General features: G+C 72.0%; 47 protein-coding genes, 2 tRNA genes, 3 pseudogenes and 1 riboswitch (2 of these 53 only partly in view). Of the genes and pseudogenes, 22 read left to right on the plus strand and 30 right to left on the minus strand.

What is annotated here, in order from left to right:
- Window positions 1–1,154, plus strand: partial view of a dipeptide ABC transporter ATP-binding protein gene (locus tag V5F53_RS12555; protein ID WP_393997778.1) — the 3' portion only. The gene continues 568 nt to the left of window position 1, outside the view; only the last 1,154 of its 1,722 coding nucleotides appear in the window; its start codon lies beyond the left edge, outside the window; it ends in the stop codon at window positions 1,152–1,154.
- A 29-nt stretch (window positions 1,155–1,183) separates the two neighbouring features.
- Window positions 1,184–2,596 carry an NtaA/DmoA family FMN-dependent monooxygenase gene (locus V5F53_RS12560; protein WP_393997779.1) on the plus strand — a complete coding sequence of 471 codons (1,413 nt, stop codon included), beginning with the start codon at window positions 1,184–1,186 and terminating at the stop codon, window positions 2,594–2,596.
- A 307-nt stretch (window positions 2,597–2,903) separates the two neighbouring features.
- Here V5F53_RS12560 and V5F53_RS12565 read toward each other — a convergent pair.
- The 7 genes and pseudogenes from V5F53_RS12565 to V5F53_RS12595 form a co-directional block, all read right to left on the minus strand.
- A pseudogene (locus V5F53_RS12565) lies at window positions 2,904–3,669 on the minus strand (IS5 family transposase).
- Window positions 3,670–4,272: 603 nt separating this feature from the next.
- Window positions 4,273–5,076: a 3-deoxy-manno-octulosonate cytidylyltransferase gene (locus tag V5F53_RS12570; RefSeq protein WP_393997780.1), complete on the minus strand. Its 804-nt coding sequence runs from the start codon at window positions 5,074–5,076 to the stop codon at window positions 4,273–4,275.
- Between the two features lie 255 nt (window positions 5,077–5,331).
- Complete coding sequence (kdsA, locus tag V5F53_RS12575; RefSeq protein WP_393997781.1) at window positions 5,332–6,183, minus strand: 3-deoxy-8-phosphooctulonate synthase; 852 nt, start codon at window positions 6,181–6,183, stop codon at window positions 5,332–5,334.
- A 218-nt stretch (window positions 6,184–6,401) separates the two neighbouring features.
- The gene (locus V5F53_RS12580) at window positions 6,402–7,376 is read right to left on the minus strand and encodes a KpsF/GutQ family sugar-phosphate isomerase (protein ID WP_393997782.1); all 975 of its coding nucleotides are present in this window, start codon (window positions 7,374–7,376) and stop codon (window positions 6,402–6,404) included.
- 291 nt (window positions 7,377–7,667) lie between these two features.
- Window positions 7,668–7,743: transfer RNA gene (locus tag V5F53_RS12585), tRNA-Ala, on the minus strand.
- A gap of 375 nt (window positions 7,744–8,118) precedes the next feature.
- Window positions 8,119–8,194, minus strand: a tRNA-Ala gene (locus V5F53_RS12590).
- A gap of 142 nt (window positions 8,195–8,336) precedes the next feature.
- Window positions 8,337–8,732, minus strand: coding sequence for a TIGR02300 family protein (locus tag V5F53_RS12595; protein WP_393997802.1), 396 nt, complete (start codon window positions 8,730–8,732; stop codon window positions 8,337–8,339).
- Between the two features lie 218 nt (window positions 8,733–8,950).
- Between V5F53_RS12595 and aroA the strand changes: the two genes are divergently transcribed.
- Window positions 8,951–10,336, plus strand: coding sequence for a 3-phosphoshikimate 1-carboxyvinyltransferase (gene aroA, locus V5F53_RS12600; RefSeq protein WP_393997783.1), 1,386 nt, complete (start codon window positions 8,951–8,953; stop codon window positions 10,334–10,336).
- A gap of 7 nt (window positions 10,337–10,343) precedes the next feature.
- A complete protein-coding gene (cmk, locus tag V5F53_RS12605; protein ID WP_393997784.1) occupies window positions 10,344–10,970 on the plus strand; it encodes a (d)CMP kinase in 627 nt (208 codons plus the stop codon).
- Window positions 10,971–10,986: 16 nt separating this feature from the next.
- Here the strand turns inward: cmk and V5F53_RS12610 are convergent, their stop codons facing one another.
- The 4 genes from V5F53_RS12610 to V5F53_RS12625 form a co-directional block, all read right to left on the minus strand.
- On the minus strand, window positions 10,987–11,667 hold the full coding sequence (locus tag V5F53_RS12610) for a TetR/AcrR family transcriptional regulator (protein ID WP_393997785.1): 681 nt from the start codon (window positions 11,665–11,667) through the stop codon (window positions 10,987–10,989).
- Between the two features lie 91 nt (window positions 11,668–11,758).
- On the minus strand, window positions 11,759–12,595 hold the full coding sequence (proC, locus tag V5F53_RS12615) for a pyrroline-5-carboxylate reductase (protein ID WP_393997786.1): 837 nt from the start codon (window positions 12,593–12,595) through the stop codon (window positions 11,759–11,761).
- Between the two features lie 111 nt (window positions 12,596–12,706).
- Window positions 12,707–13,207, minus strand: a complete 501-nt coding sequence (locus V5F53_RS12620) for a type III secretion system chaperone family protein (protein ID WP_393997787.1) — start codon at window positions 13,205–13,207, stop codon at window positions 12,707–12,709.
- A 348-nt stretch (window positions 13,208–13,555) separates the two neighbouring features.
- Window positions 13,556–13,882 (minus strand): accessory factor UbiK family protein, encoded by a 327-nt coding sequence (locus V5F53_RS12625; RefSeq protein ID WP_393997788.1) that lies wholly within the window; start codon window positions 13,880–13,882, stop codon window positions 13,556–13,558.
- Window positions 13,883–14,123: 241 nt separating this feature from the next.
- Here V5F53_RS12625 and lgt point away from each other — a divergent pair, with 241 nt between their 5' ends.
- A complete protein-coding gene (gene lgt / locus V5F53_RS12630) occupies window positions 14,124–14,936 on the plus strand; it encodes a prolipoprotein diacylglyceryl transferase (RefSeq protein ID WP_393997789.1) in 813 nt (270 codons plus the stop codon).
- A complete protein-coding gene (locus V5F53_RS12635; protein WP_393997790.1) occupies window positions 14,933–16,030 on the plus strand; it encodes a class I SAM-dependent methyltransferase in 1,098 nt (365 codons plus the stop codon). Before lgt ends, V5F53_RS12635 begins: the two co-directional genes overlap by 4 nt.
- A gap of 216 nt (window positions 16,031–16,246) precedes the next feature.
- Here V5F53_RS12635 and V5F53_RS12640 read toward each other — a convergent pair.
- From V5F53_RS12640 to V5F53_RS12650, 3 genes and pseudogenes are all read right to left on the minus strand, one after another.
- Window positions 16,247–16,701: pseudogene (locus V5F53_RS12640) on the minus strand (ATP-binding cassette domain-containing protein); the annotation flags it as partial.
- Entirely contained in the window at window positions 16,698–17,489 is a 792-nt protein-coding gene (locus tag V5F53_RS12645; protein WP_393997791.1) for a molybdate ABC transporter permease subunit, read from the minus strand. The pseudogene V5F53_RS12640 and the gene V5F53_RS12645, both read right to left, overlap by 4 nt.
- Before the next feature lie 14 nt (window positions 17,490–17,503).
- Window positions 17,504–18,426 (minus strand): annotated as a pseudogene (locus V5F53_RS12650) (extracellular solute-binding protein).
- A gap of 352 nt (window positions 18,427–18,778) precedes the next feature.
- Between V5F53_RS12650 and pgeF the strand changes: the two are divergent.
- Both pgeF and V5F53_RS12660 read left to right on the plus strand, forming a co-directional pair.
- Window positions 18,779–19,558, plus strand: coding sequence for a peptidoglycan editing factor PgeF (pgeF, locus tag V5F53_RS12655; protein WP_393997792.1), 780 nt, complete (start codon window positions 18,779–18,781; stop codon window positions 19,556–19,558).
- Entirely contained in the window at window positions 19,548–19,919 is a 372-nt protein-coding gene (locus tag V5F53_RS12660; RefSeq protein WP_393997793.1) for an SH3 domain-containing protein, read from the plus strand. Before pgeF ends, V5F53_RS12660 begins: the two co-directional genes overlap by 11 nt.
- Window positions 19,920–19,944: 25 nt before the next feature.
- Here the strand turns inward: V5F53_RS12660 and V5F53_RS12665 are convergent, their stop codons facing one another.
- The 5 genes from V5F53_RS12665 to bioB are packed head-to-tail and all read right to left on the minus strand — an operon-like array spanning window position 19,945 to window position 25,046.
- A complete protein-coding gene (locus tag V5F53_RS12665; protein ID WP_393997794.1) occupies window positions 19,945–20,937 on the minus strand; it encodes a beta-ketoacyl-ACP synthase III in 993 nt (330 codons plus the stop codon).
- Window positions 20,934–22,202, minus strand: coding sequence for an adenosylmethionine--8-amino-7-oxononanoate transaminase (locus V5F53_RS12670; RefSeq protein WP_393997795.1), 1,269 nt, complete (start codon window positions 22,200–22,202; stop codon window positions 20,934–20,936). The genes V5F53_RS12665 and V5F53_RS12670 overlap by 4 nt, the downstream gene beginning before the upstream one ends.
- Window positions 22,199–22,846: a dethiobiotin synthase gene (gene bioD, locus V5F53_RS12675; protein ID WP_393997796.1), complete on the minus strand. Its 648-nt coding sequence runs from the start codon at window positions 22,844–22,846 to the stop codon at window positions 22,199–22,201. The genes V5F53_RS12670 and bioD overlap by 4 nt, the downstream gene beginning before the upstream one ends.
- On the minus strand, window positions 22,843–23,997 hold the full coding sequence (locus tag V5F53_RS12680; protein ID WP_393997797.1) for an 8-amino-7-oxononanoate synthase: 1,155 nt from the start codon (window positions 23,995–23,997) through the stop codon (window positions 22,843–22,845). Before V5F53_RS12680 ends, bioD begins: the two co-directional genes overlap by 4 nt.
- Window positions 23,994–25,046, minus strand: coding sequence for a biotin synthase BioB (bioB, locus tag V5F53_RS12685; protein ID WP_393997798.1), 1,053 nt, complete (start codon window positions 25,044–25,046; stop codon window positions 23,994–23,996). Before bioB ends, V5F53_RS12680 begins: the two co-directional genes overlap by 4 nt.
- A gap of 188 nt (window positions 25,047–25,234) precedes the next feature.
- On the opposite strand from bioB, the gene V5F53_RS12690 reads away from it, so the two are divergent.
- The 6 genes from V5F53_RS12690 (at window position 25,235) to V5F53_RS12715 (ending at window position 31,805) form a co-directional block, all read left to right on the plus strand.
- Window positions 25,235–26,047 carry a WYL domain-containing protein gene (locus V5F53_RS12690; protein ID WP_393997799.1) on the plus strand — a complete coding sequence of 271 codons (813 nt, stop codon included), beginning with the start codon at window positions 25,235–25,237 and terminating at the stop codon, window positions 26,045–26,047.
- 103 nt (window positions 26,048–26,150) lie between these two features.
- Entirely contained in the window at window positions 26,151–26,576 is a 426-nt protein-coding gene (locus V5F53_RS12695) for a hypothetical protein (protein WP_509212336.1), read from the plus strand.
- 83 nt (window positions 26,577–26,659) lie between these two features.
- A riboswitch (cobalamin riboswitch) is annotated at window positions 26,660–26,864 on the plus strand.
- A gap of 123 nt (window positions 26,865–26,987) precedes the next feature.
- Window positions 26,988–29,012, plus strand: a complete 2,025-nt coding sequence (locus V5F53_RS12700) for a TonB-dependent receptor plug domain-containing protein (protein ID WP_393997980.1) — start codon at window positions 26,988–26,990, stop codon at window positions 29,010–29,012.
- Window positions 29,013–29,023: 11 nt separating this feature from the next.
- Window positions 29,024–30,004, plus strand: coding sequence for an ABC transporter substrate-binding protein (locus tag V5F53_RS12705; RefSeq protein WP_393997979.1), 981 nt, complete (start codon window positions 29,024–29,026; stop codon window positions 30,002–30,004).
- Window positions 30,004–31,023 carry a FecCD family ABC transporter permease gene (locus V5F53_RS12710; protein WP_393997978.1) on the plus strand — a complete coding sequence of 340 codons (1,020 nt, stop codon included), beginning with the start codon at window positions 30,004–30,006 and terminating at the stop codon, window positions 31,021–31,023. The genes V5F53_RS12705 and V5F53_RS12710 overlap by 1 nt, the downstream gene beginning before the upstream one ends.
- Window positions 31,024–31,034: 11 nt before the next feature.
- Entirely contained in the window at window positions 31,035–31,805 is a 771-nt protein-coding gene (locus V5F53_RS12715) for an ABC transporter ATP-binding protein (RefSeq protein ID WP_393997983.1), read from the plus strand.
- 75 nt (window positions 31,806–31,880) lie between these two features.
- Here the strand turns inward: V5F53_RS12715 and V5F53_RS12720 are convergent, their stop codons facing one another.
- Window positions 31,881–32,717 carry a universal stress protein gene (locus V5F53_RS12720; RefSeq protein ID WP_393997977.1) on the minus strand — a complete coding sequence of 279 codons (837 nt, stop codon included), beginning with the start codon at window positions 32,715–32,717 and terminating at the stop codon, window positions 31,881–31,883.
- A 342-nt stretch (window positions 32,718–33,059) separates the two neighbouring features.
- Here V5F53_RS12720 and V5F53_RS12725 point away from each other — a divergent pair, with 342 nt between their 5' ends.
- Both V5F53_RS12725 and V5F53_RS12730 read left to right on the plus strand, forming a co-directional pair.
- Entirely contained in the window at window positions 33,060–34,166 is a 1,107-nt protein-coding gene (locus V5F53_RS12725; protein ID WP_393997976.1) for a glycosyltransferase family 2 protein, read from the plus strand.
- Complete coding sequence (locus tag V5F53_RS12730; protein ID WP_393997975.1) at window positions 34,163–34,972, plus strand: ChbG/HpnK family deacetylase; 810 nt, start codon at window positions 34,163–34,165, stop codon at window positions 34,970–34,972. Before V5F53_RS12725 ends, V5F53_RS12730 begins: the two co-directional genes overlap by 4 nt.
- A 144-nt stretch (window positions 34,973–35,116) precedes the next feature.
- Here V5F53_RS12730 and clcA read toward each other — a convergent pair whose 3' ends face one another.
- From clcA to V5F53_RS12750, 4 genes are all read right to left on the minus strand, one after another.
- Complete coding sequence (clcA, locus tag V5F53_RS12735; protein ID WP_393997974.1) at window positions 35,117–36,547, minus strand: H(+)/Cl(-) exchange transporter ClcA; 1,431 nt, start codon at window positions 36,545–36,547, stop codon at window positions 35,117–35,119.
- A gap of 105 nt (window positions 36,548–36,652) precedes the next feature.
- Complete coding sequence (locus V5F53_RS12740; RefSeq protein ID WP_393997973.1) at window positions 36,653–37,021, minus strand: DUF1850 domain-containing protein; 369 nt, start codon at window positions 37,019–37,021, stop codon at window positions 36,653–36,655.
- Window positions 37,022–37,033: 12 nt separating this feature from the next.
- Window positions 37,034–39,166 carry a TRAP transporter permease gene (locus V5F53_RS12745; protein WP_393997972.1) on the minus strand — a complete coding sequence of 711 codons (2,133 nt, stop codon included), beginning with the start codon at window positions 39,164–39,166 and terminating at the stop codon, window positions 37,034–37,036.
- A gap of 613 nt (window positions 39,167–39,779) precedes the next feature.
- A complete protein-coding gene (locus V5F53_RS12750; protein ID WP_393997971.1) occupies window positions 39,780–40,721 on the minus strand; it encodes a TAXI family TRAP transporter solute-binding subunit in 942 nt (313 codons plus the stop codon).
- 154 nt (window positions 40,722–40,875) lie between these two features.
- On the opposite strand from V5F53_RS12750, the gene V5F53_RS12755 reads away from it, so the two are divergent.
- On the plus strand, window positions 40,876–42,141 hold the full coding sequence (locus V5F53_RS12755) for a glycerate kinase type-2 family protein (protein WP_393997970.1): 1,266 nt from the start codon (window positions 40,876–40,878) through the stop codon (window positions 42,139–42,141).
- 212 nt (window positions 42,142–42,353) lie between these two features.
- Entirely contained in the window at window positions 42,354–43,004 is a 651-nt protein-coding gene (locus tag V5F53_RS12760) for a GNAT family N-acetyltransferase (protein ID WP_393997969.1), read from the plus strand.
- Between the two features lie 90 nt (window positions 43,005–43,094).
- Here V5F53_RS12760 and V5F53_RS12765 read toward each other — a convergent pair whose 3' ends face one another.
- The 4 genes from V5F53_RS12765 to V5F53_RS12780 form a co-directional block, all read right to left on the minus strand.
- Entirely contained in the window at window positions 43,095–43,424 is a 330-nt protein-coding gene (locus V5F53_RS12765; RefSeq protein ID WP_393997982.1) for a DMT family transporter, read from the minus strand.
- A gap of 1,007 nt (window positions 43,425–44,431) precedes the next feature.
- Entirely contained in the window at window positions 44,432–47,755 is a 3,324-nt protein-coding gene (locus V5F53_RS12770; protein ID WP_393997968.1) for an error-prone DNA polymerase, read from the minus strand.
- A gap of 109 nt (window positions 47,756–47,864) precedes the next feature.
- Window positions 47,865–50,072 carry a Y-family DNA polymerase gene (locus tag V5F53_RS12775; RefSeq protein WP_393997967.1) on the minus strand — a complete coding sequence of 736 codons (2,208 nt, stop codon included), beginning with the start codon at window positions 50,070–50,072 and terminating at the stop codon, window positions 47,865–47,867.
- The gene (locus tag V5F53_RS12780; RefSeq protein WP_393997966.1) at window positions 49,960–50,853 is read right to left on the minus strand and encodes an ImuA family protein; all 894 of its coding nucleotides are present in this window, start codon (window positions 50,851–50,853) and stop codon (window positions 49,960–49,962) included. The genes V5F53_RS12775 and V5F53_RS12780 overlap by 113 nt, the downstream gene beginning before the upstream one ends.
- A gap of 315 nt (window positions 50,854–51,168) precedes the next feature.
- On the opposite strand from V5F53_RS12780, the gene V5F53_RS12785 reads away from it, so the two are divergent.
- Complete coding sequence (locus V5F53_RS12785; RefSeq protein ID WP_393997965.1) at window positions 51,169–52,173, plus strand: NAD(P)H-dependent flavin oxidoreductase; 1,005 nt, start codon at window positions 51,169–51,171, stop codon at window positions 52,171–52,173.
- A 114-nt stretch (window positions 52,174–52,287) separates the two neighbouring features.
- On the opposite strand, the gene V5F53_RS12790 is transcribed toward V5F53_RS12785, so the two are convergent.
- Entirely contained in the window at window positions 52,288–52,731 is a 444-nt protein-coding gene (locus V5F53_RS12790; RefSeq protein ID WP_393997964.1) for a nucleoside deaminase, read from the minus strand.
- A gap of 288 nt (window positions 52,732–53,019) precedes the next feature.
- On the opposite strand from V5F53_RS12790, the gene V5F53_RS12795 reads away from it, so the two are divergent.
- Together V5F53_RS12795 and rsmD are read left to right on the plus strand one after the other, a co-directional pair.
- Window positions 53,020–55,356, plus strand: coding sequence for a pseudouridine synthase (locus tag V5F53_RS12795; RefSeq protein ID WP_509212340.1), 2,337 nt, complete (start codon window positions 53,020–53,022; stop codon window positions 55,354–55,356).
- A gap of 12 nt (window positions 55,357–55,368) precedes the next feature.
- Entirely contained in the window at window positions 55,369–55,929 is a 561-nt protein-coding gene (rsmD, locus tag V5F53_RS12800) for a 16S rRNA (guanine(966)-N(2))-methyltransferase RsmD (protein WP_393997962.1), read from the plus strand.
- A gap of 215 nt (window positions 55,930–56,144) precedes the next feature.
- Here the strand turns inward: rsmD and V5F53_RS12805 are convergent, their stop codons facing one another.
- Entirely contained in the window at window positions 56,145–56,420 is a 276-nt protein-coding gene (locus V5F53_RS12805; protein WP_393997961.1) for a metal-sensitive transcriptional regulator, read from the minus strand.
- A 152-nt stretch (window positions 56,421–56,572) separates the two neighbouring features.
- Between V5F53_RS12805 and V5F53_RS12810 the strand changes: the two genes are divergently transcribed.
- Window positions 56,573–56,780, plus strand: partial view of a heavy metal translocating P-type ATPase gene (locus V5F53_RS12810; protein WP_393997960.1) — the 5' portion only. It continues 2,651 nt past the right edge of the window; 208 of the gene's 2,859 nt are visible here — the first part of the coding sequence; the start codon lies at window positions 56,573–56,575; its stop codon lies off the right edge, out of view.

Below are 56,780 nucleotides of genomic sequence, written 5' to 3' on the forward strand. Positions count from 1 at the left end.
CGCTCGACCCGGACATTCTGGTCGCCGACGAGCCCACCACCGCCCTCGACGCCACCATCCAGGCCCAGGTGCTGGCGCTGCTGGACGACATCCGCGCCCGTGGCAAGACCCTGGTGCTCATCAGCCACGACCTCGCGGTGGTGGCGCGCATGGCCGACGAGGTGCTCATCATGCGCCACGGCGAGGTGGTGGAGCACGGCCCCGCCGCGAAGGTGTTCGCCGCCCCCGCGCATCCCTACACCCGCGCCCTCATCGACGCGGTCCCCTCCGCCCATTCGCGCGGTGCCCGGCTGGCGCCCGCCGCCGCCCCCCGCTTCCACGCCGCCTCATCGACGCTCGCCCGCCCGGATCGCAGCGCGGCGGCGGTGGTGGCGCGCGCGCCGCTGCTGGCGGCGGACGGGCTGGTGAAGAGCTTCCGCCGCCCGGACGGGTCGTCCGCCGCCGTGGTGCACGACGTGTCCTTCAGCATTGCCCGCGGCGAGGCCCTGGGCATCGTCGGCGAATCCGGTTCCGGCAAGTCCACGGTGGCGCGGCTGGTGCTGGCCCTGGAGACGCCGGACGCCGGCGCCGTGCGCCTCGACGGCCAGCCCTGGTCGGCCCTCGCCGAGGCCGAGCGGCGGCCCCGGCGCCGGGACGTCTCGGTGGTCTACCAGGACCCGCTCAGCCATTTCGACCCGCGCTGGACCGTGGAGCGCATCATCGCCGACGCCTTGCCCCGCGGCGAGGACAGGAGCGCCCGCGCCGCCCGCGTCGGCGAGCTGCTCGATTTGGTGGGCCTGCCGGATGGCTTCCGGGCCCGCCGGCCGCTGGATCTCTCCGGCGGCCAGCGCCAACGCGCCGCCATCGCCCGCGCCATCGCCCCCGGAGCCCGGCTGATCGTCTGCGACGAGCCGGTCTCGGCGCTCGACGTGTCGATCCAGGCCCAGGTGCTCGACCTGCTGGCGGACCTGAAGGCCGAGCTCGGCGTGAGCTATCTCTTCATCTCCCACGACCTCGGCGTGGTCCATCACCTGTGCGACCGGGTGCTGGTGCTGAAGGCGGGGCGGGTGGTGGAGCAGGGCCCCTCCGACGACGTCTTCCTGCGCCCCGTCCATCCCTACACCCGCGAGCTGGTGGCGGCGGTGCCGCGCCTCGGCGCCGGCCGCGCCGCCTGACCATCCCTCCGGCCGCCTGGGAGCACGCCATGAGCGAACTCATCTTCAACGCCTTCGTGATGAACACCGCCTCGCACATCCAGCACGGCCAGTGGCGGCATCCCGACGCGCGCCAGCACGACTTCAACGACGTGCGCCTCTGGATCGAGCTGGGGCGGACCCTGGAAGCCGGCCTGTTCGACGCCATCTTCTTCGCCGACGTGGTGGGCCTCTACGGGCCGCTGCACGGCGACCATGCGGTCAACGCCCGCGAGGGCCTGCAGATTCCCAGCAACGACCCCTCGGTGCTGCTGTCGGCCATCGCCGTGAACACCGAGCATCTGGGGCTCGCCCTCACCAGCTCGGTGCTCCAGGCCCATCCGTTCGAGTTCGCGCGCCGCGCCTCGACCCTCGACCACATCAGCAACGGGCGCCTGGCCTGGAACATCGTCACCTCCACCCAGGAGAACGCCGCCCGCAATTTCGGCTTCGAGCGGCTGGTGGAGCACGACGCGCGCTATCACTGGGCCGAGGAATATACCGACGTCGCCTACAAGCTGTGGGAGGGGTCGTGGGACGAGGGCGCGCTGCTGCGCGACAAGGCGCGCGGCCTGTTCGCGGACCCCGAGCGCATCCACAAGATCTTCCATGTGGGCAAGCGCTACCGGGTGGAAGGCCCGCACCTGCCCTCGCCCTCGCCGCAGCGCACGCCATTCCTGTTCCAGGCCGGCTCATCGCCCGCCGGCCGGCGCTTCGCCGCCCGCCACGCCGAAGGCCAGTTCATCTCCGCCCCCAACCCGAGCGCGGCGGCGGCGCTGATTGGCGAGACCCGGACCCTGGCGCGCGATTTCGGGCGCGACCCCGGGGACATCAAGTTCCTGCAGGGCTTCGCCTTCGTCATCGGCAGCACCGAGGAGGAAGCGCGGCGCAAGGAAGCGGAGCTGGACCAGTATGTGAGCATCGACGGCTTCCTGGCCCACGCCAATCTCGGCGTCTCCCAGGACACCGGCGAGCCCTACCCTCCGGAGACCCTGCTCGCCGACATCAAGACCAATGGCGGGCGCAGCCACATCGAATGGCTGCGCCAGGCTCATCCCGGGCGCGAACCCACGGTAGGCGACCTCGCCCGGCTGGTGGCGCGTCGGCACCAACGCCTGGTCGGCACGCCGCAGAGCCTCGCCGACCAGCTCACCGAATGGCAGCAGGCGGGCATCGACGGCGTCAATGTCATCAACTGGCACCTGCCCGGCTCGTACCAGGAGTTCAACGCGCATCTGCTGCCGGAGCTTCAGAAGCGCGGCCTCGCCAAGCGCGACTATCGGCCCGGCACCCTGCGCGAAAAGCTCACCGGCCGCGCCCGCCTGCCGGCCTCTCACCCTGCGGCCCGCTACCGTGGCTTCTTCAGCCACCCGGCGAAGCCGGCGCCCGCTGGCGCGGCGGCGGAGCTGGTGCCCGGCGAATGAGGCCTGCCGCCCCGATGTTTGCCCGGCGCCGCGCGGGCTTCCCCAAAACGGGGGGCGCTCAACAGGGCGCGCCTGGACGCCACGCGGAATCGAGCAGAGGCCGATGAGTGACGCGCATAGGCTTCGGGCATAAGGCCGGAGGCCGCCGCCCGACCAGGACCAAGCCAATCCGTTCCACGCAGCCCCGCGCCCGGGCATCCCGTGCCGCCGGCAGCCGGCGGCGCGAAACCCGAATACGGAGAACCCGACGCATCGGGCGCGAACCCTCGAGCGGAACGCTTTTGCCGGACCGCCCTAGGCATCGGCCTCATGACGGTTTGATCCAAATGCGGACGGCTGCCCGCTTGAGGGCAGCGAGGAAGTTGTCCGGGGGGCTGTCGCAGCGCGTGGCGAGGCCTCGCATCTACTCGATTCTATTAAAGAAGCGCTCGACGGCGTTTCTCTGGCGATAGAGCCATGGACTGAAGGTGAAGGTGCGCTTGCGGATCGTGCGAGGCGGCACACTGGCAAATCCGCCGCGCTGCGCCGTCTCGGCGCGGATGGCATCGGTGTCATCGGCCTTGCCGACAAGCAGGATGCCGCCCGGTGGGAGGCGGGCCCGCAGTTCGCGCCCGGCCGGCGCGTCACCCGCCTGCCCGGCGGTGAGCAGGAGATGGATCGGCCGGACTTCAGCGTCGACCAGGGCGTGGATCCTAGTGGTCGGCCCGCCCCGGGAGCGTCCCGAGCAAAGATCGTCGGTGCCGCCCTGGCCCCCTTTTTGATGGCGGCGCCGTTCGGGTGGACGCGGACGCAGGAGCTGTCGATCATCACGATGTCGCCGTCATAGGCGGCCAAGATCGCTCCCAGCAGCTTGTCCCAAGCTCCGGCCGCCCGCCAGCAAACGAAACGAGTGTAAAGGGGTGTGCGCGAACCGTGGCGCTCACGCACGTCCCGCACCGGCGCGCCGGTGCGCGACCGTCAGAGAATGCCGTTGATCACCCGCCGGTCCTCCACCCGGGCCACACCGCGCGGCTTGTTCGGCAACAGCGGGCGATGATCGCCCATTCCTCGTCGGTCCGTTGGTGCCGTCGCATCTCTCTCCCCTATCGGGAGAGGTTGAATCACGCGCCTAGAGCATTTTCCGCTCGCCCTGGCTCACGGAAATCACTCTAGAACTTTGTATTGACGCGTTTTCTTCACGCGAACCGGTATCCACGTCGCTCGAAAACGCTCTAGCCAGCGCGCAAATTTATGCGGCCACCACCTAGGCTGAACACTCTTGCCGGATGGCGCGCTCCCGGCCCGTTTCGCCCCGACGCGGTGCCCATGGGACAAAGGACATGGGACCGAGGATCGGAAGGCATGGCATCCGGGGAGCCCCCAGCCGGCGCGGCAAAAGGAAGACAGGCGCCAAGAGCCACGCCCGCCGACGATGGACGATGCCGGCACGCCACGCCGGCGACGCTCCTGCCCAAGCCGGCTGCGCTGACGACGGCGCGGCACCGGCCGGCATCAAGGCCGGGCGGACGGTTCGCGCGCTCCATCTCCGGCCGCCTGGCGAAAGCGGGCGCGCGGCGCGCCGGCCTCGGCCGATGGGGGTGGCGCTCATGGCGCACGGCGGCTGAGTCGCCGTGCCGCGAAACCCGCAAACCAACCGTACCGCCCGCGCGCGGAGCGGCGCAGGCCGCCGGCCAGGCTCAGGCCACGCCCATCTTCGCGAGATAGCCCTCGATAAGCGGCACGTCGGAGGGATTGTTCAGTTCCCAGAAGGCGGCGCCCCGGCCTTCCACCTCCACCGCCGCGATCGGGAAGCCGTGCTCCAGGAAGCGGAGCTGCTCCAGCCCCTCCAGGCCCTCCAGAACGCCCATCTCCATGCCCGCATAGGCCTCGAGCGCCGGGCGCCGATAGGCGTAGAGGCCCACGTGGTGGAACACCGGCACCACCCCGTCCACCTTGGCCTTGCCGTTGGTGAAGGGAATCACTTCCTTGGAGAAATAAAGCGCGTTGCCGGCGCGGTCGAACACCACCGTGGTCGCGCCGACGCGGCCGGCGCGGCGGTCGGCCAGGAAGTTCTCCAGCGCCTCCTCGTCACACCTCAGCACCGGCGTCGCCACCTGGCGCGAGGGCACGTCGCGCATGGCCTTCACCAAGGCGGTGACGAAATGGGGCGGGGTGAGGGGCGCGTCGCCCTGCAGGTTGACGATGATCTCGGACGAGATGCCGGCCCGGGCTACCGCCTGGGCCACCCGCTCCGTGCCGTTGCGGCACCCCACATCGGTCATGATGACCGGAGTTGAAAGCCGCTCAGCCTCGGCGGCGATGCGGGCGTCGTCGGTCGCCACATACACATTGGCGCCATCAGCGCCGGCCCGCGCCGCCAGGATCGAACGCTCCAGCAGGCTGCGCGCCACGCCGGTGGCCCCCACCAGGGTCGCCAGCGGCTTGCCTGGATAACGACTGGACGCATATCGCGCCGGGATGATGATTGCGACGTCGCTCATTGCAGCACCTGCCCGCAAGACTTTGAAATTCGTTGAAAATCGGCCCATCGGATCGCCCCGTGGCGCGTGGCGCCCACCCCGGAAGCATCCCGGCCGCCGCTGTCATCGCCTGCGCGGCAAGCCGCCATCGGCGGCGCGCCGCGACCGGCCGGGCAAGCCAATTCCCGGCCGGCCCCTCGGGGGGTCGCAGGACCTGTGAAAGCCGCCCGCGCAACGGAGCCGAACGCCACCTCGGCGGCCGGCTGCAATTCCGCCTCAGAAGCTGGCGGTGAGCGCCCGCGCCTTGGCGATGGCGTCCAGCGCCGTCAGATCGCGCAGCAGCGGCCCGATCCATTCCAGCGGCAGCATGTTCGGTCCATCGGACGGCGCATGGTCGGGATCGTTGTGGGCCTCGGCGAACACCGCCGCGACACCGACCGCCACCGCTGCGCGGGCGAGGGCCGGGGCGAAATCCCGCTTGCCGCCGGACGATCCGCCACGCCCGCCCGGCTCCTGCACGGAATGGGTGGCGTCGAAGACGATGGGATAGCCGGTCTGGGCCATGATCGGCAGGCCGCGGAAATCGCTCACCAGCGTATTGTAGCCGAACGAGGTGCCGCGATCGCACAACAGAATGCGCTCGTTGCCCGTGGAGGCGATCTTGTCCGCCACGTTGGCCATGTCCCAAGGCGCCAGGAACTGGCCCTTCTTCACATTGACCACCGCCCCGGTCTCGCCGGCGGCGAGCAGCAGGTCGGTCTGGCGGCACAGGAAGGCCGGGATCTGGATGATGTCCACCACCTTGCCGGCGATCCTCGCCTGCTCGATGTCGTGGATGTCGGTCAGCACCGGGCAGCCGAACTCGGCGCGCACCTCGGCCAGGATCTTCAGGCCCTCGTCGATGCCGATGCCGCGATGCCCCTTCAGCGAGGTGCGATTCGCCTTGTCGTAGGACGCCTTGAAGATGAAGGGCACGCCCGCCTTGTCGGTCTCGTCCTTGAGCACCTGGGCAATGCGGAAGGCATGCTCCCGGCTCTCGATCTGGCACGGGCCGGAGATGAACGCGAACGCGAGGTCGTTCCCGAAGGTCACGTTGCCTGCGGTCACATGTTTTGCCGTTTCACTCATCCTGCCCCCATCGTCGGCCAGCCATGCGGCATGGCCGTCTCTTAAGATGCTGCATCACCGCGCGCGCCACATGGCGCACCACATGGATCGCGTCCCTGCCGCGGCGGCCGAACCATGCGCCAGGAACGCCGGGCGCTCAAGTCCCCCTGCCGGACCGGCAGCCCTGCCGGGAACGCAAGCGCCCTCCCCGCCGGCCCCGGGGGACCGTTCCAGCGAACCTAGGCGACCCCCACCCGCAGCAGATCGAGCACGTGCAGCACGCCCACCGGCCGGCCGGCGCCGTCCACCACGAACAGCACGGTGATATTCTCGGTCTCCATCATCCGCAGCGCGTCGCTGGCCATGGTCTTGCCGTCGACCGCGCGCGGCGCGCGGGACATCACGTCTTCCACCGGCCACAGCATCAGGTCGGCGCGCATGTGGCGGCGCAGGTCGCCATCGGTAACGATGCCGACCAGCCGGCCGGTGACGTCCACCACCCCCACCACGCCGAAGCCCTTGGCCGACATGATGACCACCACATCGCCCATGGCGGTGCCCACCGGCACGATGGGCATGTTGTCGGCGCCGTGGGCGATCTCATCCACCAGCACCAGCTGCGCGCCGAGCTTGCCGCCGGGATGGAAGACCTTGAAATCGGTGGCCGAGAAGCCGCGACGCTCCAGCAGCGCGATGGCGAGGGCATCGCCGACCAGAAGCTGGAGCATGGTCGAGGTGGTCGGCGCCAGATTGTGCGGGCAGGCCTCCAGCACCTTGGGCAGGTTGAGCGGCACCGTGGCGTTGCGGGCGAGCAGGCTGGCGCCGTTGGAGGTCACCGAGATCAGCGGCACCCGGAACCGCTTGGCATAGGCCAGGATGTTGCCGAGCTCGAGGGTCTCCCCCGACCAGGACAGGCAGATGATGACGTCCTGCGGCCCGATCATGCCGAGGTCGCCGTGGCTGGCCTCGGTGGGGTGGACGAAATAGGCCGGCGTCCCGGTGGAGGCCATGGTCGCCGCGATCTTGCGGCCGATATGTCCGCTCTTGCCAATGCCGGTCAGGATCACCCGGCCGGTGTGGTTGCCGATCAGTTCGACCGCGCGCGCCAGGTTTGTCGCGAACTCCGGGTCGGTATCGATCTTGTCCGAAAACGCCCTGACACCGTCGAAAGTCCGGTTCACCGTATTTCGAATAGATTCCAGGGCCGATGTCATGCAAACCTCGAAGTGATGCGGATGCCGGTACAATCGAACGGCACCGGACAATCGGCGGATCGATCGCCCGGTGTTCTACGTTGCTGTTCCTTGCCGTTCAAGGGCGCCGCCGCCACAACCGACATCCACGGCCAGCGCCATCGCCAGCCATGACGGTCCGGCGCGCATGCATCGCCGACCGATGCGACGATCGCCCATACGTGCGCGCTTCATGCAATGGAACTGTCAGTCAATGAAACGGTCAGTGCTGATCGGCAGCTTGGCTCAATCAACGGAGCCCTGACCGGGAACTGGTGGAGCCAGGCGGAATCGAACCGCCGACCTCTTGAATGCCATTCAAGCGCTCTCCCAACTGAGCTATGGCCCCTCAGGGGAGGCCGGTAATTGCCATAGGTGATTTGGGATGGCAACCCCGACAAAACCCGCTCATCGCCAAATGCAGGACATATCCACAACCAGACCGCAAGCCTGTGGACAGAGGATCAGGGCGCAGAGAGATGGCGCGCGCACCGACGCCCAGCGCGCAGGGGGGGGATCGACGAAGGGTGGCCCGGACCGGGTGGCGCGCCGGCAGATCGGCACTGGCAGACAGGCAAGGCCCCCTCGCACGTGGCGAGACGAAGGGCGCATGTCAGGAACCGCGTTCCGCCGCATCAGGATGGCGACGCACGGACGGGGACTTTTCAGGCCGAATGAGTTTGGGATGCCGGAAGAGCGATCCGCCTGGGGCGGATCAGAAATTTGGTGGAGCCAGGCGGAATCGAACCGCCGACCTCTTGAATGCCATTCAAGCGCTCTCCCAACTGAGCTATGGCCCCACCGGGCCGCGGGTGCATGCGAGAAGCATCTGAAACCGATCCGGTTTCTGCTTCGTCGCACGCGGGGAAGCCCCGCGGCGGGAGCTCGGCGACTCATGTTCGCCGAGCGAGAGCGGCCTTAAAGCACAGGCCGCGGTGGACTTCAAGCCTCTTCGTCGTCTTCGCGACCTTCGTTGATGAGGCCGGTCACGTCGTCGCCGTCGTCCTCGTCTTCCTCAAGGAAGGCGTCTTCATCTCCGGCCTCGATATCCTCGTCGATATCCGCATCATCGGCCACGCCGGCCTTGGCGGTGCCGGAGGCTTCCTCGTCGGCCTCCTCCAGGCTGATCACCTCGGCGGCGGTTTCCTCGCCGTCTTGATCATCGGCGGCGGCGGCATCCTCCACACGGCTGGCGCTGGCACGGGCGACGGGCTCGAAATAGGACCGGGGATAGGTTTCGCCCGTAAACGGAGAAACCACCGGATCCTTGTTCAGGTCGTAGAATTTGCGCCCCGTGACAGGACAGACGCGCTTGGTGCCGAGTTCAGGCTTCGCCACGGCAAAGTTCCTCGGTAGGGCTGTAACAGAGCGTGCTCCATTGAAGGTTTGAACGATTGGTGTCAAGGCTCAATCTTGCGGCCCAACACGCCCGGCCGCCCCCAGAGCGCGCGTGGCACAGGCCGAACGGCTGTGTTACACGGTCGCGCGCCCGATAAGACAAGAATGGCGCGGCGCCCCACGCCGGCGGCGTCCCCTCGCCCGAGGCCCGATCGAACATGTCCAGTGCTCCCGTTTCCCCCTTCTCCCCCCCAGCCGCCGGCGGCGCCCACGGGAGCGGTCCGGCCCAGCCCGCCACGGCGCGCCGCTCGCCCCCGCTCGGCGGCACGGTGCGGGTGCCGGGCGACAAGTCGGTGTCCCACCGCGCCCTCATCTTCGGCCTGTTCGCGGAAGGGCGCACCCGGATCACCGGCCTGCTCGAGGGCGAGGACGTCCTGAACACCGCCGCCGCCTGCCGCGCCCTCGGCGCCACCGTGGAGCGGCTCGGCCCGGGCGAATGGGTGGTGGACGGGGTCGGGCCACGCGGCCTCTCCACCCCCGCCGCGCCCCTGGACTTCGGCAATTCCGGCACCGGCGTGCGGCTGATGATGGGGGCGGTGGCGGGCCAGGACATCACCGCGACCTTCGACGGCGACGCCAGCCTGCGCCGCCGGCCCATGAAGCGCGTGCTCGACCCCCTCCTGGCGATGGGGGTGGAGGTGGTCGCGCTCGCCGAGGGCGGTCGCCTGCCGCTCACCCTCAAGGGCTCCTCCCGCCTCGCCGCCGCCACCTATGAGACCCCCGTTCCCTCGGCCCAGGTGAAATCGGCGGTGCTGCTGGCCGGCCTCGGCGCTGATGGCGCCACGGTGGTGGTGGAGCGCGAGGCGACCCGCGACCACACCGAGCGCATGCTCGCCCATTTCGGCGCCGACGTGGTGGTGGAGCCGCATGGCGCCGCCGGCCGCCGCATCACCTTGCAGGGACACCCGCGGCTGAAGGCGGCACCGGTGGACGTGCCGGCGGACCCGTCCTCCGCCGCCTTCCCGCTGGTGGCGGCGCTGCTGGTGCCGGGGTCCGAGGTGGTGCTGACCGACCTCATGCTGAACCCGCTGCGTACCGGCCTCATCACCACCCTCCAGGAGATGGGCGCCGACATTGCCGTGCTCGACGCCCGCAGCGAGGGCGGGGAGACGGTGGCCAGCCTGCGCGTGCGCCATTCCCGCCTCGTCGGCGTGGAGGTGCCGCCCGAGCGGGCCCCGGCGATGATCGATGAATATCCCATCCTGGCCGTGGCCGCCGCCTTCGCGGAGGGCGACACCGTCATGCGCGGGCTCGCCGAGCTGCGGGTGAAGGAGAGCGACCGGCTCGCCGCCGTGGCCGATGGGCTGGCCGCCTGCGGCATCGCCCACCGGGTGGAGGGCGATGACCTCATCGTGTCCGGCGCCGCCGGCGTCACCGGCGGCGGGCCGGTGAAGACCCACATGGACCACCGCATCGCCATGGCCTTCCTGGTGCTGGGCCTTGCCAGCGACGACGGCGTCGCGGTGGACGACATCTCGTTCATCGCCACGTCGTTCCCCACCTTCCTGCCCATGATGCGCGCGCTCGGCGCGCAGATCGACTGAGTCGCCGATGATCATCGCCATCGACGGGCCGGCCGCGTCCGGCAAGGGCACCCTCGCCCGCCGGCTTGCGGCGCATTTCGGCTTGCCGCACATCGACACCGGCCTGCTCTATCGGGCCGTGGGCGCCGCCTGCCTGAGCGCCGATGTCCTCGGCGACGATGCCGCCGCCGCCCGGATCGCGGCGACGCTCGACCTGGCGGCGCTCGACGCCGACGCCCTGCGCAGCGCCCAGGTGGGGGAAGCCGCCTCCCGCGTGGCGGCGGTGCCGCAGGTGCGCGCCGCGTTGCTCGACCTGCAGCGGCGCTTCGCCGCGCAGCCGGGCGGCGCGGTGTTGGACGGCCGCGACATCGGCACGGTCATCTGCCCCGACGCGCCCGCCAAGCTGTTCGTCACCGCCGCGCCGGAGGTGCGGGCGGAACGGCGATACAAGGAATTGCTCAGGCGCGGCGAGAGCGTGACCTACGCCGAGGTGCTGGCCGACATCCGCAAGCGCGACAGCCGCGATTCGAGCCGGGCCTCGGCACCGCTCACCAAGGCCGACGACGCGGTGCTGCTCGACACCAGCGGCCTCGGCATCGAAGACGCGTTCCAGGCGGCGCTCCGGCTGGTGGAAGGCCAGCTCCAGCGCGCGTGAACGCAGGCGCGCCGGTTCAGGAACCCGCCGGCGCCGGCTGATCCTCGGCGGCGGTCGCCCCCGTCGGCGCCTCGCTCGCCGACCGGCGCCGCTTGCGCCAGGGCACCGCGATGAAGGCCAGGTCGTCGAGCACGTCCAGCAGCTTTCCGGCCTGCGTCAGCTCGCGGTCGAGAGCGGCCATGGTCCGCGACAGGCCCGGCTCCGCGTCATCGAGCCACACCTCGACCACTCGCGCGAACAGAACGGCCAGCCCCTTGGCCCGCACCGCGCCCGACAGGCCGGTGCAGCCGATGCCTGCCGCCGCCAGCATCCAGCGCTGCGACCCGGCGGAGAGCCGCAGCAGCTTCAGCCCCAGCAGCGGATGGCGCCGCGCGCCCGCCATGAGGCTGCGGACCGCGTCGCGATGGGGCTCCAGGGCATCGAGCCGGCGCATCAGCACCTCGAACACGCGCTCCCTCGGCCCCTCCCCGGCGAAATCGTCCGCGTCCGGGCCGCCCTCGGCCAGCACATGGCGGTCGGTGGCGCGGAAGAATTCGGCGAGCAGATCGTCGATGCCAGCATAGGACGCGCGCATCTGCGACAGCGACACGCCACTCGCCGCCGCCACGTCGGCAAGGTCGATGCGCCACGGCGGGCGGGTGGCAAGAAGCTCCAGGAAGCTGCGCAGGCAGGCTTCGCGGGTGGTCTCCGACGTCATCGCTCGCTCCTTGGCTCGTTCCTGCATCCCGATCCGTGCCGCCCCGGCCCCCTGGGCGCCAATGCCGGCCGGACGCCCTGGCCGGCGCGCCTCAGCCCGCCAGTTCCTTGCCGCGACGGGTGGCCGCCGCAACCGCGTCTTCCATCAGCGGGCCGAAGCCGCGGGCCTCATGCATGAGAACGGCAAGGGCGGCCGCCGTGGTGCCCCCGGGAGAGGTGACATTCTGGCGCAGCGTGGCGGCCGGCAGGTCGGAATCATCCAGCAGCGCCCCGGACCCGGCGACGGTGGCGCGGGCGATGCGGGCCGACAGGTCCGCCGGCAGGCCGGCGACGCGCCCCGCCTCCGCCAGCACCTCCGCCAGCAGGAAGACATAGGCCGGCCCGGAGCCTGAAACGGCGGTGGCGGCATCCATCAGGGCCTCGTCCTCCACCCACTCGACACTGCCGATGGCGCCCAGCAGCGCATCCGCCAGCGCGCGGCCGGCGGCGGACACGCTGGCGCTCGGCACGGCGACGCTGACGCCACGGCCGATGGCCGCCGGCGTATTGGGAATGGCGCGCACCAGCGGCGTGCCCTCGGGGAAATGGTCGGCGAGGAAGGACAGGGTGCGGCCGGCCATGACCGAGACCACCAGCGTGCCGGGGCCGGCCAGCGGCGCCACCTGCGGCACCGCGACCGGCGCCACCTGCGGCTTCACCGCCAGCAGCAGCACCGCCGGGGACGCCACCAGATGGGCCGGGGGATTGACGCGGATGCCCCGCGCCTTGAGGGCGGCGCCGACGGCTTCCGGAAGATGCGGATCGATCACCACCGCGAGGTGGGGCGGCAGGCCGAGCTTCAGCCAGCCATCCAGCATGGCCCCGCCCATCTTCCCCGCGCCCAGCAGCACCACAGGGCCGGGCAGGTCCTTCAACACCACGTCGCTCATGATCGCCTCGCATCGCGGGTGGCCGCCACCGGCGCGGCGGCCCCCTTCGATGCCTGCTTTAAGCCAGCCGCGCGCGGGGGGAAACCCGCACGCGCTTGAACCGGTCCGGCGTCAGGCCTCGCCGACCGTGTCGAACAAGGCGGTATCCATGGCCTCGCGGGCAGTCTTGCCGGCCCACACCACGAACTGGAATGCCGGAAAATAGCGCTCCACCGCGTCGAGCGCGGCATCGACGATGGCCTCGCACTGGCGATCGGAGGCGGTCGCGCCGCCCGCCAGCACCAGGGCGTGGCGGAACATGATCACGCCTTCCTGGGACCAGATGTCGAAATGGCCGAGCCACATCTGCTCGTTGATCATGGCCAGCAGCTTCAGCACTTCCGTGCGGCGGCCATCGGGCACCTTGAAGTCGAACGCGCAGGCGACGTGCAACGCCTCCAGCTCATCCATCCATTGGAACGACAGATGGCAGTCGGTCCAGCGGCTGGCGAGCGAGAGGGTGATCTCGTCCTCGTCGGAGCGCTCGAAGGACCAGTCGTGGACAGCCGCAAGCTGCTCCACCAGATCCACGGGGTTCGCCGGCGCTTCGGCTTCGATGTCGATGAGTGACATGCCTCGACCTCTCGGAGTGAGGGACGCGGAGATAAGTCGAACACGGCAGGGGCGCGACGCCGCCGGGGCGACCAAGCCTTGGGCATGCGCGGCACCGCGTGCCGTGGGACACATACCATCCAGACCTGCAGTGTCCAGACGGTCCTCTCGGAGACGCACCCCATCCGGGCCTGCCCTCCCGGGGCTCGCCCAAGGTGAGTGCGCCAGGCGAGGCTACGCCCCGTCGTACGCCCGCGATACGACGAACCGGCTCCGAATCGCCACGAAAATCAGTATATCGCGGGTAAACATGGCATCGCCACGACGGATTGTGTGCACCCCGGAGGCATGCACACAAAATATGCCGAATCAGGAAACGTGGCCGCCGCCAAAGCTCTCGTCATAGGGCTGAGCCGGCGTCTCGCCCGCCGGGGCCGGCGCTCCGGCCGCCGCAAGCCGGGCCTCAAGGGCGCCGATGCGTGCCTCAAGGCGTTCGTTCTCCTCGCGGGCGGCCACCGCCAGATCCTTCACCGCCTCCAGTTCCTCGCGCTTCACCAAGTCCATGTCGCGCAACAGGCGCTCGATCTGGGAGCGCATCACCGTCTCGGCCTCGCGGCGCACGCCCTGCGCCACTCCCGCGGCATCGTTCACGAGGCGGGCCATCTCGTCGAAAAAGCGGCCGGTGGTCTGGGTCATGGCGGTCTCCTGCGGCGATGCGCGCTCAGCGGCGGCGAGGCGCCGGCGCGCCGGCGAGCGCGGATGCGGCGGCGCATCGATCTGCGCAGAACATGGCGAGAGCGCGCCGCCGACGCAAGGCCCGCGCCAGCGGCGCCCCGTCGCCGGTACGGTACCGGCGCGCGTCCTTGACGCGACCGCCCGGCCCGCGCCAGATGCGCCCCGCCCGCGGCCCCGGCGCGCCAGTTCAGGAACCCACGGAATGCTCGCCCTGCCCTTCCCCGCCATCGACCCGGTCCTGGTGGAAATCGGCCCCCTGGCCATCCGCTGGTATGCGCTGGCCTATATCGCCGGCCTGGTGCTCGGCTGGCTGCTCGGCCGCCGGCTGGTGGCCAGCCCGCGTCTGTGGGGCGGCACCTCGCCCATGCAGCCGCAGGATCTCGACGACGCCCTGTTCTGGGCCACCCTCGGCGTCATCCTGGGCGGGCGCATCGGCTACGTGCTGTTCTACAACCTGCCGCATTTCGCCGCCCATCCGGCCGACATCATCGCCGTGTGGAAGGGCGGCATGTCGTTCCACGGCGGGCTGGCGGGCACGCTGCTGGCGCTCGTCCTGTTCGCCCGTGCGCGGGGCATCGCCATTCTCTCCATGCTCGACGTGGCCGGCGCGGTGGCGCCGCTCGGCCTGCTGTTCGGCCGCATCGCCAACTTCATCAATTCCGAGCTGTGGGGCCGGCCGGCCGACGTGCCATGGGCGGTGGTGTTCCCCAACGGCGGCGGCGTAGCGCGCCACCCCAGCCAGCTCTACGAGGCCGGCCTGGAGGGGGTGGCGCTGTTCATCGTCATGATGGTGGCGGTGCGCCTGGGTGCCTTCAGGCGCCCGGGCCTCGCCGCCGGCCTGTTCGGCATGGGCTACGGCTGCGGCCGCATCGTCGGCGAGTTCTTCCGCGAGCCGGACGTGCAGCTCGGCTACCTCGCCTTCGGCACCACCATGGGCATGTGGCTGTCGGTGCCGCTGGTGCTGGCCGGGGCGGCGCTGGTCGCCTACGCCTGGAAGCGCGGGCGGGTGGCGTGAGCACGGCGCTGGCGGCGGAGATCCGCGCCCTCATCGCCGCCGAGGGGCCAATGCCGGTGAGCCGCTACATGGCATTGTGCCTCGGCCATCCCCGCCACGGCTACTACATCACCCGCGATCCGCTGGGCGCCGGCGGCGACTTCACCACCGCGCCCGAGATCAGCCAGATGTTCGGCGAGCTGCTGGGCCTGTGGGCGGTGGCGACCTGGCAGCAGATGGGCGCCCCGCCCCGCTTCGTGCTGGCGGAGCTGGGCCCCGGACGCGGCACGCTGATGGCCGACGCGCTGCGCGCGGCACGGGTGGCGCCCGCCTTCGGCGCGGCGGCCCAGGTGCATCTGGTGGAAACGAGCCCGGTGCTGCGCACCGCCCAGCGCCGCGCCCTCGCCGACCGGGCCGTGCAATGGCATGACCGGGTGGAGGACCTGCCGCCGGGACCGGCCATCGTGCTGGCCAACGAGTTCTTCGATGCCCTGCCGGTCGACCAGTACGTGCGAGCCGCCGATGGCTGGCATGAGCGCCGCGTCGGCCTCGACGCCGACGGGCGGCTGGTGTTCGGGCTCGATCCACGCCCCTCGCCGCTGGCGGCGGCGTTCGCGCCGCGCGGGCCGGCGCCGGAGGGAGCGGTTCTCGAACGCATGGAAAGCGGCCCGGCGCTGGCCCTCGCCCGCCACCTTGCCGCCGGGGGCGGCGCCGCCCTGGTGGTGGACTATGGCCATGCCGGCGGCTTCGGCGACACGCTGCAGGCCCTGTCCGGCCATGCCTTCGCCGATCCTCTTGCGGCGCCGGGCGCGGCCGACCTCACCGCCCATGTGGACTTCGCCGCCCTCGCCCGCATGGCGGCAGGCCAGGGCGCCGCCGCCTTCGGCCCGGTGCCGCAGGGCGAATTCCTGCTGCGCCTTGGCCTCGGCGCCCGCGCCGAGCGGCTGATGGCGGACGCCGGCCCCGATGGCGAGGACGCCATCGCCGGCGCCGCGCTGCGGCTGGCGGGAACCGGCGATGGACAGATGGGTGCGCTGTTCAAGGTGCTTGCGCTTGCCGCCCCGGCCGTAGGCACGCCCCCCGCCTTCGCCCCGGAGGAGGCCGCGCGTGGCTGACCCCGGCGCGCCTCCGGCCGCCGCGGCCTTGAGCCCCAGCAGCCCGGCCACCTCGGCGTTCGCCGGCTGGGTCAGCAGCGTCGCCGGCGGCCCCTGCTGCACCACCCGCCCCTTGGAGAGAATCACCAGATGATCGGCGGCCAGCGCCATCTGGCGGTCGTGGGTGGAGGCGAGGATGGCCGGGCGATCGGCGCGGCTGATGGCCACAAGCTCCGCCATCACCTCGTCGCGGGTGACCGGATCGAGCGCCGAGGTGGGCTCGTCGAGCAGCAGCAGGTCGGGTTCGCGCGCCAGCGCCCGGGCCAGCGCAACCCGCTGCTGCTGGCCGCCGGACACTTGCCGCGGCCGCCGCTCGGCAAGTCCGGCGAGTCCGAACGCTCCAGCAGGGCCAGCGCCTTCGCCTGGCGCGCCGGGCCATCGAGGGAGAAGGCCACGTTCTGCCAGGTGCTCAGGTGCGGAAACAGGCAGAGCCCCTGCGGCACGTAGCCGATGGGCCGGGCCTGGGGCGGCAGGCCATCGAACGGCTGGCCGCTGGCGGGAAGGAGGCCGGCCAGGGCCTTCAGCAGCGTGGTCTTGCCCTCGCCGGAGCGGCCCAGCAGCACGGTGAGGCCCCGCACCTCGAACGCCACGTCGAGGGGCACCGGATGGTCGGAGCGGCAGGTGATGTTCATGCCGGGCCCTCCCAACGCCGGGTGAAGACACGCATCAGCAGCGGCACCGGCATGGCCAGCAGGAAGAACGCCCACAGCAGCGGATAGACCGCCTGCAAGCCAAGGTCCTGCAGGTTCACCCACAGCTTCACCGGCATGCCCTGCGGGAAGTAGGCCACCACCAGCACGATGCCGAATTCGCCCACCGCCCGCACCCAGGCCACCGCCAGTCCCATCAGGAGACCCGGCGCGGCCAGCGGCAGCGTGACCCGCCACAGCAGCGCCAGCGGCCCCCGGCCGAGGGTGAGGCCCACCTGTTCCAGCTCCAGCGGCACGCTTTCGAAGGCGGCGCGGGCGGCGATGACATAATAGGGCCCCGCGCCATAGCAGGTGGCCAGGATGAAGGCCGGCGGATTGTTGGTGAGCACCAGCCCGGCCCGCTGCAGCAGCCCGCCGGCCGGACCATAGGGGCCATAGAACGAGGCCAGCAGGATGCCGAGCGCCAGCGGCGGCGACAGCAGCGGCAGCAACAGCAGCACGTCGGCAATCCACTTGCCGCGAAACCGGCTGCGCGCCAGCCACCAGGCGAGCGGCGTGCCCAGCACCACGATGATGGCGAGCGAGACGGCGCCATAGCCCAGCGATACGCCGATGGCGTCCCAGTCGCCATCGGCGGGCTGGAAGCTGGACCAGTCGGTGGCCGTGGCAAGCGTGGCGAAGGGCGCCACCATCAGCGCCAGCACCAGCGCCGCGAACACCGCCACGGCACCAAGCAGGCGGGAGCCGGCAAAGCCGGTTTCGAGCGACACAGCGCGCGCGCCGCTCAGATCCTGTCCCCCTTGGGCGGACCATAGCCATTGTCGGAGAACAGCTTCTGGCCTTCGGGGCTGTTGAGGAAAGCCAGGAAGGCCGCCGCCCCGGCGGGATTGGGCGCATTTTTCAGCACCGCGGCGTAAAACACCATCGGCTGGGGTTTCACCACCTGCGGCTTGCCGTCCTTGCCCGGCAGATCGAAGCTCACCGTGTCGTACCAGGAGGCCGCGAACGCGGGGTTGGAGAGGTTGATCTCGTCCGGCAGGGTGAGGAACGGCAGCTTGGCGGAGACCGCCGCGCTCTGATAGCCGGAGGTGGCGTCCACCTGCCCGGCCTCCAGGCGCGTCATGGCCGAGCCCTCAGCGAAGATCTGCTGGTCGTTGTAGACGCCGCCGAGCACCTTGCCCATCAGGTCGGGCTGGTTGTAGTAGCGCTGCGCCAGCAGGAAGGTGAAAATGATGTTCTGGCCTGCGGGTCGGTGGCGGGATCGGTGCGGCCGAACTTCACCGCCGGATTCTCCAGCACCTTCCACCATTCGGCCTGGCCCGCCCGCGCCGCCTCGAACGCCGCTGCGTTGGGGCCGCTGGCGTTGTAGACGATGACCATCGCCGTGCTCGCCACCGGCACCGCGCCATCCACCAGCCCCGCCGCCCTGAGGATCTCGATGGGCCCGGGGGTGATGGACACGAACACGTCGGCCTGGATCTGGCCGCCGGCGACAAGCCGTGCCAGGCCGTAGGCACCCTGGCCGATGCCCTGCACCGGCGCTCCCGTCTGGGCGGTGAAGGCGGGGCCGATGGCACGATCCATCACCACGCCCATGGAGCCGGCATAGGCCACGCGCACCGGCTCCGCCGCCCGCACACCCGTCATCCCCAGCACCAACAGGCCCAACGCCAGCGCCACGATCCGCATGCCAGTTCCCCCGCCCATGGCCGGTGGCCGGGGATCCGGCCACGCCCCGGCGGCGGGCGATGCCGCGCGCCGGTGTCCAGGCACTTACTATATCCACATGGATATAGCTTTCAGCAAGCGGGCGACCCGCGTCGGCGGCACCGAGGGAAGCCGGAGGGGCCTGCAGGGGGGTCACGGGCAGCCACGAGCGGTCGCAGGCGCTGCGGGACGCTGCGTCAGGCGCGCCGGGTTGCGGGCTGTGGCCATGTGGCGCAGGCTCAAGACGGCGGCGGTGGCGGGCTTGCGTCCCGTTAACGCCGACGCGCTACAGATCGCCGATCCATGGCGCCGGCGCGCATCACCGCCCCGGGACGACGCAGAAAGACCGACCATGAAGATCGAGGCTCCCTCCCTCGCGGGCCTGCCCGGCATCCGCCACGCCTTCTTCACCCGCCAGGGCGGGGTCTCCACCGGCCTTTACGCCAGCCTCAACGGAGGCATGGGCTCCCATGACGACCCCTCGGCGGTGCGGACCAACCGTGCCCGCATGGCGGAGGCGCTCGGGCTGGCGCCGGACAACCTGCTCGCCTGCTGGCAGGTGCATTCGCCCGACGCCGTGCTCGCCACCACCCCCTGGACCCGCGAGGACGCCCCCAAGGCCGACGCCATCGTCACCGCCACCCCGGGCCTGGGTGCCGCCGTCTCCATCGCCGATTGCGGGCCGGTGCTGCTGGTGGAGCCGGACGCGCGGGTGGTGGCGGCGGCCCATTCCGGCTGGAAAGGCGCCATTGGCGGCGTCATCGGCGCCACCGTGGCGCTGATGGAGGCGCAGGGCGCCCGGCGCGGCGCCATCCGCGCCGTCATCGGCCCGCTCATCCGCCAGTCGAGCTACGAGGTGGGCGAGGACTTCGTGACCCGCTTCCTGGCGGTGGAAAAGACCTATGCCCGCTTCTTCGCCCCGGCCGACCGGCCCCACCATGCCCTGTTCGACCTGCCCGGCTTCATCCGCCAGCGGCTGGAGGATGCCGGCGTGCACCAGGTGGAAGACCTGATGCTCGATACCTATACCGACGCGGCGCGCTTCTACTCCTTCCGCCGCGCCACCCATCGCCAGGAGGCCGATTACGGCCGCCTGATCGCCGCCATCGCCCTGGTGCCCGATGCGCGCTGACCTTCGGACCGGAGCCCGGCCCATATCCCCACCGCCCCGCGCGCGCCTGCGCCGCGCCCTGGTCCTGTGCGGCCTTCTGCTGGCGGCGCCGGCCGCCGCCGCACCCGATTTCGCCGACGGGCTGATGGGCGGCCCCGACACCTGGACGGTGTCCGGCCTTGCCCCCGGTGCCACGCTCAACCTGCGCGCCGCGCCCTCCACGCGGGCCGACATCCGCGCCCGGCTCGCCAACGGCACCCGGCTCGCCAACAGGGGCTGCGTGCTGCGGCAGGGCCGGCGCTGGTGCCACGTGGCCCCGCGCGACACCGGCGCGCCGGACGGCTGGGTGAGCGGGCGCTACCTGCGCGAAGCCGTCGATTGACGCCGCACCGGCCGTGCCACGCCGCTCACGGCACCGCGTACACCGCCGCGCCGCCGGTGAGGCCGGCCCCCACCGCCGTCATCAGCACCCGTTCGCCGCGTGCGAGCGGGCGCGCCTCGGCACTGGCCGCCAGCGAGAACGGAATGGTGGCGGCGGAGGAATTGCCGAACTCGGCGATGGTGGACACCACGGTTTCCGGCGCCAGCCCCAGGCCCTTGCGCACCGCCTCGAAAATGCGGGTGTTGGCCTGGTGGGGCACGAAACGGGTGATGTCGGCCGCCCCCACTCCGGCCTCCGCCAGGGCGCGACGGGCGCCGTCCATCATCATCTCCACCGCCAGGGCGAACACGGCGCGCCCGTCCGGCATGGCCATCAGCAGGTCCTCGGCCGGCACATCCGGGCCATAGGGGCGGCGGCTGCCGCCGGCGGGAATGTGGATCAGGTCATACTGGGCGCCGTCGCCGCTGAGATGCGCGCCCAGGAGCCCTGCCGTTGGGTCGTCGGAGGGCACCAGCAGGGCCGCGCCGGCGGCATCCGCGAACAGCACCGCGCTCGACCGGTCGGCGGGATTGATGCGGCGGCTCAGAATGTTGGCCGCCACCACCAGCACCGGGCGGCCGCGCGCCCGCACGAAGCCGTCGGCCAGGGTGAGGGCATAGAGAAAGCCGGAGCAGGCCCCCGCCAGGTCCACCCCGCCGGCGCCCGTGAGCCCCAGGCGATGGGCCAGCAGCGGCGCCGAGGGCGGCAACAGGTGGTCCGGCGTGGAGGTCGCCAGCAGCAGCAACCCCACCTCGGCCGGCCCGATGCCGGCGGCGGCCAGCGCCTGCTCGGCGGCGGGCCGGGCGATGTCGGTGAGCGCTTCGCCAGGAGCGGCATAGCGGCGGGCGCGAATGCCGGTGCGCCGCTCGATCCAGCCGGGATCGAGCCCCATGGCAGCCTCCAGCTCGGCGTTCTCCACCCGCCGCGCCGGAGCATGGCGGCCGAGGCCGGCGATGCGGCTCGCCCGCGCGCCCCTCACTCGATCACCCCCGGCGCCTCGGCGATGGCGGCATAGACTTCGGCCAGGTCGTCACCCGTCACGCAATAGGGCGGCAGCACATAGATGGTGTTCCCCAGCGGGCGCACCAGCAGGCCGCGCGCCAGGAAGAAGGCCATGAGCCGGGGCGCCACCTGGGCCAGATAGCCGCCGTCGCCCACCTTCAGGTCGAGCGCGGTGATGGTGCCGCAGCGGCGCACGTTCTCGAACCGCCCGTCGTCGCGAAACGGCGCCAGCGCCGCATCCTGAAGCCGCGTGAGCGCGGCAATCCGCGCCGCCACCGGCTCCGTGCGCCACACCTCCACATTGGCGAGGCCCGCGGCGCAGGCGATGGGATTGGCGGTGTAGGAGGAGGAATGGAAGAAGGTGCGGGAGCGGTCGGTGGAGTAATGGGCGGCGAAGATCTCGTCGCGGCACAAGGTGGCGGCGAGCGGCAGGAAGCCGCCGGTGAGCCCCTTCGACAGGCACAGGATGTCCGGGCTGATACCGGCCTGTTCGCAGGCGAACAGGGTGCCGGTGCGGCCCCATCCGGTCATCACCTCGTCGGCGATGAACAGCACGCCATGAGCCTCGCAGATGCCCTTCATGGCCGCCAGCACCTCGGGGCAATACATCAGCATGCCGCCGGCGCCGAGCACCAGGGGCTCGACGATGAAGGCGGCCGGTGCTTCCGCGCACAGCGCCGCCAGCGCCGCCAGGGTCTCCTCCTGCCGCCCGGGATGGGGGAAGGGAATGCGCTTCACGTCGAACAGCAGCGGCGCGTAGGCGGCGTTGAACACCCCGCGCTCGCCCACCGACATGGTGCCGATGGTGTCGCCGTGATAGCTGCCCTCCATCACCACGACGGTGGAGCGCGGGCATCCCAAATTGCGCCAATAGCCAAGCGCCATCTTCAGCGCCACCTCGACGCAGGTGGAGCCGCTGTCGGAATAGAACACCCGGGAAAGCCCCTCCGGCGCCAGCTCCACCAGGGCGCGGGCCAGCGCCTCCGCCGGGGCGTGGGTGAAGCCGGCGAAGATGATCTGGTCCAGGGTGTCCGCCTGGGCCTTCACCGCCGCGACGATGGGGGCATAGCGGTGGCCGTGGGTCACCACCCACCAGGAGGAGATGGCATCGAGAATGCGCGTGCCGTCGGGCGTGAACAGGTACGCGCCCTCGCTCCGGGCGATGGGCGTCATGGTCGGCTGCAGCGCGTGCTGGGTGAAGGGATGCCAGACGGGCGAACCGGACGTGAAGGCGGCGGTCATTCTGATGGGGGTCCTTGGAGGAAGTCCTCGCGCCGGAAGCCGGCGGCGAAGGCGACGGCCAGGGTGCCGGCATCGAGCGGCGCGAGCGGCGGCAGCGTGCCGAGCACCGGCACCGCGCCGAGGCGGGCGATGATGCGGGCGTTCTCCGCATGCGGCGGGCCGATCAGCACCACGCCGCGCACGGGGACGGAGCGGCGGCGCAGGGCCTCCAGCGACAGCAGGGTGTGGTTGATCGTGCCGAGGCCCGACCGGGCGCACAGCACCACCGGCAGGCCCCAGCGGGCGAACACGTCGATGAACAGCAGGTCGTCGGCGAGCGGCACCATGAGCCCGCCGGCGCCCTCGATCACCAGCGGCCGGCCGGGATCGTCCGATGGCGGGGCGAGACGGGCGGGGTCGATGCGCACCCCGTCGATGGCGGCGGCGAGATGGGGCGAGGCCGGGGTGCGCAGCCGGTAGGCCTCCGCCAGCACGTCGCCGGGCGCGAGGCCGGCGAGGCGGGCCACCGCCTGGGTATCGGTCTCTTCCTCCAGGCCCGATTGCACCGGCTTCCAGTAGCGCGCGCCGAGAAAGGCGGCGAGCCCGGCGCTGAACACGGTCTTGCCGATGCCGGTATCGGTGCCGGTGACCACCAGGCGCGTCATGCCGCGCGGCTCCCCATTTCCACGGCCAGCGCATCCACCAGCGCCGTCACGTCCGCCGCGGTCACGTTGAGGGTGAGCGAGACGCGCAGCCGCGCCGTGCCCTCCGGCACCGTCGGCGGGCGCACCCCACGCACGTCGAAGCCCCTGGCCTGCAGGCCGGCGGCGAGCGCCATGGCGCGCCCGTTGTCGCCGACGATGACCGGCTGGATCTGCGAGCCGGAGGCAGGCGCACCGATGCGCGCCAGCTCGCGCCCCGCATGGGCCACCAGCGCCGCCAGCCGCTGGCGCCGCTCGGGCTCCGCCGCCACCACGCCCAGCGCCGCTTCCGCCGCCACCGCCATCAGCGGCGAGGGCGCGGTGGCGAAGATGAAGGGCCGCGCCCGGTTCACCAGGTAGTCGCACAGCACCCGGGCCCCGGCCAGCAGCGCGCCGGAGCCGCCCAGCGCCTTGCCGCAGGTGTGCAGCACCAGCACGTTCTCGCGCCCCTCGAACGCCGCCGCGAGGCCGCGCCCGTCCGGCCCGTAGACACCGGTGGCGTGGGCCTCGTCGATGAAGAGAAAGGCGTCGTGCGCATCGGCCAGCGCCATCAGCTCGGCCAGCGGCGCGATGTCGCCATCCATGCTGTAGAGGCTTTCGACCACGATCCACACCCGGCCGGTGCCGCCCTCGGCGCGGAAACGGCGGATTTCGGCCGCGAACGCCTCCACCTCGTTATGGCGGGCGGTGACCGCCAGCGCCCGGCCGGCGCGGGCGCCCTCGTGGGCGCTGGCGTGCACCAGCTCGTCCATGACCAGGAGGTCGCCCTTCTGCGGCAAGGTGGTGAGGGCGGCGAAATTGGCCACATAGCCGCCGCCGAAATAGAGTACCCGTTCCGCATGGAAGAAGGCGGCGGCGGCCGCCTCCAGGCGCTCGTGCTCCTCCGCATTGCCGCGCAGCAGGCGCGAGCCGCCCGCCCCCACCGGCGTGCCGGCGTCGAGGGCGCCGCGCACCGCCTCGGCGAGCCGGCCGGAGGCGGCAAGGCCCAGATAATCGTTCGAGGCGAAGTCGCGCCCGGCGCGGGGCGCGAGGGTGCGCAGGCGGTCCTTGCGTTCGAGCCCGCGCAGGGTCGCGGCATAGCGTTCCAGCAGCGCGGAACCGCCGGCTGCGCTCATTCCGCCGCCGCCATCGCCGCGCAGGGCGCCTCGACCTCGACGGTTTCCACCTCCACCTTCAGCTCCATGGGATGGATGCCCAGGCGCTGGAACAGCACCGCATCCTTGTCCTCCTCCGGATTGCCGGCGGTGAGCAGAGTCTCGCCCACGAAGATGGAGTTGGCGCCGGCGAAGAAGCACATGGCCTGCATCTCGTCGCTCATCTCGGTGCGGCCGGCGGACAGGCGCACATGGGAGGTGGGCATGAGGATGCGGGCGAGGGCGATGGTGCGCACGAAATCGATGGGGTCCACCTTCGGCGCGTTCTCGAGCGGGGTGCCGGGAATGGCGATCAGCATGTTGATGGGCACGCTGTCCGGCGGCTCGGGCAGGTTGGCGAGGGTCACCAGCATGTCCACCCGGTCCTCCTCGCGCTCGCCGAGGCCGAGGATGCCGCCCGAGCACACCTTGATGCCGGCTTCGCGCACATTGTCCAGCGTCTCCAGCCGGTCGGCGAAGGTGCGGGTGGTGATGACGTTGGCGTAGTGGGCTTCCGAGGTATCGATGTTGTGGTTGTAATAGTCGAGGCCGGCCGCCTTCAGCCGGCCGGCCTGGTCGGGGCTGAGCATGCCCAGCGTCATGCATGTTTCCATGCCGAGGGCCTTCACCCCCTCCACCATGGCCACCACGAAGCCCATGTCGCGCTCCTTGGGGCTGCGCCAGGCGGCGCCCATGCAATAACGGGTGGCGCCGGCGTCGCGGGCCTTCTTCGCCTCGGCGAGCACCCGCTCGACCTCCATCAGCTTGGAGGCGGACAGCTCGGCGTCGTTGCGGGCGGACTGGCTGCAATAGCCGCAATCCTCCGGGCAGCCGCCGGTCTTGATGGACAGAAGGCGGCTCAACTGCACCGCATTGGGGTCGAAATGGGCGCGGTGGACGCTCTGAGCCTGGAACAGGAGGTCGTTGAACGGCGCGCGATAGAGGGCAAGCGCCTCGTCCCGGGTCCAGCTCCGGCGCGAAGCCTCAGCCCTGGAAGCCACCCCGTCCTCGATTGTCACGGCGACCGACATGTCCACTCCCGCACGTTTCTCAAGCCCTGCCCCGGCGCGGATGCGTCCATCCGGCGCGGGAAGGGCGGACCTTAGCCAATGACGGCCGCTCAGGGAATAGGCAGATGCCGGCGCGAATCCTTAACAGTTCCCCCTTTGTCCGCGCCGCGGCATGGGTTACCAATGGAGCGACCCGGGATCGCCGCCACATGAACGCCATCACCTCGCTCAAGTCGTTCTTCATCGACCGCGTCGCCGCCCTCGGCGCGCCGCTCTATGCCAACGCCGGGCAGATCGCCCTGCCCGCCGACGATCCCCACGACGAGATCGCCGACCACGCGCGCGAGCACGACCCCGCCGAGGGCCAGTCCTTCGTCATCGACTATGTGGACCACGCCGGCCACGTCAGCCATCGCCGCATCTCGGTGTGGGCGATCCAGCGCAATGTGGAGGGCATCCCCATCCTCGTCGCCAAATGCCACGAGCGGCAGGCCGCCCGCGCCTTCCGGGTGGACCGCATCCGCGCCGTCACCGATTTCGACGGCACCCGGCGCGAACCGCTCAGCCGCTTTTTCTTCGAGACCTTCGGCTTCACCTGGCCCAGGGACGCCATCATCGTGCCCGGCGAGGACCCCTCCGAAGCCCGCTGGGACCGCATCCGCACCCTCATCAACCGCTCCGGCGTGGTGCTGCTGCTGGCCCTCGCCCTGGCGGACGGCGAGCTGGGCGCGGCCGAGACCGAGGAAATCCGGTTCTTCTGCGAGACCGCCTGCGGCCGCGCCGGCCTCGACCTGACCGGTGCCGAGCGCGAGCGGCTCGCCGCCTATCTCGGCCGCCTGCGCCCCACGGCGGAGAGCGTCGACGCCGCCCTCGACGTGCTCATGGAGGCGGAACGGCCCGCCATCGCCGACCTGCTGAAAGCCGGCCTCAAGGTGATCGCCGCCGACGGCGTGCTCAAGGACGACGAGGCGATGATGCTCGACAGCTTCTGCATCACCCTCACCGGCCAAAGCCTGCTTTAGGCCGTGTCGCCGGTGGGGCGGTCCTGGCACCGGCGTGCGGCGTGCGGCACCAAATGGCTGCGCCCGCGTTGTCCTCCCGGATGCCACGAGAGAGGACCCCCGCATGAGCCTCACCGATCCGCGCCCGCTGGCGCTGGCCGTTCTCCTGCTGGCCGCGGTGCCGGCCCCGGCGGCGACCGGCACCGCGCCCGGCGCCGGGCCGAGCGCGCCGGCCGATCTGCTGCCACCCCCCGGCGCGGCGGCGCCGCCGCCAGCCGAGCCGACCCCCGAGGCCCGGCGGGCGGAGGCCTGCAAGGCCCATGCGCTGGCGCGCCTGAAGACCCGCTCGCCGGCCATCGCCGACATCTTCATCGACATGGACGGGCTGACCGTGGCCGCCGCCGACATGAAGGTGGGCGGAGCCCACATCACCTCCGTGCTCATGGGCGAGGCCTATATCCAGCGCGACCGCAGCGACAAGGTGCATCGCTTCCTCTGCCTGACCGGCACCGACGACACGGTGCTGCTGACCTTCTTCACCGAGCAGTGAGACCGGCCGGCCACGGGGGGGGAAACGCCGATGACGACCAAGGTGGGGCAACCGGAAGGCATTGACGGGGCCACGCCGGCTCGCCTAGTTTGCGGCCAGACGGTATTCCTCCCAGAGGAATCAAGAGGGAATGCGGTGCGGGCGCCTGGCGCGCCCCATGCCGCGGCTGCCCCCGCAACTGTAAGCGGCGAGTCCCTCGCCAATCGCCACTGGGCACTCGGGGCCTGGGAAGGCGGCGAAGGACAAGGACCCGCGAGCCAGGAGACCTGCCGTCGAACCGTGGTCACACGCGGGCTCATCGGGCGGGGTGTTCCGGTGGCGGGATGATTTGCGGGAACGGCCTTCGCGCCGGTGACGTGGAAGATCCCTCGTTCGCGGTGACGTGCCACAGGCGTCCCGCCCGAGGTCCGCATGCCATTCGCTTTGCCGTCCACCCGTCGCCCCCGCGTTCCGCTCTCCCTTTCGGCCAGCCTCCTGGCCCTGCTCGCCGCGGCTCCCGCCCTGGCCCAGACCGCCCAGCCGCCGGCGGCGCAGGCCGCCCCGGCCGCCGACGCCAGCCAGATCGACCTGCCAGACGTGGTGGTGAGCGCCACGCTCACGCCCCTGCCGGAGAAGGAGGTGGCCAGCTCCGTCACCGTCATCACCGCCACGGAGCTTGAGGAGACCCAGCGGCGCAGCGTGCCCGAGGCGCTCGAATCGGCGCCCGGCCTCAATGTGGTGCAGACCGGCGGGCCCGGCGGCACCACCGCGATCTTCATGCGCGGCACCAACGCCAACCACACCAAGATCCTGCTGGACGGCATCGACCTGGGCGATCCCTCCGCCGCCGCCGGCGCCTTCAACCTCGGCACCCTCTACACCAACGACTTCGCCCGCATGGAGGTGCTGCGCGGCCCGCAAAGCGGCCTCTACGGCTCCGACGCCATCGGCGGCGTGGTGTCCATGACCACCGCCCGCGGCGAGGGCCCGGCCAAGGCGTCCGGCTATGTGGAGGCCGGCGCGCTCGGCACCTTCAACCAGGTCGCCAGCCTCTCCGGTGGCTTCAACGCCATCGGTTATGCCCTCAATGTCGGCCATTTCGCCTCGACGTCGATCCCGGTGACGCCGGCCGACATCGTGCCGTTCGGCAGCCCGGTCAACGCCAATGCCAGCGACAACTGGACCTATTCCGGCCGCCTCGACATCGACCTGAGCGACAGCTTCACCTTGAACCTGGTGGGCCGCTACATCGAGACGAGGCTCGCCTACACCTCCGACCTCTACGACTACGCCACCTTCACCGGCTATCCGGCGCCGCTGCAGGACACCGCCTATGGCCAGTATTTCATCGGCAAGGCCGAGGGTCTCTGGCGGGCGCTCGACGACCGGCTGGTGAGCACCTTCGGCGTGTCCGCCATCGACTACAGCAACGACAACGCCAGTCCCTACCCCTCCTATGTCAGCGCCTATGACGGCGACCGGCAGACCTATTACTGGCGCTCCAACTACACCTTCCTGCCCGGCCAAAGCGTCATGCTCGGGCTGGAGCGCTACAACGAGGGCATGACCAGCTCGTCCGCATGGTCATCCATGGACGCCACCACCGGAGACACCGCAGGCTACCTGCAGCTCCAGTCGGCGCTGGGCGAGCGCTTCTTCATGGCCGCCAACGTGCGCTATGACAGCAATGACGATTTCGGCGACCACACCACCTGGCGCCTCGCCCCCGCGCTGCTGTTCCCGGAAACCGGCACCAAGCTGAAGGCCACCTACGGCACCGCCTTCAAGGCGCCGACCCTCTACCAGCTCTACGCGCCCCTCTACGGCAACCCCGACCTGCAGCCGGAGGAGAGCGACGGGTGGGACGCCGGCTTCGAGCAGACCTTGTGGAACGAACGCGTCGGCTTCGGCGCCACCTATTTCCACAATGACATCACCAACCTGATCGTCACCACCTACAACGCCGCCAGCTTCACCTACAATTACGAGAACCTGTCGAGCGCCACCAGCCAGGGCGTCGAGGCCTTCCTGGCGGTGAAGCTCACCGACCGGCTGTCGGTGCGCACCGACTACACCTACACCAGCACCATCGGCTATTTCCCGGCGGGGGCCTCGTTCGGCGTGAGCTGCGAGCCGCGTGACGCCACGTCCTGCTATCCCCTGCGCCGGCCCAACAACAAGGTCTCGGTGGCGGTCAACTGGCAGCCGGTGGACCCGCTCACCCTCACCGCAACGCTGGTCTATCTCTCCGACTGGTGGGACGTGGACCGCACCACCTTCGCCGTGGTGCGCCAGCCCGGCTACACCATCTTCAACGTGGCCGCGAACTACACCGTCAACAGCAACGTCATGGTGTTCGGGCGCATCGACAACCTGTTCGACGAAACCTATGAAAACCCCAATGGCTGGCTGGCGCCGGGGTTCGGCGCCTATGCCGGCCTGAAGCTGACCTACTGAGGCCCCACGCCGTGACGCGCGCCCCCGCCCCGAAGCCCGCCGCCCCTGCCCGGGACCGGGGACGGGCGCGCGCCCGCCTTGCCGCCACGCTGCTGCTGGCGGCAAGCGCTTGGCCGGCCGCCGCCGCGGAGGCGGAGCGGACCGCTCCGCAGAGGGAACAGGGCGCCGGGCCGGTGGCGCGGGCCACCCCGCCCCGGCGCATCGTCTCGCTCAACCTGTGCGCCGACGAGCTGGTGCTGCGGCTCGCGCCAAAAGGCGCGGTCGTTTCGGTCACCACCCTGGCCGGCGACCCGGTGAGCTCCACCGTCGTCGATCTCGCCGCCGGCCTTCCCACCAACCGCGGCCTGGCGGAAGAAGTGGTGCCGCTGGCGCCGGATCTCGTCATCGCCGGCGCCTTCACCACCCGCAACACCGTGAGCCTGCTCCAGCGCTTCGGCATCGAGGTGATGGAAATGACCATTCCCAACAGCCTGGACGAGGCCTATGCGCAGATCCGCGCCATCGCCGAGCGCCTCGGTGTGCCGGAAAAGGGCGAGGCCATGCTGCGCGAGATCGAGGCCGCCATCGCCGCCGCCCCGCCGCCCCCCGGCCCGCGGCCGCGGGCGGTGGTGATGCGCCCCAACGGCTTCACCGTGGGGCGCGACAGCCTGCCCGACGATTTGATGCGCCGCGCCGGGCTCGACAACATGGCGGCGCGCCTGTCCCCGGACAAGCTTGGCCAGCTGTCGCTGGAGGAGATCATCACCGCCCGCCCCGACGTGCTGGTGGTGGACGACGAACCGGATGCCCCGCCCTCCCTCGCCCGCGAGCTCATGCGCCATCCCGCCGTGGCCGAGGCCGTGGCAGGCGGCCACATCGCCCCCATGCCGCTGCGGCTGTGGGCCTGTGTCGGGCCGCAGCTCGCCGAGGCCTTCGCGCGCCTGTCGGCCGCCGCCCGCGCCGCCGCTGGCGACGCCGTCGCCACCGCGCCGGCCATGACCCGGACCCGCTGATGGCGCGCGCCCTCGCCGCGCGCGGCACCCCGCCCGTGCCCTGGCTGGTGGGGCTGCTGGCCGCCCTCACCCTGGTGCTGTTCGCCCTGTCCCTCGCCATCGGCTATGCCCCCATCGACTGGAACGCGGCAGTGGACGACATCGTGGCCGGCCGGCGCGGGCTCGACGCCCTGGTGCTGGTGGAGCTGCGCCTGCCGCGGGCCCTGCTCGGCGTCCTGGTGGGCTTCAGCCTGGGCCTCACCGGCGCCGCGCTGCAGGGGCTGATGCGCAATCCGCTGGCCGACCCGGGCGTGGTGGGGGTTTCGGGCGCGGCGGCGCTGGGAGCGGTCACCGCATTCTATTTCGGGGCGGCAGCCCTGCTGTCCCTGGCGCTGCCGCTCGGTGGCCTCGTCGGCGCCGGCCTGGCCACCACGATGCTGCTGCTGCTGGCCCGGCGCGGCGCCTCCACCACGGCGCTGATCCTGGCCGGCGTCGCCCTCAACAGCCTGGCCGGGGCGCTGACCGCGCTGGCGCTCAACCTGTCGCCCAGCCCCTACGCGACGCTGGAAATCGTGTTCTGGCTCATGGGCTCGCTGGCCGACCGCAGCCTGCAGCACGTCGCGCTGGCGGTGCCGTTCATCGTCGTCGGCGCGGCGCTGGTGCTTGCCACCGGGCGCGGGCTCGATGCCCTCACACTCGGGGAGGAAACGGCGGAGAGCCTGGGCTTCTCGCTGCCCCGGCTGCGGCTCGCCGTCATCGCCGGAACCGCGGCCATGGTGGGGGCCTCGGTGGCGGTGTCGGGCGCCATCGGCTTCGTCGGGCTGGTGGTGCCGCACCTGCTGCGGCCCCTGGTGGGCCACCGGCCGGGCCGCCTGCTGCTGGTGAGCGCGCTGGCGGGCGCCGCCCTCACCCTCGGCGCCGACGTGCTGGTGCGCCTCATCCCCACCCGGCCCGAGCTGAAGCTGGGGGTGGTGACGGCCCTCATCGGCGCCCCCTTCTTCCTGCTGCTGCTGCGCCGGCTGGGCGGCGAGGCCGAATGATGCAACCAGGGCTGACCCTCGCCGCCACCGGCCTGCGCGTGACGCGCGGCGCGCGCACCGTGCTCCACGACGTGGACCTCACCGCCCGCCCCGGCGAGTTGCTGGGGCTGCTCGGGCCCAATGGCGCCGGCAAGACCACCCTGCTGCGGGTGCTCGCCCACCTCCAGGACACCGCCGCCGGACAGGTGCTCTACGATGGCACGGCGGCCGCGACGCTGGGGCGGCGGGCGCTCGGGCGCACCCTGGCCTACCTCGCCCAGGGCGGACGCATCCACTGGCCCATGCCGGTGGAGCAGGTGGTGATGCTGGGGCGCCTGCCGCACGACGCCAGCCCGGCGGCGGACGCGGCGGCGGTGGCGCGCGCCATGGCCGCCGCCGACGTGAGCGCCTTCGCCGCCCGCCCGGCCGGCAGCCTCTCCGGCGGCGAGAAAATGCGGGTGCTGCTGGCCCGCGCGCTGGCGGTGGAGGGGCGGGCGCTGCTCGCCGACGAACCGGTGGCTGCGCTCGATCCCTATCACCAGCTGCATGTGATGGATGTGCTGCGCCAACAGGCGCGGGCCGGGCTCACCGTGGTGGTGGTGCTGCACGACCTGACCCTGGCGACCCGCTTCTGCGACCGCGTCGCGCTGCTGCGCGACGGCCGCCTGATCGCCTGCGGCAGCCCCGGCGAGGTGATGACGCCGGAGCGGCTGGAGGCGGCCTATGGGGTGCATGTGGAAAGCGGCGAGCGCCACGGCGAGCGCTTCATCCTGCCCTGGTCGCGTCGCGCGCCGACGGCTTGAGCGGGACCCGTTGCTTGAGCGGCCGCCGCGCGCCGGAACGGGCCGCCCGCACGGGCCGCCCGCCGCCGGGGGCGCTCAGTGCGCCATCAGCACCGGCACGGTCATGGAAGCGAGGATGTCGCGGGTGACGCCGCCCAGCACCATCTCCTTCAGGCGCGAGTGGCCGTAGCCGCCCATCACCACCAGGTCGGCGCCCTGGTCGGACACCTCGTTGAGGATGGCGGCGGAGATGGAATCGCCGCTGGACACCGGCAGGCGGCGCACCTGGGCGTCGAGATTGTGGCGGGCGAGATGGCGCGCCACCTCCAGCCCCTCCTCGTCCACCTCCTCGCTGCCGGCGCTGACCACGCGGAACACTTCCACCACCTTGGTGCGATGCAGCAGCGGCAGAGCCTCCGCCAGGGCGCGGGCGGACGCGCGGCTACCGTCCCAGGCGATCACGGCGCGCTCGGCGGTGAACGGCTTCTTTTCCTGGATATAGGGCACCACCAGCACCGCGCGGCCGGAATCGAGCAGCACGGTTTCCGCCAGCACCTCTTCCGGACCCGGCTTGTCGGGGTCGGGCTGCGCCACCACGGTCAGGTCGAACAGGCGGGCCATGCGGGCAAAGCCGTTGGCGGCAACGCCAAGCGAGGCGGACAGGGTGCGGATCTCATGGGGAATGCCGGATGCCCGGGCAAGCGCCTCCAGCCGGGCGGCCGCCTTTTCGGCCGACGACTGGTTCTCCAGAATCTGCGCATCGATGAAATCGGTGGGCAAGGCGCCCATGTAGAAGGGCGGCACGTCGATCTCGTACGCCACCGACAGGCCGGTGAGGTGCGCGCCGAACTCCACCGCGAGGCTGGCCGCGTAGTCGGCCGCCACGTCGCGTTCAACGCCCTGCGCCAGATTGACCAAAATGTCGCGAATCATGACCGAAGGCCCTCATTCAGCCGTTTGAGCGTCGCGACCTTACCCTAAACTCGCCCAAAGTCTCGGGTCTTGATGTCGCTCAAACGTGGAGCCTTCCCGCCACGGCCGCCGGCCTCTCCAGGGCGGCGCCGCCCCTTCCCGCCGGAAGCGGCGGCGCGGCCGTCTCTGGGGGAAAGACGGCCGCGCCATGGCACGGTCTTGTTGGGGGGCGCGACCGCGCTGCAGAGGAAACGCCCGGTGGGAAGACAGGTTCCCCCGCTCATGCGAAAAAATTCATACCCATCTCCGGTCGCCGGAATTAGACCTCCTCATCCCGTCGCGTCCGCCGACCCTGGCCGAGCCATGACACCAGACCTCAGCATCGTCGTCCCCGTGTACAACGAGGCCGCCGGCCTCCCCGTCTTCCACGAGCGGCTCTGCCGCCACGCCCTCGCCGAGGCCGAGGCCCGCGGCCTCAGGATGGAGATCGTCTATGTGGACGACGGCAGCCGCGACGGCTCCGCCGCGCTGGCCGCCACCCTGCCGCAGCTCGGGCTCGACGTGCAGGTGGTGGCGCTGTCGCGCAACTTCGGCAAGGAAGCAGCCCTCATGGCCGGGCTCGACCATGCCCGCGGCGACGCGCTGCTGTTCATGGACGGCGACGGCCAGCACCCGCCGGAGATGATCCCCACCTTCCTGCGGCTGTGGAAGGACGAGGGCTACGATGTCGCCTACGCGGTGAAATCCAACCGCCTGGACGAGCCGCTGGCCCGCCGCAGCTTCGTGCGCGGCTTCTACTGGCTCCTGAACTACGGCGCCGCCAGCGCGATCCCCGAGGATGCCGCCGACTTCCGCATCCTGTCCGCCCGCGCCACCGCCGCGCTGCGCCGGATGCCGGAGCGCAACCGCTTCTTCAAGGGCCTGTCGAGCTGGGTGGGCTTCCGCCAGGTGGCGGTGCCCTACCAGCCGGACGCCCGCACCCACGGCACCACCTCGTTCAACTTCCTGGGCCTGCTCGGCCTGTCCATGGAGGCCCTGACCTCGTTTTCGCCGGCACCGCTGCGGCTGGCGGCGCTCTCGGGGGCGGCGCTGGCGGGCCTCGCCCTGTTCTATGGCGCGTGGATCGTGGTGGAGCGGCTCATCTGGGGCATCCCGCTGCCGGGCTACCCGTCGCTGGTGGTGGGCATCATGGTGATGGGCGGCGCCCAATTGCTGGTGATGGGGCTGATGGGGGAGTACATCGCCCGCATCCTCTCCGAGATCAAAGCCCGACCGGTCTATTTCGTGGCCGAGCACGTGCTCAATCCCGCCGAGCCCCATGGCGTGCCTCACGACATGCCCCACGGCGCAGCCCCGGAACCAGCCCCGGAATCAGCCCCGGAACCAGCCCATGGCGCATCGTTCGGGGGGCAGGCGCCGGGGCGCGCGGCCACCGCGGACGCCGTCTCGGTGGCGAGGGCCCGGCCGTGAAGCACGTGACCCTGTGCGCCGACGACTACGCCATCGCCCCCGGCGTCTCGGCCGCCATCCGGCGGCTGATCGCGGACCAGCGCCTCAACGCCACCTCGGTGATGGCGGTGTTCTCCGGCCTCGGGCAGGAAGCCCGCGCGCTCGACGCGGTGGCGGCCGGCCGGCAGGTGAGCATCGGCCTGCATCTCACCCTCACCGGCGGCACCGCCCCGCTGACCCCCTGGAACGACGGCGCCAACATGCCGCCGCTGCGCCAGCTGGTGCTGAGGGCCTGCACCGGCCGGCTCGACACCGCCGCCGTCGCCGCCGAGATCGACGCCCAGTTCCTGGCGTTCGCGCGCGCCTTCGGCCGCCCGCCGGACCATGTGGACGGGCACCAGCACGTGCATGTGCTGCCCGGCATCCGCGCCGCCGTGCTCAAGGCCACCCGCCGCCATGCCCCCAACGCCTGGCTGCGCGACGTGTGCCCGGCGCCGGCGGCCCTGGTGGGGCTCGACCTCAAGGGGCGGCTGATCGGCGCTTTCGGCCACGGCTTCGCCCGCGATGCCGCCCGGCTCGGCCTGGCCACCAATACCGGCTTCGCCGGCGCCTACGACTTCGGCGCCGACCACGATTTTGCGCCCCTGCTCGCCCACTTCCTGAAGGGCGTGCCCGACGGCGCGGTGGTGATGGTCCATCCCGGCCATGTGGACGATCCCCTGACCGCCCGCGATCCCCTCACCCACCAGCGGGAAGTGGAATTCGAGGTGCTGCACGGGCCGGCGCTGCCGGACATCCTCGAGGCAGCCGGCGTCCGCCTGTTCTGACCCGGCGCCGGGGCGGCCGCGCAGGCGCCCCGGCGACCCGCGACCCGAGACCCGGCGGCGATCCCCGCGCGCCTTTCCCCCTGGCGCAAGAACAGGGACGGCCAGCCAGCGGGGCGCCGGCCCCCCGGCATCACACCGTCCGCATCACACGGTCGGCGGCTGGCGGCGGCGCGCGTCCCAGCCGCCCAGTTGCTCATCCTTCGGCTCGCGCGGCGGCGTCTGCCCGGCCAGGCGCAGGGTGCGCTCCAGCAGCACCTCGTAGATGGGCTTGCCGCCCAGCCCCTCGGCCACCACGTTGGCGGTGACGCAGGTGATGATCACCGGCACCATCAGCACATAGGCGCCGGTCAGCTCCGCCACCAGCACCATGCCCACCAGCGGCGCGCGGATGGTGGAGGAGAACAGGCCGCCCATGGCCGCCACCGCGAACGCCACCATCGCCCCCGGCGGCAGCGGCACCGCCAGGTCCAGCAGCATGGCGGCCAGCAACCCCACCGACGTGGCGAGGGCGAGGATGGGCGCGAAGATGCCGCCCGGCACGCCGGTGGAGTAGCTCGCCAGGGTCATGACGAAGCGGATCAGCACCACCATGGCCAGGGTCGCCAGGGTCAGGGGATGGGTGGCGAGCTGCACCGCCAGCGCCTCGCCGCCGGTGGTCGCCTCCGGACGCAGCAGCAGCAGCGGGCCGATGGCCGCGCCCACCACCAGCGGCACCAGATAGGGCGACACCTTGAGCCCGATGCCCCGCGACAGGTCCAGCGCCGCCACCAGGGCCCAGTTGAAGATGACGCCGAGCACGCCGAGGATGACGCCGAGCCCGGCGAAGGCCGGCAGCAGCCAGAACGGCATCTCAAGCGCCTGCATGCCCATCATGGGGCCCGAGCCGCCGGCCATCTCGGTGACGACGGCGCTCACAACCGAGGCGATGATGACGGCGCTGTAGGTGCGCAGGCCATAGGGAAACTGCCGCCGCGTCTCCTCGATCACGAACAGGATGGCCGCCAGCGGCGCGTTGAAGGCGGCGGCAAGGCCCGCCGCGCCGCCGGCCGCCAGCAGGCCGCGCCCGTCGCGGGTGCCGAGCACGAAGCCGTCGCCCACCGCCTTGGCCAGCGAGGCGCCGATGTGGATGGTCGGTCCCTCGCGCCCCAGCACCAGGCCGGAGCCGAGGGACAGGATGCCCGCCACGAACTTCACCGGCAGGATGCGTTTCCAGCGCACCTCGCGCTGGCCGTCGAGGGCGCCCTCGATCTCCTGCACGCCCGAACCCGCCGCCTCCGGCGCGAAGATTCGCACCAGCGCCACCGACACCAGCACCATGAGGGCGGAGACCCCGGCCAGCACGCCCAGCGCCTGCGCCCCCTCGAAATACTGCAGCACCAGCCCTGCCCAGCCCAGCGCGGCGGTGGAGAGCTGGTGGAACGCCGCGCCCACCGCCCCAGCCATCGCCCCCACGAGCACTGCGAGGAAGTAATAGGCGGCATCGCTCATGACGCGCGGCGGATCGCCGCCGGTCGCCTCGGCTTCGGCAGAGAGCGGCGCGCCAGAGGTCGGCGCAGCGGCAGCAGGTTCACCCATGGCGGCTCATCCGTGGTGCAGGCGCGCCGCCGGAACTGGGACGCCCTTTTCCCTTAGAGCATTTTCGCACCGCATTAAAACGAATGTGCGCCCCGCTACCACCACTTAGTCGCAGGTCGCGAGGCGCACCGGATCGGCGGCCTCCGGCAGCAGCGCGCCCACGGGGCGGCAGGACCCGGCGACGCACACCCGCCAGTCGGCGGTGGCGCCGGACCGGCGCAACAGCACCTCCGGTTGCGCCGGCAGGCGGGGATGGGCCACATAGAAGCCGTCCCTCAGTTCCGCGCCGTCGGGCGGCTCCATGCCAGCCCCCGAGCCCTCCACCCGCACCTCGACCAGTTCCAGCCCGGCGGGCGTCGCCCGCCAGGTCTCGCGCCACTCGGTCCGCTGCACCGAATGGGTCCAGGCCAGGGTGAAGACGGCGGCGAGCCGCACCACGACCCCGCCGCCCGCCAGACAGGCGACCACCGCCATCGCCGCCGCCGGTCAAGCGGTTGCCGCGCGGCCGGCGCGGGTGCGCCAGATATGCCAGGCGACGAAGGCCGCCGAGGTGAGCCACCCCACCTCGTCGGTCCAGGGCATGGACAGGATGAGCAGCGCCGCGGCGGCGAAGGCGACGAGGCGCTCCGCCACGCTGAGCGGCGACAGCAGGTAGCCGGTGGCGGTGCCCGCCCACAGGATGATGGCCAGAACCGCCTTCACGAACACATAGGCCACCGCCGGCCAGAAGCCGATGATCGCCGCCATGGGGTCGCCGTCCTGCAGCATCAGGGCCGGCGAATAGACCGCCATGAACGGCGCCACGTAGCCCGCCAAAGCGATGCGGGTGGCGATCCAGCCGATGGCCTGCCCGGAGACGCCGGCGATGGGCGCCGCCGCGAACGCCGCCAGCGCCACCGGCGGGGTGAGGTCGGCCATGATGCCGAAATAGAAGACGAACATGTGGCTGACGATCAGCGGCACCCCGAGCGCCAGCAGCGCCGGCCCGGCGATGGAGGCGGTGATGATGTAGTTGGGGATGGTGGGCAGCCCCATGCCGAGGATCAGGCACGCGACCATGGTCAGGATCAGCGACAGGAACAGCGAGCTCTTGCCCACCTCCACCACGAAGGTGGCAAACGTGGTGGCGACCCCGGTGAGGGTGAACACGCCGATCATGGTGCCCACCAAGGCGCAGGCGATGCCCACCGGCAGCGCGTTGCGGGCGCCGTCCGCCATGCTCTCGATGCTGAGCGCCAGGGTCTGCCGCCCGCCCTTCACGAACACCAGCAGCGCCACCAGCGCCGCCACCGCCGCCGCCACCCCGTTGATGCCGTATTCGAGGAAGCTCGCCGCCGACAGGCCGAGCACGATCCAGAACACCAGCCGCAGGCCCTGGGGGCCGATCAGCCGCGCCACCGGCGTGCCGAGCACGATGAGGGCGGTGAGCGCCAGCCCCACGGTGCCCGCGAACAGCGGCGTGTAGCCGGAGAACAGCAGCCACACCAGCGCCGCCAGCGGCAGCAGCAGGAACCAGTTCTTCCGCAGCGCCTGGAGCGCGTTCGGACACTGCGCCTTGGGCAGGCCGGAGAGGCCGTGCTTGCCCGCCTCCAGGTGCACCATGGCGAACACGGTGAAGAAATAGAGAAACGCCGGGATCACCGCCGCCGTAGCGATCTCCGCATAGGGCACGTCGATGGTCTCGGCCATGATGAAGGCCACTGCGCCCATGACCGGCGGCATGATCTGCCCGCCCATGGAGGCGGTGGCCTCCACCGCGCCGGCGAACGCCGGCCTGTAGCCGAAGCGCTTCATCAGCGGGATGGTGAAGGCGCCGGTGGTCACCACGTTGGCCACCCCGGAGCCGTTGATGGTGCCCATGAGCGCCGAGGAGATGACCGCCACCTTGGCCGGTCCGCCGCGCGCGTGGCCCACCGTGCCCATGGCAAGGTCGTTGAAGAGCTGGATCATCCCCGCCCGCTCCAGGAACGCGCCGAACAGGATGAACAGGAAGATGAAGGAGGACGACACATAGGTGGGCGTGCCGTAGATGCCCTCGGTGCCCAGGAACATCTGGTCCACCACCTGCACATAGTCGAACGGGCGGTGGTCCAGCGGCGCCGGCAGGTATTGGCCGAACAGGCCGTAGAGGATGAAGGCGGCGCAGATCAGCGGCAGCGCCGCCCCCATCAGCCGGCGCGAGCCCTCGAACACCAGCGCCACCGCCAGCGTGCCCACCACGATGTCGAGGGTGGACGGGTCGCCGGCCCGGGCGATGAGGTCGGAATAGAACACCCAGTGGTAGAGGCCGACCACGAAGGACAGGATGCCGAGCCCCCACAGCGCCAGCCGGTCCGCCCCGCGCCGGTGGTTGCCGGCGATGGCGAACACCACCAGCAGCAGGAAGCCCACGTGCACCGAGCGCACGATCTGGCTCGGCAGCGGGCTCCAGGCGGCGGTGACGATCTGGAAGGTGGAGAAGGCGACTGCGATCCAGAACACCGCCCGCCCCCACGCCGCCGGCCCCCAGGTCAGGTCCAGCAGCGCGTCGTCCACCACCACGGCGGCGCCGTGGTCGGGGTCCTTGAGGTCGTGGCTCACTGGGGGGGTGGTTTGGGGCGTGTGCAGGGCTTGCGTCATGATGGATCGGGCTCTGGCAAGGGACGCGGGAAAAGACACGGGAACGGATGCGGGACGACGCCGGGGCGGACGGCCCGTGCGCCGAAGCCCTGTGGGCCGACCGGCGGAGCGGCGAATCGGCCGGCACGGCCGGGGCCCGGCCCTGACCAGGTCGGATGCACCGGCCGGCTGCGCGGGGCGGCGACGCGGAGCAACTTGCCGAATCGGATGGCCAAACCGAATGACGAAGTCGGCTCCCCAGGGTCGGATCAGAAAGTCGGAGGACGACGTCGGCCCACCGGCCCGGATGGCCGGATCAGAGCACCACCCCGGCTCCCCAACCCGGGCTGCCACCCCGACTTGCCAACACGACTTGCCAACACGACTTGCCAACACGACTCGCCGGCTCGGGCCCGCCGTTGGCGGCTCCCCTGTCGGGAGACGGGCGCGCCACCCGGGCCGGGTGGGGTCGCGCGCCCCGGGCGAAGCGGCGCGCGGGGCGGCGCGCGGAACCGCCCAAGTTTCATCCCCGTGCTGCCGGGACGGAGGCCGGAAGGTCAGGCGACCGGCGGCCGCCACACCCGCCACACCCGCCGCACCCGAAGGAGCTGCGCGCGCCGGACGGGCGGCGCCCTCAGGGCGTCACGCCCTTCTCCTTGAAGAACTTCTCGGCACCGGGGTGGAACGGCACCGGCGAGCCCTTCATGGCATTCTCGAGCTTGATGCCCTTGGCCGCGGCATGCGCCGCCGCCAGCTCCGGCAGGTTCTCGTAGATGGCCTTGGTGATGGCGTAGACCTCGGCGTCCTTGAGGTCGGCGCGGGTGACCAGGAAATTGGGCACCGCCGCCGTCGGCACGTCCACGGCCTGGCCCTCATAGGTGTTGGCCGGAATGGAGGTGGAAAGGTAGGGCGGGCCGATCTTCGCCACCACGCTGGCGGGCACCTCCACCACCACGATCGGCACCGAATTGGCGAGGTCCTTGATGGAGGCGACGCCAAGGCCGGCCGACTGCAGGGTGGCGTCGAGCTGGCGGTTCTTCATGAGTTCCACGGATTCGGCGAACGGCAGGTATTCGATCTTGCCGAGGTCGGCATATTTCAGCCCCGCCGCGCCCAGGATGGCGCGGGCATTGAGCTCGGTGCCCGAGCGCGGCGCGCCGACGGAGAGGCGCTTGCCCTTCAGGTCGGCGATGGTCCTGATGCCGGAGTCCTTGGCGGCGACGATCTGGATGTAGTTGGGATAGATGCCGCCCAGTGCCCGCACCTTGGTCAGCGGCGCCTTGAAGCCCGCCTCTTCCTTGCCGGCGGCGCCGTCGGCGAGGCTGTCGGCCAGGGTGAAGGCCACCTCGCCCTTGCCCTGCTGGATCAGGTTCAGATTCTCCACCGAGGCCTTGGTGGCCTGCACCGAGGGCCGTGCATCGGGCACCTTCTCACCGATGAGCTTGGAGACCGCGACCCCCAGAGGGTAATAGACCCCCGAGGTGCCACCGGTGAGGACATTGACGAACTCGGCCTTGGCCACCACCGGCGCCAGAGCCAGCGCCGACGCAAGCGCCGCCGTGAGGACACGGAGCATGGGCGTTCTCCCGAATGTTATTGGTCTTTAGTGTTAAGGGGAGGCTAACGCCTGCGCCCGCAAAGGCCAGCATCTTTTACCCATATTGAACTAAAGTCTAATAAGTCGGTGCGGGGCCCGGCAGGCCCCGCCCACAGCCGATGACGAGGGGCCCATGCCGGCGGAAAAGGACATTCTCCTCGCGCTGTTCGAGGCGGCGCTGGCCGCTGCGCTGCCGGACGGCAAGTTCAAGGGCCGGCTGCCGGAGCCGCCCCGGGGCCGTACCCTGGTGCTCGGCGCCGGCAAGGCGGCGGCGCGGATGGCCCGCGCGTTCGAGCAGGAGTGGGGCCGGCCCTGCGCCGGCCTGGTGGTCACCCGCTATGGCCATGGCTGCGCGACCCGCCATGTGGAGGTGGTGGAGGCCGGCCATCCGGTACCCGACGCCGCCGGGCAGGAGGCCACCCGGCGCATTCTGGAGCTGGCGCGCGGGGCCGGGCCGGACGACCTGGTGGTGTGCCTTATGTCCGGCGGTGCCTCGGCGCTGCTGACCGCGCCGGCCCCGGGGCTGACCCTGGCCGACAAGCAGGCGCTGAACGCGGCGCTGCTGCGATCGGGCGTGCCCATCACGCAGATGAACCTTGTGCGCAAGGCGGTTTCGGCGGTGAAGGGGGGCCGGCTGGCGGCGGCCATTCATCCGGCGCGGACCGTGACCTACCTCATTTCCGACGTGCCGGGCGACGATCCGGCCGTCATCGGCTCCGGCCCCACCATTCCGGCGCCCTCCAGCCCGCAAGCCGCGCTGGAGGTGCTGGCGCGCCACGCCATCCCGGTGCCGCCGCAGGTGGCAGCGGCCATCCGCGCCAACGGCGTGAACGATCTCCTGCCGCCGCCCGAGATCCACCTCATCGCCACGCCGCTGATGGCGCTCGAAGCCGCCGCCGCGCGGGCGCGGGGGCTCGGCCTGACGCCGCTCATTCTCGGCGACGCCATCGAGGGCGAGGCCCGGGCGGCAGGCACCGTGCTCGCCGGCATCGCCCGGTCGGCGGCCACCCACGGCCAGCCCGCGCGCCCGCCCTGCGTGCTGCTGTCCGGCGGCGAGACCACGGTGACCGTGCGCGGCACCGGGCGGGGCGGCCGCAATGGCGAGTTCCTGCTGGCCTTGACCGCGGCCCTCGACAGCCATCCCGGCATCGCCGCCCTCGCCTGCGACACCGACGGCATCGACGGCACCGAGGACAATGCCGGCGCCTGGAGCGATTCGAGCACTCTTGAGCGCGCCCGCGCGCGCGGCCTCGGCGCAGAGGCGGCGCTGGCCGGCAACGACGCCTACGGCTTCTTCGCCGCCCTCGGCCAGCTGGTGACCACCGGCCCCACATTGACCAACGTCAATGATTTCCGGGCCATCCTGGTGCAGGGAGGCTCTGCTGCGCCCGACCGGTGAAAAGATCGCGGCCGAATGTGGGCGTGCGCACGCGATGATGTCGCACCGGGGCTGCGCGTGGCGCATAGCGCCGGCAGATCGAGCGCTGGCAATACTTTGCCATGTGGAAGCCGTGCTGAAAAGCCAATCCTTAACGGATGGTTAACGTCAGCACCCTTGACCTTTGCTGCGCTGCACACAATTAAGGAACCCTGGAGGAACTGGAGGGCTTCATGACGCCAAGTCTGGAGACCAACATGACCGAAGAGGTCACACCGGGGATCATCCGCAAGCTTTGGGCCGGAGAGGCTGAGATCTTCAAGGATCACCTCCTGCGGCTCGATGTGGAGAGCCGCCGGCTCAGATTCGGCTCTGCGGTGTCTGCCGAATTCATCGAGCGATACGCGGCGCGGGCGTTCCGCACCGGCGCGATCGTTCACGGCTATTTCGTCGACGGCACGCTGAGGGCCGCGGCGGAGCTTTACCCCATGGGCGACGTGCTGCCCGGGGAAGCGGAGGCCGCGTTCAGCGTCGAACGCGAGTTCCAAAATCACGGCCTGGGCACCCAGCTTCTGGAACGGGTGATCCTGGCGGCGCGCAATCGCGGCATCCGCACCCTGTGCCTCAACTGCCTGGCGCGGAACCGGCGGATGCAGCAGATCGCCCGCAAGTTCGACGCCGAGCTGAGCTTCGACACGGACGAAGTGATGGCGGCGCTGAAGGCCCCCTTCCCCACCGCCCTGTCGCTGGCGCGGGAGGCGGCGGCAGACGCCCAGGGCATGGCCGGCGCCATGCTCCAGGCCCAGCGCCTGGCCACCGGGCGGCTGTTCGAATTGTTCATGCCCGCCAATGACGAGCGCGCGCTGGAGGCCACCGGCTCCTGAGGAGCGGAGGGAGCAGCGGCGCCGGCGGGCGCGAGATCGACGGGAGGCGGCGCCGGAAGCGCCGCCTTTTTCGTCACCGGCCCCGAGGCCTCAATGACCCACGGTCTTGGAAAACAGGTTCACCACCGCCACCCCGGCGACGATGAGGCCAAGGCCGATGATGGCCGGCCAATCGAGCGCCTGACCGTAATAGATCCAGGCGAAGGCGGCCACCAGCACGATGCCCACCGCCGACCAGATGGCATAGACCACGCCCACTGGCAGCTCGCGCACGGTGATGGACAGGCAATAGAAGGCCACCACATAGCCGAAGCCCACCACCAGGGAGGGCACCAGCCGGGTGAAGCCCTCGGTGGACTTGAGGGCGGACGTGGCGATCACCTCGGCGACGATGGCGATGGCGAGATAGAAATAGCTCATGGAGGCGCGACGGGCGCGGCGCGCGGCGCCGCCGTTCGAGGGATGACCGGCGAACCGGCGCGGGAGAGGTGGAGCGGGATGCACGACGCGGAGCGCGTAGCGCTCCGGTACGGTGCGCCACACGACACACCCACCCGCGACGCACCGGATGGACTTTCTTTTGAGGAAAAATATATCCTCATACCGAAAGGTCCACAAGAGCGATCGGAGACCGCGCCCGCGGCGCCACGGCCCGCATGGACCTTGGTCCCGCGCCTCGATGTCCGCGCCGCACATGCTGTCCATGAGGCCCCGATCCATGAGACATCAACCCATGGCGCCTCAACTCCATTTCCAGGGGCGCGTGCCGGGCTGGCGGCCGAACCAGGGACCGCCCGCCCCCCCTGGCGCCGCGGCATCGCCGGCCGAGCGCATCCGTGCCGTTCGGACCGGAGCGGCCCCCGACCGTGGCATGGCCGGCAGCCCGAAGCGGAGCCAGAGGCGACGCTCGGTCCTGCCCCAGAAGCGGCGCGGGCAGACAATTCCACCGGGCCTTCCCGCCGATGGTCCGGACCGGCTCTTAGGGCCAGGCCCCGCGCGGCGGCGCTCATCGAACAGGACCGCCCACGGCCGGGCATAGCCGGAAAATCCGGAGCAGAGCCGGCGCCGGGCGCTCGGTCCTGCCGCCGGGGCGACGGGCGCGGGCAAATCCACAGGGCCTCCGCCGCGCTGACGGCCCGGTCCAGCTCTCATCCCATCCGCCCCGGTCTTCGACCGGCGCTAAGCGGGTCCGCTCGAGCGACGCGTGGACTGGACCAAAGGCCCATGAGGCAAGCCCACGGGCCTTTGGCATGAGTGGGCGAGGCCGCGCGGCGGCGGCGATCGGGCGGGACCGGAGCCTCGGGCGGAGCGGAGCCGGCGGCGCTCTCGCCACCATGCCGGGGGAGCGACGCGGGCGGCCCCTTCCACCTTGCCTCCGCCGCCGATGGCCGGGCCGCCTCGCGGCGGACGATGCCGCGACGCCGCGCTCAATGGAAGTTCCGTCCCTTGGGCATGACGGCCGCGGGACGGGCATCCCGGTTCCGCCCCACGTCGGCGGCGCCGGGCTCGCCCAGGCGTTCCAGCAGCGGGCTCCAGTCCGCCACCGTGTCCGCCACCAGATGGATCACGCCGCCCGCGTTCTGGAGCCGGCCGGACACCATCGCCAGCCGCGCGCCCAGCACCTGCGGGCGAAAGGCCTCGAACACCCTGGGCCAGACGATGACATTGGCCCATGCCGCCTCGTCCTCCAGGGTCATGAAGATGACGCCGCTGGCGGTGCCCGGCCGCTGGCGCACCAGCACCAGGCCGGCCAGCACCACCCGGCGCCCGCTGGCCATGCGCGGCAGCTCCACCGCCGGCGTCACCCCCCGCTGCCGCAGGTCCTCGCGCAGGAAGGCCAGCGGGTGCGCCTTCAACGACAGCTTCAGATGGCGATAATCGGCCACCACCTGGGCTCCCGGCGGCAAGGCCGGCAGATCCACGTCGGCCTCGCGCGCCGCTCCCTCGGCGCCCAGGGCGGGGCCGGCGGCACGGAACAGCGGCAGGTCGTCCTTGTCGCCGGACCGGCGCAGCCCTCGCACCGCCCACAGCGCCGCGCGCCGGTCGAGACCGAGGGCGCGGAACGCGTCCGCATCCGCCAGCTTCTCCAGGGTCGCGGGGGCAAGGCCGGTGCGCAGCCACAGGTCGCGCACGGAATCGTAGCCGGCCCCGCGCGCCGCCACCAGGCGCTCCATCTCGTCCGACCGCAGCCCTTCCACCTGCCGGAAGCCGAGCCGCAGGGCATGGGTGGTGAGAATGTCGCCGGCCATGGCGCGATGGCGCGGGTCGAGCCGCCGCCGCGCCGGGATGCCGCTCTCCTCCGGTCCCACGCCCGCCTCCCCTGCCGGCATGGGCGGGTGGGGGAGCGCGCCCGGGCGAGGCGCTGGCGCGGCCGGAGCCTCGACGACCTCCGGCTCCAGCGTGTGATCCCAGCAGGAGGCGTTCACGTCCACCTCCCGCACCTCCACCCCATGCTCGCGGGCATCGCGCACCAATTGGGCGGGGGCGTAGAAGCCCATGGGCCAGGCATTCAGGAGCCCGGCCGCGAACACATCCGGATAGCGGCACTTCAGCCAGGCCGAGCAATAGACGATGAGGGCGAAGCTCTCCGCATGGGAGCGTGGGAAGCCGTAGGAGCCGAAGCCCTCGATCTGCTTCCACAGGCTCTCGGCGAAGTCGCGCGTGTAGCCGTTCCGCAACATGCCGGCGATGAGCTTGGCGTGGAAGGTGCCGATGGTGCCCACCCGCTTGAAGGTGGCCATGGCGCGCCGGAGCGCGTCCGCCTCCCCCGGCGAGAACCCGGCGCCGACGATGGCGATCTGCATCGCCTGCTCCTGGAACAAAGGCACGCCGAGGGTGGATTTCAGCACCTTTTCCAAGGCCTCTGAGGGGTAGCTCACCGGTTCGAGCCGCTGCCGGCGCCGCAGATAGGGATGCACCATGCCGCCCTGGATAGGACCGGGCCGCACGATCGCCACCTCCACCACCAGGTCGGCGAATTCCGCGGGGCGCAGACGCGGCAGCATGGTCTGCTGGGCCCGGCTCTCCACCTGGAACACGCCGATGGAATCGGCGCGCTGCAGCATGGCATAGACCCGCGCGTCATCGAACGGGGCATCGCCGATGCGCGCCATCTCCACCCCGTAATGGGCGCCAAGCAGGGCGAAGCACCTGCGCAGGGCGGTGAGCATGCCGAGCGCCAGGATGTCCACCTTGAGCAGGCCGACGGTCTCCAGGTCGTCCTTGTTCCACTCGATGATGGGCCGCTCCTCCATGGCCGAGCGGGTCAGCGGCACGGTCTCGTCAAGCCGGTCATGGGTCACCACCATGCCGCCCACATGCTGGGAGAGATGGCGCGGGCAGCCGATGAGGGCGCGCGTCAGCTCCAGCACCCGGGCGAGGCGCGGCTCGTCCGGGTCGAGGCCGAGCCGGCGCGCCTCCCCGGCCTCGACCCCACCCGAGGACCAGCCCCAGACCGAGCCGGCCAGCGCCGACACCAGGTCCTCCGACAAGCCGAACGCCTTGCCCACGTCCCGCACCGCCGAACGCGAGCGGTAGGTGATGGTGGTGGCCGCCAGTCCCGCATGGGCGGCGCCATAGCGGCGATAGATGAAGGCCAGCACCTCGCCGCGCCGCTCGTGCTCGAAATCGATGTCAATGTCCGGCGGCTCGCCGCGCTCCTGCGAGATGAAGCGCTCGAACAGAAGCTCGGTCTTCATCGGGTCCACGTCGGTGATGCCGAGGCAGAAGCACACCGCCGAATTGGCCGCCGACCCGCGCCCCTGGCACAGGATGCCCTGGCCGCGGGCGAAGGCCACGATCTCGTGCACGGTGAGGAAATAAGGCGCGTAGGACAGGGTGCCGATGAGCGCCAGCTCATGGTCCAGCGCCTTGATGACCTTGTCCGGCACCCCACCGGGATAATGGGCATGGGCGCCGGCCCAGGCCAGGGACTCGAGCGCGGCCTGGGGGCTGGCGAACCCCTCCCGCGTCTCGCGCGGATAGCTGGGCCGCAGTTGATCCAGCGAGAAGGCGAGGCTGGAAAAGAAGGCCTCGGTCTGCGCCACCGCCTCCGGCGCGGCCCGGTAGAGGCGGGCCATCTCCGCCGCCGGCTTCAGGTGCCGCTCGGCATTGGCGGACAGGCGCCCGCCGGCCGCATCCAGCGTCACCCCCGCGCGGATGGCGGTCAGGACATCCTGCAGCGGGCGCCGGTCGGCGTCGTGGTACAGCACGTCCAGGGTGGCGAGGAGGGGCAGGCGCGCCGCGCCCGCCACCGCCTTCAGCCGGGCGAGGCGGCGGGCATCGTCGCCCTGGAACGCGAGCGGCGCGGCGAGCCACAGCCGGCCCGGCGCCGCCTCCCCCAGGCGCGTGAGCAGCGGGGCGAACGCCTCCGGCGGGCGGCGCGGCGGCATCACCGCGAGGTTCAGTCCCTGCGCCCAGTTCAGCAGATCATCCAGGGCGAGGACGCAGTCGCCCTTCTCCGCCCGCATGTTGCCGGTCGTGAGCAGGCGGCACAGCCGGCCGTAGGCGGCGCGATCCTGGGGATAGGCGAGGATGTCGGGGGTGCCGTCGGCGAACGCCAGCCGCGCGCCCACGGCCAGGGGGAAGCCCTGGGCCTTGGCCTTGGCATGGGCGCGCACCACGCCGGCCAGGGTGTTGCGGTCGGCGATGCCGATGCCGCGATGCCCCAGCGCCTCCGCCGCCGTCACATAGTCCTCCGGATGCGAGCCGCCGCGCAGGAATGAAAAGTTGGTGGTGACGGCCAGTTCCACGAAAGGCGGAACCGGGGGACGCGGCGCCGCGCCTTGCGGACGATCGCCCGCAAGGCGCGCCGGGGGCCAGTGGGAGAGCGAAGGGGGGAGCGATGAAGAGGCCATGGCCTTACCCGAACAGGCCGTGGATGAACCATGCCGGCCGGCCGGCCTCCTGGCCGTAGAGGCCGGCGCGGAACAGCCAGAAGCGCCGGCCGGAGGCCGTCTCCACCCGGAAATAGTCGCGGGTGGGCAGATCGGCCCCGGACCGCCACCATTCGGCGGCGATCCGCTCCGGCCCCTCGGCCCGCAACACCTGATGCAGCACCCGCCGCCAGCGGAAGCGCAGCGGCGGTCCGGCCGGGACCTCGGCCACCACCTCCACCGGCTCCGGCGACTCCAAAAGGCGCGGCGGCCGGGCCGGGCCGGCGAGATCCGGCGCGGCGGCCGGGCATGGGCAGGGCCGGGCGGCCCCGGGCGCCGCCGCCCGGCGTCCGCCCGGCGCGCGCGCGCCGCCGGGCACGGGGCCCTTCCCGCCAGCGGGGGAGAATGGGACAGGACGGCCCCCGTCCAGCCGCAACGCGGGGGCGCCGCCCCGCCCGGCACGGGCGTCCGGCCCGGCACGGGCGTCCGGCACGGGCACTCCCATGTCATTCCCCCTGGCGTCGCATTCGTCCTTCGGCGCGGCTCCCCGCCCTCCCCCCCGGCCGGTGGGAATCTCAGGCGGCGCCTGTTCCTCCGGAGCGGTCGCGCCCACCTCGCCGTCTCCCCCCTCCGCAGGGGAAGGAGGCGGGAAATGACGCCCGTCCACGGGCCACAGAGTGGCGCGGGCCTCCGCGCCGCCCGTCCGCCTCCCCCGCGCGGCGGGCGATCCCAAGGCCCGCCGGGCCACGGCCACCTCGCCCCGCTCGACCAGGGCCGAAAAATCCAGGGCCGAGGAACGCTCAGCCAAGGGGGGCTCGACCAAGGGGGGCTCGACCAAAGGAAACTCGACGAAGGGGAGCGCGGCGGAGAGCGTCTGGGCCCGTTTGTCCAGGGCCACAACCGCCTCCGACCAGCCGCCCGCGCCTTGGGCGGGCACGGCGCGGCAGGCCTCTTCGGGAATGTGGCGGTCCTCCGGCGCCAGGCGCTGCACCTGGGCCGCCCCGAAGCGGATGGCGAGGCGATCCACCAAGGCCTCCAGGGCCTCCCCCCCGTCGGCGCCGAGGCCGGTCGCGCGCGCCGCCGCGTCCCCGCCGTCCAGCCCGTCCTGGGCGGCGACGAGCGGCGCCGTCTCGCGCACCGCCAGCCGCACCAGCTCGAAGCCGAATCCGGGGTCGAGGCTGGACAGGGTCGCCACCTTCTCCGCCAGCAGGCGCCGCACCATGGCGGGATCGCGCAGCGGGCGGCTGGTGCCGATGGATAGGCGCGTCACCCGCCCGTCCACCCGGAACAGGGACAGGTCGAGCCGGCGGGCGCCCACCCCTTGCCGCTCCAGCGCCACGGCGAGGGTGGCGGCGAGCTGGGTGGCAAGACCGAGCACGTCGTCCACCCGCTCCACCGGCTCCACCAGGGCGCGCTCGGCGCAGAAGACCGGCGGGGGAAAGCGATAGTCCACCGCCGAGGGCGCGGCGCCCAGGGCCTCGTCCAGCCGGCGCAGCAGGCCCGGACCGAACCGGGCGGCCAGCGGCGCGCGCGGCTTGCCGTAAAGGTCGCCCACGTGGCGGAAGCCAAGCCGCGCCAGCGCGTCCACCGCCGCCGCGTCAAGCCGCAGGGCGGCGAGCGGCAAGGGCGCGAGAAGCACCGCCAGATCCTCCTCCGCCGGCACCACCGCCCCACCCCCGCCAGCGGCGAAGCGGGCGAGGGCGAAGGCCGCGCCCTGGGTGGCGGCGAGCGCCGCCCGCCCGGTGAAGCCGGCCAGCGCCACCCGCCGCAACAGGTCGCGCACCAGCCCCGCCTCGCCCCCGAACAGGTGGGCGCAGCCGGTCACGTCCAGCACCAGGCCGTCGGCGCCGTCGAGGGAGATGAGCGGCGTATAGCGCTCGCAGGCGTCGGCGATGCGTTCCAGCATCCGCGCGCGGGCGGGGGCGTGGTCCTCGCTCACGTCCAGGTCGGGATGGCGGGCCCGCGCGTCGGCCAGCGACAGGCCGGGAGCAAGGCCCAGGGCGGCGGCGGCGGCATTGACCGCGCACAGCCGCAACGCGTTCCCCCCCGGCGCCGCCACGGCGCGCGGCCGCGCCCGCGCCTCAGGCGACATCCGCCGTTCCAGCAGGTCCGTGGGCAGGCGCGGGAGCACCAGGCTGAGATAGCGCCGGCCCGGCCCGGTGGGCGCCGAGGTCGAAGCGTTCACCACGCTCATCGCCCGTCTCCCCGTCCGGCGCCGGATGGAACCGCCCGTCGCGGACGCTCAGCGGCCAGGCGCCGGTGGGGCCGAAGCGGTTGCGGGTGAGATGCGCCGACAGGCGCGGCGGACCAAGGCCGCCGAAGCCGTCCGGCGCCGGGCTCGGCAGCGCTGAAACACGCCAGCGGGTCAGCGCCGCCGAGGGCGCGGCATCGGCCGCGTGGCGCAGCAACAGGCCGAGACGGCCACTGCCCCGAACCGCGAGGGACAGGCGCCGGGTGGCGGTGAGCACCTCGGGCACGGGCGACAGGCACTCCCCGAGGACCATGGACAGACCCGCGCATTTCAACCCCTCCTCCATCACGAACAACACGTCCTGCGGCTTGCGCACCCGCACCAGCAGCAGCGCTTCCGGCGGCAGGCCCAGCGCCGCCAGCCCCGGCCCATAGAGGCGGCCCGCCTCCCAGCCCGCCCTGTCCTGCTGCGCCAGCAGCACCGGGCGCCGCGCCGTCCGCGCCGCCAGCGCGGCAAGGCCCAGGGCGAAGACGCTCAAGGCGCCCTCGTCCCCCGGGGCCCCGGCCGCCTCGTGCAGCGCCCCGCATGCAAGGCCGCCGCCCAGCGCCGCATCCACATCCGGCGCGCCAAGGCACAGCCGCCGGGGCGCGGCGGCAGCGTTGACACCGCCGCCGTTTCCGCGATCTTCACCGCCCGGCGCCGCCACGCCGCGCTCGATGGCCCCGACGAGGGTGCGCAGGCGCGCGAGATCGGCCGCCGTGCGAGATGCGAGCGGATCTGTCATGACGGTTCGTCCGCCTCATTGTTCCCTGTTTGTTCTTGATAGATTCCGGAACCGGCCGGCAGAGTCAAGCCGCCCTCGGGACGCGGAGCGCGCGCGCCCACCGCCACCGGGCGATGGCCCCAATTGACAGGCCCTTCACCTATAGGTCAACCTCAGGCCCGGTGGACCGCGCCCCGGTCGATCCCCCCGCCCGGACATCGCCGAGGGGGGACGCCGAGAGAGCCACCCGAGAACAACATGCGCCACCCGGCGCGGGAAACGCACACCAGCCTCGCCCGCGCCCCCACCGGACGGCGGAGCGACCGGAGGACCCAGATGCCCCACAGCTCGCCTCACATCCCGTCCGCGCCGGCAGTGCCGTCGCTGCCGCCGGCCCTCGACGGCCGCCTGGCGGTGCCCGCCATCGCCGCGCCGATGTTCCTGGTCTCGGGGCCGGACCTGGTGGTGGAAACCTGCCGGGGCGGCGTTCTGGGCACCTTCCCGGCCCTCAACGCCCGATCGAGCGAGCTCTATCGCGACTGGCTCGACGACATCGCCGGCCGCGCCGCCGCGCCCGCGGACGCTCCGTTCGGCGTCAACCTGATCGTCCACAAGACCAACGCCCGCCTTGCGGCCGACCTTCAGGTGACGGTGGACAAGCGCGTGCCCCTGGTCATCACCTCGCTGGGGGCGGTGCGCGAGGTGGTGGAGGCGGTGCACGCCTATGGCGGCCTCGTGTTCCATGACGTCATCAGCCGGCGCCATGCGGAAAAGGCCATGGAGGCGGGGGTGGATGGCCTCATCGCCGTCTGCGCCGGCGCCGGCGGCCATGCCGGCACCCTGAGCCCGTTCGCCCTCGTCGGCGAGATCCGCCGCTTTTTCGCCGGCACCCTGGTGCTGTCCGGCGCCATCTCCACCGGCGCCCACATCGCCGCCGCGCAGGTGATGGGGGCCGACCTCGCCTATCTCGGCACCCGCTTCATCGCCACCCAGGAGAGCCTGGCCCCGGTGGAATTCAAACAGATGATGCTCGACGCCGCCGCCGCCGACATCCTCTACACCGACGCCATTTCCGGCGTGAACGCCAATTTCCTGAAGCCCTCGATCCTGCGCGCCGGGCTCGACCCCACCGCCCTGAGGGCCCACGGCGGGCTCGACATGGCCAACGAGGCCAAGGCCTGGCGCGACGTATGGTCGGCCGGCCACGGGGTCGGCGCCATCACCGACATCCCCACCGCTGCCGAGCTGTGCGCGCGGCTCGCCCGCGACTATGACGCGGCGCTCGCCCGTGCCGCCGCCCGCGCCACCCGGCGCCGGCCGGACCTCGCCGCCGCCTCCTGAGGCCCCGGGCCCGCCGCCCGGCGCCCGAGCCGGGCGGACCGGAGCCGATCGACTGAGCCGGATGGACCGCGCGGCGCGCGGCCTTTCCGGCCGGGCGCACGCCCTGTCGGCCTCCTATCGCCGGTCCTGGAAGAAGGCGCGCAGCACCTCCGCCGCCTGGCGCTCGGCGATGCCGCCATAGACCTCCGGGGCATGGTGGCAGGTGGGCTGGGAGAAGAAGCGCGGGCCGTTCTCCACCGCCCCGCCCTTCGGGTCCGAGGCACCGAAATAGATGCGCCGCAGCCGCGCGAACGAGGCCGCCCCGGCGCACATGGCGCACGGCTCCAGCGTCACGTAGAGATCGCAGTTCACCAGCCGCTCGGACTTCAGGCGCGCCCCGGCGGCGCGGATCACCAGCACCTCAGCATGGGCGGTGGGATCGTTCAGCTCGCGGGTGCGGTTGCCGTCGCGGGCCAGCACCTCGGTGCCGCGCACCAGCACCGCCCCCACCGGAACCTCGCCCCGCTCGGCCGCCGCCCGCGCCTCGTTGAGCGCCATTTGCATGAAGGTTCCCGACATGGTGTCCCGGCAAGGTTAAGGAGCCTCTCCACGCGACGTGGACACCGGCTCGCGGAAGGAAAACGCGGCGAAACGACGATCCGGGGCCTTCCCTGCTTCAACGACGCGCGAGAAGGCCCCATTGCGCTCGCCGCGCCCCCTCCGGTGTGCTAGAGCCGGCATGAGAGGTTCCATGCCGCACGCGGCGCGGAACAAGCCCATTCCCTTCAATCCATCATGCGCAGGGTGTTCATTCGGCAGGGCTCGATGAACCCGAGCCCTGCCGAACGGACGCATTCGACCCCTTCAATGCCGCGCACATCACCGCCCCGCAAGGACAAGAACAACGTTCCGCGCCAGAAGCGCGAGCTGCCCGCCGCCCCCAGGAAGGAGGCAGAGCGCATCGCCAAGGTGGTCGCGCGCGCGGGCCTCGCCTCCCGCCGGGAGATCGAGGACTGGATCGCCCAGGGCCGCATTGCCGTGAACGGCGAGGTGCTCACCACCCCCGCCGTCACCGTGACCGCGCAGGACGTGATCACCGTGGACGGCGCGCCGCTGCCGGAGAAGGAGCGCACCCGCCTCTTCCTCTACCACAAACCGCGCGGCGTGGTGACCACCAACCGCGACCCGGAAGGCCGCACCACCCTGTTCGAGATCCTGCCCAAGGGCCTGCCGCGCCTGGTCAGCGTCGGGCGGCTCGATCTCAATTCTGAAGGCCTGCTGCTGCTCACCAACGACGGCGGCCTCGCCCGCGTGCTGGAGCTGCCGGAAACCGGCTGGCTGCGCCGCTACCGGGTGCGCGCCAACGGCGAGATCGACCAGGCCAGGCTCGACACCCTCATCAAGGGCATCTCCGTGGACGGCGTGGACTACGGCCCGATCGAGGCCGAGCTCGACCGCGTCCAGGGCGCCAACGCCTGGATCACCGTATCGCTGCGCGAAGGCAAGAACCGCGAGGTGCGCAACGTGCTCGGCGCGCTGGGGCTGAAGGTGAACCGCCTCATCCGCATTTCCTACGGCCCGTTCCAGCTCGGCGACATCCCCGAGGCCAGCGTCGAGGAAGTGCGCACCCGCGTGCTGCGCGAGCAGATCGGCGCCGAGCTGTCCGCCGCCGCCGGCGCCGACTTCGAGAGCCCCCTGGTGGAGCGGGAGCAGGAGTCTCCGCCCGAGACCGCCCAGCGCCTCGCCACCCGCATGTCGCAGGAATATGCCGAGCGGGCGGAACGCCTCGCCAGCAAGGTGCGCGCGCCCAAGCCGCCGGTGCAGGACGAGTTCCGCGCCGCCGGCCCCAGGGTGCGCCAGCGCATCGCCGAGGCCGGCGCCGTCGAAAGCCGGGGCACGGTGGCCGATCGCAAGGGCCGCACCGTGAAGGTGGAGCGCCTCGCACCCGGCGCCGCGCGGGCGGACGAGCGGCCGAGCCGTTCCGGACTCCGCTCCGGCCCACGTCCCGGTGGCAAGGATTTCGACCGGCCCGGGCGCAGCCAAAGGTTCGAAGGTGATGAGCGGCCCCGCCGCCCCTCGCATGGGGGCGGGGATGGCGGGCGGCGGTTCGAGGGCGACCTGCCACAGCGCGGGTTCCGCCCCCGCGACGGCGAGGGCCGGGACGACTTCCGCCTGCGCGCCGACCGGCCGGGACGCGGCTCCGGCCCCGCTGGCGGTGGCGAGACCCGCAGCCCCCCCCGCGGCGAGGGCTTCGGTGCCCGCGCCGAGGGTGACGCACGTGGCCCGCGCGGCTTCCGGCCCCGCGAAAGCGAGGGCCGCGAGGACTTCCGACGCCGGGATGATCGTCCGGCCTCCGGCAAGCCCCCCGGTCGCGGCCATGGGACCGCCGGCGAGGACCGGCGCCCGCCCCGCGGCGAAGGCTTCGGCGGACGACCCGAGGGCGGCGAGCGCGGCCCGCGGGGCAAGAGCTTCGGCAACAAGAGCTTCGGCGACAGGCCCGGCGCCAATCGCGGCCATGGCGCCGGCGGCGAGGACCGCCGTCCGCCCCGCGGCGAAGGCTTCGGCGGACGACCCGAGGGCGGCGAGCGCGGCCCGCGGGGCAAGAGCTTCGGCAACAAGAGCTTCGGCGACAGGCCCGGCGCCAATCGCGGCCATGGGACCGCCGGCGACGACCGGCGCCCGCCCCGCGGCGAAGGCTTCGGCGGACGACCCGAGGGCGGCGAGCGCGGCCCGCGGGGCAAGAGCTTCGGCAACAAGAGCTTCGGCGACAGGCCCGGCGCCAATCGCGGCCATGGGACCGCCGGCGACGACCGGCGCCCGCCCCGCGGCGAAGGCTTCGGCGGACGACCCGAGGGCGGCGAGCGCGGCCCGCGGGGCAAGAGCTTCGGCAACAAGAGCTTCGGCAACAAGAGCTTCGGCGACAGGCCCGGCGGCAATCGCGGCCATGGTGCCGGCGGCGAGGACCGCCGTCCGCCCCGCGGCGAAGGCTTCGGCGACCGGCCGGAACGCAAGGGACCGCCCCAGGAGCGGGGCAAGGCGGGGTTCAAGGGCGGCCCCGCCGGCGCGGGCGGCCGGCCCGGCTTCGGCGGGCGGCCCTCGGGCGGCCCGAAGGGCGGCAAGCCTTTTGGCGCCGGTGGCGGCAAGGGCGGGTTCAAGGGTGGCTCCGGCGGCGGGCGCCCCTCGGCGCCGCGCGGCAAGCGCTGAGCTGAAAGCCCCATGCGCATCGTCGGCGGCGCGCTGAAGGGACGGACGCTGAAGGGGCCCCCCTCCAGCGCCACCCGGCCCACCTCGGACCGGCTCCGCGAGAGCCTGTTCAACGTGCTCGCCCACGCCTATGGCGATCCCTGCGCCGGGGCGCGGGTGCTGGACCTGTTTTCCGGCACCGGCGCGCTGGCCATCGAGGCCCTCTCGCGCGGGGCGCGGTTCGCGCTCATGGTAGAGGAAGCGGCGGGTGCGCGCGCCGTGATCCGCGACAATGTGGATGCGCTCGGCCTCACCGGCGTCACCCGCATTTTCCGTCGCGACGCCACCCGGCTGGGGCCGCTCGGCCCCGGCGAGCCCTACGGCCTGGTCTTCTGCGATCCCCCCTACGGCCGGGACCTGGCCACGACGGCCCTGGCCGGCGCGCGGGCGGGCGGCTGGCTCACGCCCGACGCCCTGCTGGTGGTGGAGGAGCGCACCGGCGCCTTCACCACACCAGACGGCTTCCACGAGTTGGAGCGGCGCCCCTATGACGAGAGCGAACTGATCATCCTGGAACTGACGCCCACCGCCTAGGGCGATCGCGCGGCATCCGGTTCGCGGACAGCGCGCCCGTTGCCTCAGGCATTGGCAGCCCGCGTCCCTGGCCCCGTCCCCGGTTGGCCCCGACCCGGCCCTGGACGGCAAGCGCGCGGGACGCGCGCGGAACCCTCCGCCCCCACCGGTCCCGCATCGGCCGCCGGCGGTGAAAGCCAGGTCCCGGCGGCCTTCCCTCACGGATCCGGCGACGCCTAGCGCTCCGCGCGCATGATCACCGCCATCAGCTCGGCCACCTTGCGGCGCTGGTCCTCGGCGTCGCCGGAGCGAATGGCGTGCTCCACGCAATGGCCCACATGGTCCCGCAACACCTCCTCCTCGACCCGCTTCAAGGCCGCCCGCACGGCGGAGATCTGGGTGATGACGTCGATGCAATAGCGCTCGTCCTCCACCATGCGGGAGAGGCCGCGAACCTGGCCCTCGATCCGGCTCAGGCGTTTGAGGACTTGATCCTTGGTGGGGCTCCGCATGCCTTGCCATATACCCCCATGAGGTATATTCAACAAGCCGGATACCCCCCGGGGGTGTTGGATTCTTGCCGGGCATGCGCCAGCTCAAGGCCGCGCGGAGCGGACGGGCTACAGCTGAACCCGGAGCTTCTGGAGCCGAGAGGACAGCGGCAATGGCCCAAGACCACGCACACGACGGCCATGGACACACCGGCCCGCACCCGGCCGGCGCGTCCGACTGCTGCGGCGGCAAGGCGCCGCCGCCCCTCGACCTGAACGCCCCGCCCCCCTCTGCCGCGAGCCCCGCCACCGCCATCGACCCGGTGTGCGGCATGAGTGTGCCCCTGGGCGCCGACAAGCCCGCCAGCACCTTCGAGGGCA

Source organism: Xanthobacter cornucopiae (assembly GCF_043195065.2).
GTDB lineage: Bacteria > Pseudomonadota > Alphaproteobacteria > Rhizobiales > Xanthobacteraceae > Xanthobacter.

Bases quoted from the DNA above. Each gene is read 5' to 3' on its own strand.
- V5F53_RS12725 (WP_393997976.1), top strand. From the start codon at position 33,060: ATGACACCAGACCTCAGCATCGTCGTCCCCGTGTACAACGAGGCCGCC.
- kdsA (WP_393997781.1), bottom strand. From the start codon at position 6,183: ATGAGTGAAACGGCAAAACATGTGACCGCAGGCAACGTGACCTTCGGG.
- pgeF (WP_393997792.1), top strand. From the start codon at position 18,779: ATGAAGATCGAGGCTCCCTCCCTCGCGGGCCTGCCCGGCATCCGCCAC.
- rsmD (WP_393997962.1), top strand. From the start codon at position 55,369: ATGCGCATCGTCGGCGGCGCGCTGAAGGGACGGACGCTGAAGGGGCCC.
- aroA (WP_393997783.1), top strand. From the start codon at position 8,951: ATGTCCAGTGCTCCCGTTTCCCCCTTCTCCCCCCCAGCCGCCGGCGGC.
- V5F53_RS12625 (WP_393997788.1), bottom strand. From the start codon at position 13,882: ATGACCCAGACCACCGGCCGCTTTTTCGACGAGATGGCCCGCCTCGTG.
- clcA (WP_393997974.1), bottom strand. From the start codon at position 36,547: ATGGGTGAACCTGCTGCCGCTGCGCCGACCTCTGGCGCGCCGCTCTCT.
- V5F53_RS12745 (WP_393997972.1), bottom strand. From the start codon at position 39,166: ATGACGCAAGCCCTGCACACGCCCCAAACCACCCCCCCAGTGAGCCAC.
- V5F53_RS12785 (WP_393997965.1), top strand. From the start codon at position 51,169: ATGCCCCACAGCTCGCCTCACATCCCGTCCGCGCCGGCAGTGCCGTCG.
- V5F53_RS12680 (WP_393997797.1), bottom strand. From the start codon at position 23,997: ATGAGCGCAGCCGGCGGTTCCGCGCTGCTGGAACGCTATGCCGCGACC.
- V5F53_RS12780 (WP_393997966.1), bottom strand. From the start codon at position 50,853: ATGACAGATCCGCTCGCATCTCGCACGGCGGCCGATCTCGCGCGCCTG.
- V5F53_RS12620 (WP_393997787.1), bottom strand. From the start codon at position 13,207: ATGTCACTCATCGACATCGAAGCCGAAGCGCCGGCGAACCCCGTGGAT.
- bioB (WP_393997798.1), bottom strand. From the start codon at position 25,046: ATGTCGGTCGCCGTGACAATCGAGGACGGGGTGGCTTCCAGGGCTGAG.
- V5F53_RS12755 (WP_393997970.1), top strand. From the start codon at position 40,876: ATGCCGGCGGAAAAGGACATTCTCCTCGCGCTGTTCGAGGCGGCGCTG.
- V5F53_RS12775 (WP_393997967.1), bottom strand. From the start codon at position 50,072: ATGAGCGTGGTGAACGCTTCGACCTCGGCGCCCACCGGGCCGGGCCGG.
- V5F53_RS12700 (WP_393997980.1), top strand. From the start codon at position 26,988: ATGCCATTCGCTTTGCCGTCCACCCGTCGCCCCCGCGTTCCGCTCTCC.
- V5F53_RS12720 (WP_393997977.1), bottom strand. From the start codon at position 32,717: ATGATTCGCGACATTTTGGTCAATCTGGCGCAGGGCGTTGAACGCGAC.
- V5F53_RS12760 (WP_393997969.1), top strand. From the start codon at position 42,354: ATGACGCCAAGTCTGGAGACCAACATGACCGAAGAGGTCACACCGGGG.
- V5F53_RS12750 (WP_393997971.1), bottom strand. From the start codon at position 40,721: ATGCTCCGTGTCCTCACGGCGGCGCTTGCGTCGGCGCTGGCTCTGGCG.
- cmk (WP_393997784.1), top strand. From the start codon at position 10,344: ATGATCATCGCCATCGACGGGCCGGCCGCGTCCGGCAAGGGCACCCTC.
- V5F53_RS12710 (WP_393997978.1), top strand. From the start codon at position 30,004: ATGGCGCGCGCCCTCGCCGCGCGCGGCACCCCGCCCGTGCCCTGGCTG.
- V5F53_RS12740 (WP_393997973.1), bottom strand. From the start codon at position 37,021: ATGGCGGTGGTCGCCTGTCTGGCGGGCGGCGGGGTCGTGGTGCGGCTC.
- V5F53_RS12695 (WP_509212336.1), top strand. From the start codon at position 26,151: ATGAGCCTCACCGATCCGCGCCCGCTGGCGCTGGCCGTTCTCCTGCTG.
- V5F53_RS12690 (WP_393997799.1), top strand. From the start codon at position 25,235: ATGAACGCCATCACCTCGCTCAAGTCGTTCTTCATCGACCGCGTCGCC.
- V5F53_RS12765 (WP_393997982.1), bottom strand. From the start codon at position 43,424: ATGAGCTATTTCTATCTCGCCATCGCCATCGTCGCCGAGGTGATCGCC.
- V5F53_RS12610 (WP_393997785.1), bottom strand. From the start codon at position 11,667: ATGACGTCGGAGACCACCCGCGAAGCCTGCCTGCGCAGCTTCCTGGAG.
- V5F53_RS12790 (WP_393997964.1), bottom strand. From the start codon at position 52,731: ATGTCGGGAACCTTCATGCAAATGGCGCTCAACGAGGCGCGGGCGGCG.
- V5F53_RS12805 (WP_393997961.1), bottom strand. From the start codon at position 56,420: ATGCGGAGCCCCACCAAGGATCAAGTCCTCAAACGCCTGAGCCGGATC.
- V5F53_RS12560 (WP_393997779.1), top strand. From the start codon at position 1,184: ATGAGCGAACTCATCTTCAACGCCTTCGTGATGAACACCGCCTCGCAC.
- V5F53_RS12580 (WP_393997782.1), bottom strand. From the start codon at position 7,376: ATGACATCGGCCCTGGAATCTATTCGAAATACGGTGAACCGGACTTTC.
- proC (WP_393997786.1), bottom strand. From the start codon at position 12,595: ATGAGCGACGTGGTGTTGAAGGACCTGCCCGGCCCTGTGGTGCTGCTG.
- bioD (WP_393997796.1), bottom strand. From the start codon at position 22,846: ATGACGCGCCTGGTGGTCACCGGCACCGATACCGGCATCGGCAAGACC.
- V5F53_RS12670 (WP_393997795.1), bottom strand. From the start codon at position 22,202: ATGACCGCCGCCTTCACGTCCGGTTCGCCCGTCTGGCATCCCTTCACC.
- V5F53_RS12570 (WP_393997780.1), bottom strand. From the start codon at position 5,076: ATGAGCGACGTCGCAATCATCATCCCGGCGCGATATGCGTCCAGTCGT.
- V5F53_RS12795 (WP_509212340.1), top strand. From the start codon at position 53,020: ATGCCGCGCACATCACCGCCCCGCAAGGACAAGAACAACGTTCCGCGC.
- lgt (WP_393997789.1), top strand. From the start codon at position 14,124: ATGCTCGCCCTGCCCTTCCCCGCCATCGACCCGGTCCTGGTGGAAATC.
- V5F53_RS12660 (WP_393997793.1), top strand. From the start codon at position 19,548: ATGCGCGCTGACCTTCGGACCGGAGCCCGGCCCATATCCCCACCGCCC.